A 57,671-nucleotide genomic window follows, 5' to 3' on the forward strand; every position below is an offset into this window, starting at 1 on the left:
ATAGCTAATCCGATTACCGTCTGTTTGCGCCTGCTGCTGTAGAACCGGGTACAGTTCTAAAAAACGTTCCAGCCGTTTCATCGTATCGCCCCGCCCCAGGTTCAGCTTGATACCGTTATCAAGCGTCAACTGCCACGAACGGCGCGCGGTCATCGCCGCAACCTTCAACGTGAACTTCCCTTTCGCGAGCATCGCACCCATGTCGTGATAGCCCTGTAATACTTCGCTTGCGCTGCCTTCAGGGCCATAGAGCATAGGTAAAGTTTGCTTGCTGGCACGATCGGCTGGAATGCTGAAGGCATTCCCCTCGGCATCTACCATGTGCTGATCATTCCAACGTGCAATTGGCACATATTCAACCAGATGAATCTTCAATTCGTCCGGCCACTGCTTTCTGACGCTTGCCTGTTTAATCCACGGCAGACGTTCAATCTGACTCTGGACGATATTCACATCCTGGGTCATAAAGGTTCCCGGCGATCCCAATGCCAGAATGGACTGTCGAATATCATCGTTGCGCGTGTAATGACGATCGCCAGTCACCACCAGTTTTGAGATGGGCAATCGTTGCGCATCTTCCATCCAGCCCAGAACGACCCAGCCGCTAACAAACACGGTACACAACACCGCCAGCAGGAAAACAATTCCCACCAGATGCGTTCCATTATTGCGCCGTGAAGCGGCATACTCTTCTTCTTCACGGTTCCGCGTATTCAGCGCAGCCTGCGACATATCACCCCGCCAGGTCCAGAATTCGTACTACCAGCTGCGAGAAACTCATTCCCGCCTGACGCGCCGCCATCGGCACCAGACTGTGGCTGGTCATCCCCGGAGAGGTGTTCGCCTCCAGCAGATAATACTGCCCATCGCTGTCCTGCATCACGTCAATACGACCCCATCCACGACAGCCTAAGACTTTCCAGGCTTTCAGTACTAAAGACTGCATTGCCGATTCCTGGGATGAATCTTCACAGCCAGGGCAGAAATATTTCGTCTCATCAGAGAGATACTTCGCTTCATAATCATAGAAGGTTCCGGCAGGTTGGATGCGAACTGTCGGTAAAATTTCTTCACCAAGCACCGCAACCGTAAATTCCGGCCCACTGAGCCATTTTTCTACCAGAACTTCGTCATCGTGTTGAAACGCCTGCGTTAACGCTTCAGCCAGGTCAGCACTCTCGATGACTTTCGACATCCCTACGCTTGAGCCTTCACGGCTCGGCTTAACAATAAGCGGCAGGCCAAGCGCAGCAATCTGCGTCTGAATCTCGCTGGAAAGCCCAGCATTAAAGGCTTCGCGCTCAACAGCGACCCAAGGAGCAACCGGTAATCCGGCCCCTTGCCACAGCAACTTACTGCGCAGTTTATCCATTGAAATGGCCGATGCCATCACGCCACTGCCGGTATACGGAAGTTTTAAGAGTTCCAGTAATCCTTGCAGCGTGCCATCTTCACCGCCGCGGCCATGCAGCGCAATAAACGCTTTCTGAAAACCCATACTTTTCAGTTGGGTAACATCAGTCTCTTTTGGGTCTACCGCATGCGCATCAATGCCCGCTTCGCGAAGACCGGCCAGCACCGCCGCGCCGGAGTTTAACGACACGTCGCGTTCGGCTGAGGTTCCACCCAAAAGAACCGCGATCTTATCAGCCATGGCGCGGTTCCTCCTGAGTTTGCGGCTTCAGTTTGATTTCAGCTAAGTTACGCGCGATTTTACCAATATTTCCCGCGCCTTGAATTAGAACAAGATCATTACCCGTCAGTACTGATGCCAGCATTTCCGGGACCTGAGCGCTGTCCGAGACCAGAATTGGGTCCACCTTTCCACGCCCACGAATGGTACGGCACAGTGAACGGCTATCGGCCCCCGGAATCGGCGCTTCACCCGCCGGATACACGTCCAGCATCAGCAGCGCATCAACCTGAGTCAACACGTGAGCAAAATCATCGTACAGGTCGCGCGTGCGGGTGTAGCGGTGCGGCTGGAATACCATCACCAGCTTTTTGTCCGGCCAGCCAGCGCGGGCGGCTTTGATTGTTGCATCCACTTCCGTTGGGTGGTGCCCGTAGTCATCCACCAGCAGCGCGGTGCCTTCTTTGCCGTTCACCTCTTCCAGTGGGAACTCACCCAGGAAGTCAAAACGACGACCGGTACCCTGGAAACTTTCCAGCGCGCGCAGAATCGCCTCGTCTTCAATGCCTTCTTCCGTCGCCACGGCAACCGCCGCAGCGGCATTCAGCGCGTTATGACGGCCTGGCGCATTCAGCGTCACGCGCAGGTCTTCTTTATCCTGACGCACCAGCGTGAAGTGCCCCTGCGGGCCAATCTGCTGGTAGCTTTCCACACGAACGTCAGCATCGTCGCTGAAACCGTAAGTGGTGGTCTGACGGCCAACGCGCGGCAGCAGCTCGCGGATAACCGGATCATCAACGCACATCACCGCACGGCCATAAAACGGCAGGTTGTGCAGGAAGTTGATAAACGTCTGTTTTAAATTCTCGAAGTCGCCCTGGTAGGTATCCATATGGTCGGCTTCGATGTTGGTGACAATCGCCACCATCGGCTGCAGATGTAGGAACGACGCATCGCTCTCATCGGCTTCTGCAATCAGGTAGCGGCTATGGCCCAGACGCGCATGCACGCCTGCCGCCTTCACCAGGCCACCGTTGACGAAGGTCGGGTCCAGCCCGGCTTCTGCATAAATGCTGGCGACCATAGCGGTGGTCGTGGTTTTGCCGTGTGTCCCGGCAATGGCGATGCCGTGACGAAAACGCATCAGCTCCGCCAGCATTTCCGCGCGGCGAATCACCGGGATACGCGCCTCATGTGCGGCAACGATTTCCGGGTTATCGGCAGAGATAGCCGTAGAGACCACCACCACGCTCGCATCGCGAACGTTTTCCGGGCGATGGTTGAAATAGATGGTGGCGCCCAATTTAGTCAACTGCTGCGTCACCGGGTTCGGTGCCAGGTCGGAACCGCTGATCTGATACCCTTCGTTGGCCAGTACTTCAGCAATACCGCCCATACCGGCGCCGCCAATGCCAACAAAGTGAATGTGCCGGACGCGACGCATCTCGGGCACAATAGAACGCAGTTTCGCCAGTTGTTGTGTATTCATTCTCTAAACGCCATCACTTCTGAAATTCGGGCGACGCAACTGCGCCGCGATGATTAAGCCTTTACAGCCAGGCTTACTTCTTTTGCTACCCGTTCGGTAGCGTCCGGGATGGCCGTCGCACGAGCACGCTCAGCCATCTCTAATAATGTGTTGCGATCCCAGCTAGCCAGCGTGTCAGCGACCGCTTGCGCCGTAAACTGCGGCTGCTCGAAGATCTTCGCTGCGCCGGCTTTCTCCAGCGGCAGCGCATTCCAGTACTGCTGACGGTCCTTATGCTGGAACGGCACGAAGATGGCAGGCAGCCCCGCTGCCGCAATCTCGCTGACCGTCAGCGCGCCGGAACGACAGACGACGACATCGGCCCACGCGTACGCTTCAGCCATATCATCAATGAATTCGGTCACTTTATGCTGCGGCTGACCCGCATCGGCATAGGCCTGTTCAACGGTCTGTTGACCGCCTTTACCGCTCTGATGCCAGATGGTCACCGCATCACCCAGACGCTGCGCCACCTGAGGCAGAGTCTGGTTGAGAATACGCGCCCCCTGAGAACCGCCAACGACCAGGAGGCGAATCGGGCCTTCGCGGCCGACCAGACGCTGTTCCGGCAGCGGCAGCGCTAGCACGTCAACGCGCACCGGGTTGCCAACGACTTCCGCATTCGGGAACGCGCCAGGGAAAGCCTGCATCACTTTGGTGGCAATCTTCGCCAACCATTTGTTAGTCAAACCAGCGATGCCGTTCTGCTCGTGCAGCACAACCGGAATCCCCAGTGACCACGCCGCCAGACCGCCCGGCCCGGAAACATACCCGCCCATTCCCAGTACCACGTCCGGCTTAAAGCGTTTCATGATCGCGCGCGCCTGACGCCAGGCGTTAAAAATACGCATCGGCGCCAGCAGTAGCGCCTTCAGGCCTTTTCCGCGCAGGCCGGAAATATGGATAAAATCAATTTCGATGCCATGTTTTGGCACCAGGTCAGCTTCCATACGATCCGCGGTTCCCAGCCAGCGTACCTGCCAGCCCTGATCCATTAAATGGTGCGCAACCGCCAGCCCCGGGAACACGTGTCCACCGGTACCGCCCGCCATCACCATTAACCGCTTTGTTTGACCGCTCATCGAGAACCTCGGGTAAACGCCTGGGCTTTCTCCAGACGCGTTTCATAATCAATACGTAATAAGAACATGATGGCCGTCGACATAATCAGAAGACTGGAGCCACCGTAGCTTATCAACGGTAGGGTCAGACCTTTGGTCGGTAACATCCCGGCCGCCGCCCCTACGTTGACCAACGCCTGGAAGCTGAACCATACGCCGATTGCGCAAGCCAGGAAGCCAGAAAAACGTTGGTTGATCTCCAGCGCTTTGCGACCAATGGACATGGCGCGGAAAGCGACGAAGAATACCATTAAAAGTGCCAGTACCACACCGATATAACCCAATTCCTCGCCGATGATGGCGAAGATGAAGTCGGTATGCGCCTCCGGCAGATACTCCAGTTTCTGCACCGAGTTGCCTAAACCCTGGCCCCACATCTCACCGCGCCCGAAGGCCATCAGCGACTGCGTCAGCTGGTAGCCGCTGCCGAACGGGTCTTCCCACGGGTTCCAGAAAGAGGTCACGCGGCGAATACGGTACGGTTCAGCGAGGATCAGCAGCACCACGGCGGAAATACCCATGCCGATAATGGCGATGAACTGCCACAGCTTGGCACCCGCCAGGAACAGCATCGCCAACGTGGTGACAAACAGCACCACGACGGTACCGAGGTCCGGCTGCGCCAGCAGTAAAATCGCCAGCACGAAAATCACGCCCATCGGCTTTAAGAAGCCGCGCAGGTTGTTGCGCACCTCGTCCGCTTTACGCACCAGATAGTTGGCGATATAGCAAAATAGCGACAGCTTGGTCAGCTCGGCAGGCTGAATACGCAGCGGGCCGAAAGCAATCCAGCGTGATGCCCCGTTAACCGAACTCCCGACCACTAGTACAATCAGCAACATACCAATAGAGGCAATCAACATGAACGTACTGTGCTTTTGCCAGAATGACATCGGCAGACGCAGCGTTACCAGCGCCATCACAAACGCCAGCAGAATATAGAGACCATCACGCTTGGCGAACAGGAACGGATCGTTCGCCAGACGCTGACCCACCGGCATCGACGCCGAGGTCACCATAATAAAACCAATCGCCGCCAGGCCGAGGGTCAGCCACAGCAGCGTGCGGTCATACATAATCAGGCTATCGGTATCTTTCTCCCGAGAGCCCATCACCCAGCCCTTAAGCGCGGCAAACATCCAACCAAACAGCCATGCGAAAATACGCATGCCCGGCAGACGCGGCAGCCTCAGTCGAGGCAGTCTCAGGCGCGGGAGCGATAAACGCATCAACCTAACTCCTTCGCCAGGCGAGCAAACACGTCGCCGCGCTGTTCAAAGCTTTTAAACTGATCGAGGCTGGCGCAGGCCGGAGAAAGTAGCACCATATCGCCCGCTTTGACCTGCGGCGCAATCAGGCGCATTGCCTCTTCCATGGTGTCCGTTTGGGTGGCGATTTCCGGACGCAGCGCGGCCAGTTCACCGCCATCGCGGCCAAAGCAGTAGAGGCGAATGTTATCGCCGGTCAGGTAGCGTCTCAGCGGTTCGAAATCGGCCGATTTACCGTCGCCGCCCAGCAGCAGATACAACGTTCCCGCTACGTGCAGGCCGTTTAAGGCCGCTTCGGTACTGCCGACGTTGGTCGCTTTTGAGTCATTAATCCAGCGCACGCCGCGGTGGTCGAGCACAATCTGGAAACGGTGAGCCAGCCCGGTAAAGGTGGTCAGCGCTTTCAGGCTGCTCGCGCGCGGCAGGCCAACGGCATCCGCCAGCGCCAGCGCCGCCAGGGCGTTGCTGTAGTTATGCTGCCCGGTGAGCGGCATCTCTTTGACGTTCAATACTTTTTCACCCTTCACGCGCAGCCAGGTTTCCCCCTGTTGGCGGTTCAGGTGATAGTCACCAACGTCGACGCCGAAGCTTACGCAGCGCTCATCCGCGCCGCGTACCGGCATGGTCAGGCCGTCGTCCGCGTTCACCACACAGACTTTGGCGTTTTCATAGACCCGCAGCTTCGCCGCACGGTACTGCTGCAGCCCCAGCGGGTAGCGATCCATATGATCTTCGGTGACATTCAGAATGGTTGCGGCAGCGGCATGCAGGCTGGAGGTGGTTTCCAGCTGGAAACTGGAGAGCTCAAGCACGTACAGCTCGCGAGCCGGGTCCAGCAGCATCAGCGCGGGCAGGCCGATGTTCCCGCCGACGCCGACGTTCACGCCCGCTGCTTTAGCCATCTCGCCAATCAGCGTGGTGACGGTGCTTTTACCGTTGGAGCCGGTAATCGCCACAATCGGCGCCTGCGCTTCGCGGCAGAACAGTTCAATGTCGCCGACGATTTCAATACCGGCATCCGCCGCGCGGCTCAGCGACGGGTTTGCCAGCGCCATACCGGGGCTAGCAACGATCAGATCGGCCGCCATCAGCCAATCTTCATTCAGCCCGCCAACGTAGCGCTCTACCGCTTCCGGCAGTTTATCCAGACCGGGTGGCGTCGCTCGGGTATCCATCACGCGTGGCGTAACGTTCTGCGCGAGGAAGAAATCCACGCAGGAGAGCCCGGTCAGTCCGAGACCAATAATAACGACGTTTTTACCCTGGTAATCTGCCATGATTAACGTACCTTCAGCGTTGCCAGGCCAATCAGCACCAGCATCAGCGAAATAATCCAGAAGCGCACGATAACGCGCGGCTCCGGCCAGCCTTTCAGTTCATAGTGGTGGTGAATCGGCGCCATACGGAAGATACGCTGACCGCGCAGCTTGAAGGAGCCCACCTGCAGAATCACCGACAGGGTTTCCACCACGAAGACGCCGCCCATGATCACCAGCAAGAATTCCTGACGCAGCAGCACGGCAATAATGCCCAGCGCGCCGCCCAGCGCCAGCGAACCAACGTCGCCCATAAAGACCTGCGCCGGATAGGTGTTGAACCACAGGAAGCCTAACCCTGCGCCGACAATCGCCGTACAGACGATCACCAGCTCGCCTGCGTGACGCAGGTAAGGAATGTGCAGATAGCTCGCAAAGTTCATGTTACCAGTCGCCCACGCCACCAGCGCAAAGCCCGCTGCCACAAAGACGGTCGGCATAATGGCCAGGCCATCGAGGCCATCGGTCAGGTTAACGGCGTTGCCGGTGCCGACGATAACGAAGTAGGCCAGCAGGATGTAGAGCAGGCCCAGTTGCGGCATGATGTCCTTGAAGAACGGTACCACCAGCTCGGTGGCTGGCGTATCTTTACCGGCAAGGTACAGCGCGAAGGCGACGCCCAGCGCAATCACCGACATCCAGAAATACTTCCAGCGCGCGATGAGCCCTTTGGTGTCTTTGCGAACCACTTTGCGGTAGTCATCAACGAAACCGATAATGCCGTAGCCAATCAGTACCGTCAGCACGCACCAGACGTACGGGTTTGACGGATAGGCCCACAGCAGCACGGAGACCGTAATCGCGGTCAGGATCATGATCCCGCCCATCGTTGGGGTTCCGCGTTTACTGAAGTGAGATTCAGGACCGTCGTTACGAACAACCTGACCAAACGACATTTTTTGCAGACGGGCGATCATGCGCGGGCCCATCCACAAAGAGATGAACAGCGCGGTCAGCAGGCTGACAATGGCGCGAAACGTCAGATAGGAAAAGACGTTAAAGCCGGAATAATATTTGACCAGATGTTCGGCCAGCCACACTAACATGTCCCGTTCTCCTGTAATGCGCGTACAACCTCTTCCATGGCAGCACTGCGTGAACCTTTCACCAGAATGGTGATAGATTTGTGTTCGTTAATCAGCGTGTTAAGACGAGCAATTGCCGATGCTTTATCGGTGAAGTGCTCCCCTGCCCCGCTGGCAGTGCTAATCGCCTGGCTTAATTTGCCAACGCTCAGCACGCGATCAATACCAGCCGCTTTCGCCGCTTCGCCAACCTGAATGTGGCAAGATTCGCTCTCAGCGCCAAGCTCGGCCATATCACCGACCACCAGCACGCGGTAGCCCGGCATTTCAGACAGCACCTGTACCGCCGCCGTCATCGAACCAACGTTAGCGTTGTAGGAGTCATCCAGTACCAGTTGGCTGTCCGTCAGATGAATCGGGAACAGGCGACCCGGCACCGCTTTCAGCTGCGCCAGACCGGCTTTCACCGCGCCTAGGTCAGCGCCCACAGCGGTTGCCAGCGCGGTTGCGGCCAGCGCATTGGCGATGTTGTGACGCCCCGGCAGCGGCAACAGCACGTCGGTACTACCGTTCGGTGTATGCAGCGTAAATTCCGTACCCTGCGAGGTAATGCGCACGTCCGCGGCGCTGAAATCGCTCCCTGCCGCGTTTGGTGAGAAACGCCAGACGGTACGATCGCCAATCACCTGCTGCCAGTTGGCCCAGTCATTGTTATCGGCGTTCAGAATCGCAATGCCGCTGTCCGGCAGACCGGTGAAGATCTCACCCTTCGCTTTCGCGACGCCTGCCAGCGAGCCAAAACCTTCCAGGTGCGCCGCTGCCAGGTTGTTCACCAGCGCGGCTTCCGGGCGGGTCAAACTCACGGTCCAGGCGATTTCGCCCTGGTGGTTGGCCCCCAGTTCAATGACCGCAAACTGATGCTCCGGCGTCAGACGCAGTAATGTCATCGGCACACCGATGTCATTGTTTAGATTGCCCGCGGTATAAAGCGTGCTGCCGCACTGCCCCAGAATGGCGGCGGTCATCTCTTTCACCGAGGTTTTACCGGAAGAACCGGTCAGGGCCACCACGCGAGCAGGTACCTGCTGACGCACCCAGGCGGCCAGCTCACCGAAGGCAAGACGAGTATCACTTACCACCAGTTGCGGCAGGTCGATATCCAGCTTGCGGCTGACCAGCAGCGCGCCTGCGCCGCCCTCTTTTGCCGTTTGCGCAAAATCATGCGCGTCAAAACGTTCGCCCTTCAGCGCCACAAACAGACAACCCGGCGTTAATTTCCGGGTATCAGTGGTCACATCTTCAATAAGGGCATCGCTGCCACAAAGCTCGCCGTTCAGAACGTTGGCAAGCTGGCCTAGCGTTACGCCAATCATGCCACCACTCCCAGCAGACGCGCTGCGGTAATACGGTCGGAGTAATCGAGACGACGGTTACCCACAATCTGATAATCTTCATGGCCTTTGCCGGCCACCAGCACGACGTCATCCGCTTTTGCCTGCATGATGGCGTTGGTGACCGCTTCGGCGCGGCCTTCCATCACCTTCACGTGACCGGCATCAACCATGCCCGCGAGAATGTCGTTAATGATGTCACGTGGCTCTTCGGTGCGTGGGTTATCGTCGGTCACCACCACCACATCGGAAAACTCTTCGGCAATCGCGCCCATCAGCGGACGCTTGCCTTTATCGCGGTCGCCGCCGCAGCCAAAGACGCACCACAGTTTGCCGGAGCAGTGCAGACGCGCGGCCTGCAGCGCTTTTTCCAGCGCATCCGGCGTATGGGCGTAATCAACTACCACCGTCGGTTTGCCCGGCGCGCTAAACACTTCCATGCGCCCGCAAACCGGCTGTAAACGCGCTGACGTTTTCAGCAGGTCAGCCAACGGATAGCCCAGCGCCAGCAACGTAGCCAGCGCCAGCAGCAGGTTGCTGACGTTAAATGCGCCCATCAGGCGGCTTTCAATCTCGCCTTCGCCCCAGGTGGAGTCGAAGCGGATGGTCGCGCCGCTATCGTGGTAGTTCACCGTCACGGCTTTCAGCCAGCGGCCGTGGCAGTCTGGATTAATGTGACCGTCCATGGAGACCGCAACGGCATCCGGCAGACGACCTAACCAGCGACGGCCCACTTCATCGTCTGCGTTGACGATGGCCTGGCCGCAGTGGTGAGTGGAGTACAGCAGCCATTTCGCCGCTTCGTAATGCTCCATATCACCGTGGTAGTCGAGGTGATCGCGACTCAGGTTGGTAAATACCGAGGCGGCAAACTTGAGCGCTGCCACGCGGTGCTGCACCAGGCCGTGAGAGGAAACCTCCATCGCGGCAACCGTCGCACCCTGTTCAACCAGACCGGCAAGCACGTGCTGTACGTCGACCGCCGAGCCGGTGGTGTTTTCCGTTGGGATCACTTTATCCAGCAGGCCGTTACCGACCGTACCCATCACCGCGCTGGTTTCGCCAAGCCACTGGCACCACTGTGCAATCAGCTGCGTGGTGGTGGTTTTACCGTTGGTCCCGGTCACGCCAATCAGACGCAGGCTGTCGGAAGGTTCGTGGTAAAAACGCCCGGCCAGCGCCGATAAGCGCTCGTTTAACTGGCTGAGGTAGATAACCGGCACGCCGTGCATCTCGCGGATTTCACCGTCGGTTGCCTCATCTTTTGCCTCGGCTATAACAGCAGCGACACCTTGCGCAATTGCCTGCGGGATATAACGACGCCCGTCCGCCTGATGACCTACTACCGCTACGAACAGATCGCCCGATGCAGCCACACGGCTGTCGAGCGTCATCTCTCGCAGTACTCGCTCCGGCGCATTTGGCACCCACGGAGCGAGAAGGTCGCGCAAATTACGATCTGCCACCTGTACCCTCGCCTTGATTCGTTACTAATTCACTTTTATCGCCGCCCGTTGCTAGCGCATCCGGCTCAATGTTCATCGTGCGCAGTACGCCGCCCATGATGGCACCAAAGACCGGCGCGGAAACGGCGCCACCGTAGTATTTACCCGCCTGCGGGTCGTTGATCACCACCACCAGCGCAAAGCGCGGCTGGCTGGCTGGCGCAACGCCCGCGGTGTAAGCAATGTATTTGTTGATATAGCGCCCATCCGGGCCGACTTTTTTCGCCGTACCGGTTTTAATCGCGATACGGTAGCCTTTAATCGCCGCTTTCACGCCGCCGCCGCCAGGCAGCGCGACGCTTTCCATCATATGAACGACGGTACGGACGATAGATTCCGGGAAGATACGCTCACCGGGAACCGGCGGGTCAACTTTGGTTATCGACAGCGGGCGGTAAATCCCGTAGCTGCCAATCGTTGCGTAGACACGCGCTAACTGTAACGGCGTTACCATTAGCCCGTAGCCGAAAGAGAAGGTGGCCCTCTCTATGTCAGACCACCGTTGTTTTTGAGGATATAAGCCACTGCGTTCTCCGACCAACCCCAAATTGGTCGCTTTTCCCAGCCCAAAACGTGAGTAAGTATCTACTAACGCTGAGGACGGCATCGCTAACGCCAGTTTGGAAACACCGACGTTACTCGACTTCTGTAGAACCCCGGTCAGGGTCAATTCGCTGTAGCGCGCCACGTCTTTGATTTCGTGGCCGTTAATACGGTAAGGAATGGTATTCAGCACGGTGTTTTCGCGAACTACGCCGCGCTGTAACGCGGTCATCACCACCATCGGTTTCACCGTGGAGCCCGGTTCAAACACGTCGGTGATGGCTCGGTTACGCATGGTGTCTTTCGCCGTGCCGGTAAAATTGTTCGGGTTGTAGGACGGGCTATTGGCCATCGCCAGCACTTCACCCGTGCTTACGTCAACCAGCACGGCGCTACCGGATTCCGCTTTGTTAAACGCCACGGCGTTGTTCAGTTCGCGGTAGACCAGCGCCTGAAGGCGCTCATCAATGCTCAGCGCCAGGTTGTGCGCCGCCTGGCTGTCGGTTGAGGAGATATCTTCAATCACCCGGCCATAGCGGTCTTTACGCACGATACGCTCGCCCGGTTGGCCGGTGAGCCACTTGTCGAAGCTCTTCTCAACCCCTTCAATACCCTGGCTGTCAACGTTGGTGAAGCCGATGAGGTGAGCAGTTACTTCTCCGGATGGATAGTAACGGCGCGACTCTTCGCGAAGATAAATCCCCGGCAGCTTGAGTTTTTTGATGTAATCGGCCATATCAGGGTTAACCTGACGCGCCAGATAGATAAAGCGCATGCGCGGGTTGGTGTTGATACGGTTTGCCAGCTGGTCCAGCGGAATGTTCAGCGCATCCGCCAGCGCTTTCCAGCGGTTGTTTAGCATCACGCCGCCCGCTTCATGCAGTTCTTTCGGGTCGGCCCAAATCGCTTTTACCGGCACGCTCACCGCCAGCGGACGACCGGAGCGGTCGGTTATCATACCGCGAGAGGTGGAAACCTGCTGAACGCGCAGGGAACGCATGTCACCTTCACGCACCAGCTTATCCGGGGCAATAATTTGTAGCCAGGCCGCACGTCCCAACAGGAACGCAAGCGCCAGAAAAATACAGCCGCAAAGCAACGCAAAACGCCAACCGATAAAGTTGGCCTGTTCTTCCTGACGTTTTGGCTTAAGCGTTTTTGCCGCTGGTTTCATGCGTTGCAATAATCCTTATTTCTGTACAACAATGTTTTCTTTTGATGGATCAACATGTTGCATCTGCAACTTTTCGGTAGCTATGCGTTCGACACGACTATGATCGCCAAGAGCATTCTCTTCGAGGATCAGGTTTCGCCACTCAATGTCTAACGCATCGCGCTCCAGCACCAACTGTTCTCGTTGGGCCGTTAACAGGCGGGTATGGTGGGCGGTCGTCACCACCGTTACCGCCGTGACAATGATGCAAATGAACAGACAGAGTGGCAGCTTCCCGAATTGCAAAAGGTCGTCGCGAATAACGCCAGGCAAGGCATGGCGCTCGCCGTTTCCTAACGACCCGGTTACTTTGCTTAGGGCTTCTGTCACTCTGCCGATCATGCGTTCGTCCTTTCTGCAATACGCAGTACTGAACTACGGGCACGCGGATTCTCTGCCACTTCATCTTCGCCCGGCATCAACTTGCCTAGCGCTCGTAAATGACGGCCACCCAGCTTCCTGAGTTGCTCTTCGGTCATCGGGATCCCCGCTGGAACCTGTGGACCGCGGCTTTGCTCACGCATAAAGCGTTTCACAATGCGGTCTTCCAGCGAATGGAAGCTGATAATCGACAGCCGCCCACCCGGGGCCAGCACGCCAAGCGAGCTTTTTAGCGCTTGCTCTATCTCCTCCAGCTCACTATTCACCCAAATGCGCACCGCCTGGAAGGTACGGGTTGCGGGGTGTTTGAATTTGTCTTTCACCGGCATGGCCGCTGCGATAACTTCCGCCAGCTCTTTGGTGCGGGTCATCGGCTGCTCGCGATTACGCTCGACAATGGCGCGAGCGATACGTTTCCCAAAGCGTTCTTCGCCAAAGGTTTTAATCACCCAGGCAATATCCGCTTCTTCTGCCGTTTGCAGCCATTCAGCTGCTGACTGACCGCGGGTTGGGTCCATACGCATGTCCAGCGGGCCATCGCGCATAAAGGAGAAACCACGTTCAGCATCATCAAGCTGCGGTGAAGAAACGCCAAGATCGAGAAGGATACCGTCGATCTTGCCGACAAGGTCGCGCTCGGCAACGTAGTCCGCCAGCGCAGAGAAAGGGCCATGTACGATGGAAAAGCGTGGATCATCGATGGTCTTCGCCACCGCAATCGCTTCTGGATCGCGATCGATCGCAATCAAACGCCCCTGCTCGCCAAGCTGCGACAGAATAAGGCGCGAGTGACCACCGCGACCAAAAGTACCATCAATATAGATACCGTCAGGACGAATATTCAGACCGTTAACGGCCTCATCCAGCAGTACCGTGGTGTGTTTAAAATTTTCCATCATATTTATAAGGACAAATCCTGCAATCGCTCCGACAGCGCCCCTGAAGCAGATTGCTCAGCGTCGATATCTTCCTTGACCTGTTGATACCAGGCCGTTTCATCCCACAGTTCAAATTTGTTGAACTGCCCGACCAGCATCACTTCTTTGGTCAATCCGGCGTGTTGCCGTAGAACCGGCGCAATCAACAATCGCCCGGCATTATCCATCTGGCATTCGCTGGCATGTCCTAACAGCAATCGCTGTACGCGACGCTCAACGGGATTCATGCTCGACAAACGCGAGAGTTTTTGCTCGATAATTTCCCATTCAGGCAGAGGATAAAGCAGCAGGCAGGGGTGATGAATGTCAATGGTACAAACCATTTGACCGGTAGCGCTCTCAACTAGCTGGTCCCGATATCGGACAGGGACGGCTAAGCGCCCTTTGCTGTCGAGATTGACTAACGTTGCCCCCCGGAACATGCCAGCTTCACCCCCGATTACCACTTTACCCCACAAATTCCCACTTTAAGGAGTTTACGGAGCAGAGGAAAAGCTTGTCAAGCCAGCATGAATGCCAACAGAGTCCAAAAAACCACTATTTGCGGCCGACAATAGCCCTGATTAATAATTATCCAACAGACGAGGCAAATTAACGCCATGAATACCCGTAAGAAAAATAGAGGCTGATTCACATGCCGTTAACGCGACTTAATATCATCAAAAGAATATATAAAGTGTCAGTTTGCGACGCGAGCGGCATTTTAGGACATTCTGTTCCTCGTTAACAGTCCCTCTGGCGCGCCCTTGCAACGAATTCGGAGCAGAGAGATTGCTCATTCTGGTAGGTAAGCTATGAAGTGTTTGTTATTTCGGCAATCCGCTGCGAGAATGTAACAAAATAATACACAAATAATTTAATTTTACTTTGTGTTCACATTATTAAGCACTATTCCGCGATCTTAGCGGGGTAATTAAATAGAGGGCTAACCAAAATGGAGAATTATCTTAATTAAGATTTGAAAGGCTTTTTTTGTTCAATGAAGGCCACTATTCGCAGCCTTCACTGAAAGAGCCTATCGACGGCTCAGGCTACCGCGACGATAAAGATTACGACGGATACGGCTCAAGCCAGGCTTCGGCTTACGCGGTTCGTCGAGGCTTGCCAGCACAATCTCCAGCACGCGTTCGGCAACATCACGGTGGCGCTGGGCAACCGCAAGCACCGGACACTGCAGGAAATCGAGCAGTTCATTATCGCCAAAGGTCGCAATCGCTAGATCGGTCGGCAGCTTGCCTTCACGACGCAACGTCACGTCCATCACCCCTTGCAACAGCGCAAACGACGTAGTGAACAACGCCTGCGGCATCGGATGCGTTTCCAGCCATTTTTCAAACAGCTGCGCCGCCGCTTCACGTTCGTAGCTATTCGCATACAGGAAGTGCACATCGCGCGGGTCATCTTTCCATGCGGTACGGAAGCCCTGCTCACGCAGGAAGCTCACCGACAGCTCCGGCAACGCGCCAAGGTAAAGTACGGTTTCTGCCGGGAAGGTACGCAGTTCTGCAGCAAGCATTTCCGCATCGTCCTGGTCGGCGCCCACGACGCTGGTGAAGTGTTCGCGATCGAGCGCGCGATCAAGCGCGACAATCGGGAACGAATCATTCGCCCAACGCTGGTAGAAAGGATGCTCCGGCGGCAGCGACGTTGACACGATGATCGCATCAACCTGACGTTGCAGCAGGTGCTCAATACAGCGCATTTCGTTATCAGGCTGATCTTCCGAGCAGGCAATCAGCAGTTGATAGCCGCGCTGGCGGGCCTGGCGTTCAAGATAGTTTGCAATGCGCGTGTAGCTGGTGTTTTCCAGATCGGGAATAACCAGCCCAATAGAACGAGTGCGTCCTGCACGCAGACCGGCGGCTACCGCGTTAGGATGGTAGTTATGCTCACGCACAACGGCCATCACTTTTTCGACAGTCTTGTCGCTGACGCGGTACTGCTTCGCTTTGCCGTTAATCACATAGCTGGCGGTGGTTCGGGAAACACCGGCAAGCCGGGCGATTTCATCCAGTTTCACAATTGCCCCTTGCTTTATAAGTATAATCCGTAACATCTAAACGCAGATTGATCTCATCGGCAATAGCTTTTCTTCGCACTTATTGCTGATTTCGCAAAAAAAAGCCCGACTTCAGGCCGGGCTACGATAAAGCGATGAGAGGTGATTAACGCATAATCTTGTCGCCACGCGACAAACCGACCACGCCGGAGCGCGCCACCTCAACAATTCTGGCGACGTCGCGCAGTGAAGCAAGGAAGGCGTCCAGCTTGTCGCTCGTCCCCGCCAGCTGCACGGTATAGAGCGATGGCGTAACGTCGATGATCTGCCCACGGAAGATTTCCGTGTTGCGCTTGACTTCGTCGCGACCATAGCCGCTGGCCTGGACCTTCACCAGCATGATTTCACGTTCAACGTGAGCGCCCTGCCCCAGCTCGTTCACCCGTAGTACGTCTACCAGCTTGTGCAGCTGCTTTTCGATCTGCTCGATGGTTTTTTCATCGCCGACCGTCTGGATAGTCATACGGGATAGCGTCGGATCGTCGGTCGGTGCGACGGTCAGACTTTCAATGTTGTAACCGCGTTGCGAAAAGAGGCCAATCACGCGCGACAGCGCGCCGGACTCGTTTTCCAGTAATACAGATAATATCCGGCGCATAATCAGGTTCTCTCCGTTTTGCTCAGCCACATCTCGTCCATTGCCCCGCCGCGAATCTGCATCGGGTAGACGTGCTCGCTGCCGTCGACGCAGACGTCGACAAAGACCAGACGGTTATTGCGCACCTGCTCAAGCGCCTGTGCAAGCTTACTCTCAAGCTCAGCGGGCTCGGTGATACGAATGCCAACATGACCGTAGGCCTCCGCCAGACGAACAAAATCCGGCAGCGACTGCATATAGGACTGTGAGTGACGGCCAGAATAGATCATATCCTGCCACTGCTTCACCATGCCCAGATAACCGTTGTTCAGGTTTAGTACCAGCACCGGCAGTTCGTACTGCAGCGCAGTTGAGAGCTCCTGAATGTTCATCTGAATACTGCCGTCGCCCGTCACGCAGACCACGGTCTCTTCCGGCAGCGCCATCTTCACGCCAAGCGCCGCCGGCAGGCCGAAGCCCATGGTACCGAGGCCACCGGAATTGATCCAACGACGCGGTTTATCAAACGGGTAGTACAGCGCGGCAAACATCTGATGCTGGCCTACATCTGAGGTGACGTACGCATCACCGTTAGTCAGCTTCCAGATGGTTTCCACTACCGCCTGCGGCTTAATCTGCCCGCTTTGAGTGTCATATTTCAGGCACTGACGCGCTCGCCATTGCTCGATTTGCTGCCACCAGTCACGGATCTCATCCAGCGGCTGCGCGGCGCTTTCCTGATCCAACAGCTCCAGCATTTGATCCAGCACTTGCCCCGCATCGCCGACGATCGGAATATCCGCCGGTACCGTTTTAGAGATCGACGTTGGATCGATATCGATGTGCAGCACCGTGGCATCCGGGCAGTACTTCGCCAGATTGTTGGTGGTGCGATCGTCAAAACGCACCCCGACGGCGAAAATCACGTCGGAGTGGTGCATCACCATATTAGCTTCATAGGTGCCGTGCATACCCAGCATACCCAGCGCCTGACGATGCGTCGCCGGGAAACCGCCCAGCCCCATCAGCGAAGAGGTCACCGGCAGGTTCAGTTTTTCAATCAGCGTACGCAACTGCGTGTGACATTCGGCGTTCACCACGCCACCGCCCACGTATACCACCGGTTTTTTCGCCGCGATAAGCGTCTGCAGCGCACGTTTTATCTGGCCTTTATGGCCGGTGGTGGTTGGGTTGTAAGAACGCATGCTGACCGCATCAGGCCAGACGTACGGCAGTTTCTTAGCCGGGTTCATAATATCTTTTGGCAGGTCAACTACCACTGGGCCAGGGCGGCCGCTGGCTGCCAGCCAGAAAGCCTTCTTGAGCACGCCTGGAATATCTTCAGTCTGCTTCACCAGGAAACTGTGCTTCACCACCGGGCGCGAGATCCCGACCATGTCACATTCCTGGAAGGCATCATAGCCAATCAGCGACGTCGCTACCTGACCGGACAGCACGACCAGTGGAATCGAGTCCATATAGGCTGTGGCAATACCGGTGATAGCGTTTGTCGCCCCAGGGCCGGAGGTGACCAGCACCACGCCCACTTCCCCGGTCGCACGCGCCAGGCCATCGGCCATATGCACCGCCGCCTGTTCATGGCGCACCAGCACATGGTCAATACCTCCTACCGTATGCAGCGCGTCATAAATATCGAGGACAGCGCCTCCAGGGTAGCCAAATACCTGCTTTACGCCCTGATCGATTAACGATCGGACGACCATCTCGGCTCCAGACAACATCTCCATGGTTTGCCTCCCGGCTTCTGTGCTTAATGGCCCGAGAATTCATTTCTCTACGACCATGCGCCAGCGGTACACGGTGCGCCCACTGCCGCTAAATTATCGGTAACGACCTAACATAACCGCTCGCTACAAGGCAGGCAATTCACACGTCTGGAGTAGAAGCCATACTAAAAAGAGGAAAAATAAAGGGAAAAGAGAGAATGGTGGTTGATTACTTCAATGCCAGGAAAAGAAGGGCGTAGATACTCGGACGAATTGAACCATTACAGCAAAACCTGCATTTTTCACTTTATTGCACCAACGACTCGCGAGCAATAACAGCACAATATTTTTATTTATATTAAAAAAACAAAACAAACAGAATGCCAACGCACTCTGTTTGCCTTCGAGGTCGATTATTGCTGATGGCATGCGTTAATCAGCAACTCTTCCATCCATTGATGGCCTTTATCGCGACCGGCCGCTTCATGCCATGAAAGGTAGCAGGTACGGCTATTTAACTTCATTGGTAGCGGTAAAATCTGCAGGCCGAGTTGTTGGGAAAACTCTTCAGCCAGACGGCGTGGCGCCACGGCGACCAACTGGGTCTGAGAAACAACATTCAGTACGCTAATCAGCGCCATACCCTGGTAGGCTACGCGGCTTAGCTTATCATTGGTGTCATACCACGGCTGGCTAAACGACGCATAGCGATCGAGAGAAACAACGGCATGCTCTTCATTATAAATCTCGGCTTCCGTCACCGGACCATGCACTCGTGGGTGCTTGTTGCTCGCCACCAGAACCATTTCATCATTAAAGAGTGGAATGCAGGCGAACTCAGGGCGGCGGAACTCTTCATAGCCCAGCACAAACTCAATTTCCTGATAGCGCAACTGATGTTCGGTGTTTTGATTTAATGATGATTTGAAAACCATATGAATATGCGGCGCAACCTCATTCACTTTATTGAGAATGATGGAAGTCAGATAATTATCGAGAGGGCTGCATACACAAAGATTAAATACGCGTTCGCTGCTCAATGGTTCAAAACCTGAGCCGGGTAATTCATTTTGCACCAGTTGCAATGCTTGACGCACGGAACCAAACAACTGGAATGCACGCGCCGTTGGCTGAATACCGCGCCCATAGCGCACAAATAATTCATCATTGAACATGACTTTCAGGCGAGCGACAGCATTACTGACCGCAGGCTGCGACATGCCTAGCATATGGGCTGCACGCGTAATGTTTTGTTCCTGCATCACCGCATCAAATACGGTCAGCAAATTTAAATCAACCATCCGGAGCTGGGGTTTATTTCCTTCATTAGTTGATGTGCGTTGCTGCTCCGGCGCATTAATTACGCTATCAGACTCCAATGTCATACAAAACTCCCTTTGCAAAATAGCAGAAATATATTGAGGCTATATGATTTACCATGCATATAAGATCCAAAGAAGAGAATTCAATAAAAAATAGGAATATATAAAGAGGCAAAGTAATATTATTGATGAGTAAAAACCGACCTCATCTATATCACCAAGCGAATGACACATAGTTTACTCATAGATCAGGCGAATACACAACAATCCAAAATCGGAATAATAAATTAAGTTTTACTAAAGTGTTTTATTTTCTCGATTTTAAAATTAACATTTTATATCAAAAACGGCTTTTATCGATTTACAAAACAAGACCATATTTTAGATAATCATTTATTTATCATACAGATAGAATCAACCTTAAGAAATGTCAAACTCATGAGCATTTACGATGAATCATGTTCAGATACGACAAAGTATGTAATTCGTGAATTAATAGAAGAAACTATCCTCTAGAGATAACGGTATTCTTCAGCACAATTAGCTAATTCAGCCGTTTCGTTTCCATAACGAAATCCCTTTCATTTCGTACGTCAGGCTTGACATCAGAAACCATATCCAGTACCACTAAAAGCATATCGAATTCATCTGGAGAATGATGACATGTTCCGTACCACTCGCTTCAACGGCCTACTACTACTAAACGCCTCTTCTGTGCGCGGTAGGCTGGTGTGCGACGTTCAACGTTAAGTCATCATCAGTTAAACGAAAAACCCGCGCCGCTGCGCGGGTTTTTTTATGCTCGTAGCAAGGCGCCCCAAGTTAACCAAGGACCTAAACCATGAGCCAGCAAGTCATTATTTTTGATACGACCTTACGTGATGGTGAACAGGCATTACAGGCAAGCCTGAGTGTGAAAGAGAAACTGCAGATTGCCTTTGCTCTCGAGCGTATGGGCGTTGACGTGATGGAAGTCGGGTTTCCGGTCTCTTCTCCGGGCGATTTTGAATCGGTACAGACCATCGCACGCAACATTAAAAACAGCCGCGTCTGTGCGCTGGCTCGCTGCGTAGAGGCGGATATTGACGTTGCCGCCGAGTCCTTAAAAGTGGCTGAGGCATTCCGGATTCATACTTTTATTGCCACCTCGCCAATGCATATCGCCACCAAGCTGCGCAGCACGCTGGACGAAGTCATCGAGCGCGCAATCTATATGATCAAGCGAGCACGTAATTACACTGATGACGTCGAATTCTCCTGTGAAGATGCCGGTCGTACTCCAATTGACCAGTTGGCGCGCGTCGTAGAGGCCGCGATTAACGCTGGTGCGACCACCATCAACATTCCAGATACCGTCGGCTACACCCTGCCGTTTGAATTCTCCAACATTATTACCGGCCTGTACGAACGCGTGCCAAACATCGATAAAGCGATTATCTCCGTTCACACCCATGACGACCTGGGCATGGCGGTCGGTAACTCTCTGGCAGCGGTCCATGCGGGCGCTCGTCAGGTTGAAGGCGCGATGAACGGCATCGGTGAGCGCGCGGGTAACTGCTCGCTGGAAGAAGTCATCATGGCGATTAAAGTGCGCAAAGACATTATGAACGTGCACACCGCCATCAACCACAACGAAATCTGGCGTACCAGCCAGACCGTCAGCCAGATCTGCAACATGCCGATCCCGGCCAACAAAGCTATCGTCGGTACCGGCGCGTTTGCTCACTCCTCCGGTATCCACCAGGACGGCGTGCTGAAGAACCGCGAAAACTACGAAATCATGACCCCTGAGTCCATCGGTCTGAACCAGGTACAGCTGAACCTGACCTCCCGCTCTGGTCGTGCCGCAGTGAAACACCGCATGGAAGAGATGGGCTACAAAGATACCGACTACAACATGGACCATCTGTACGACGCGTTCCTGAAGCTGGCAGACAAAAAAGGCCAGGTCTTCGATTACGATCTGGAAGCGCTGGCGTTCATCAACAAACAGCAGGAAGAGCCAGAGCATTTCCGCCTGGACTACTTCAGCGTGCAGTCAGGCTCCAGCGATATCGCCACTGCATCTGTGAAGCTGGCCTGCGGTGAAGAAACCAAAGCCGAAGCCGCTAACGGTAACGGCCCTGTAGACGCCATTTATCAAGCAATTAACCGTATTACCGGCTACGACATTGAGCTGGTGAAATACGACCTGAACGCCAAAGGCCAGGGCAAAGACGCGCTGGGCCAGGTCGATATCGTCGTTAACTATAACGGTCGTCGCTTCCACGGCGTCGGTCTGGCAACGGATATCGTTGAATCCTCCGCCAAAGCAATGGTTCACGTGCTGAACAACATCTGGCGCGCCGCAGAAGTTGAAAAAGAGTTGCAACGCAAAATTAAGAATAACGAGAACAACAAGGAAACCGTGTAATGTCGAAGAACTACCATATTGCTGTGTTACCAGGTGACGGTATTGGCCCGGAAGTCATGACACAGGCATTGAAAGTACTGGAAGCCGTGCGTCAACGTTTTGATATGCGCATTACCACCAGCCATTACGACGTGGGCGGCATCGCCATCGACCGTCATGGCGAACCGCTGCCGAAGGCGACCGTTGACGGTTGCGACCAGGCAGACGCCATTCTGTTTGGCTCCGTGGGCGGCCCGAAATGGGAAAACCTGCCGCCGAACCAGCAGCCAGAGCGCGGCGCGCTGCTGCCGCTGCGTAAGCACTTCAAGCTGTTCAGCAACCTGCGTCCAGCGAAGCTGTACCAGGGTCTGGAAGAGTTTTGCCCGCTGCGCGCCGATATCGCCGCTAACGGCTTCGACATCCTGTGCGTCCGTGAACTGACCGGCGGCATCTACTTCGGCCAGCCGAAGGGTCGTGAAGGCAGCGGCCAGCACGAGAAAGCATTTGATACCGAGGTGTATCACCGTTTTGAGATCGAACGTATCGCCCGTATCGCGTTTGAATCCGCGCGTAAACGTCGTCACAAAGTGACCTCAATCGATAAATCCAACGTGCTGCAGTCCTCTATTCTGTGGCGCGAAATCGTCAGCGAAATCAGCAAAGAGTATGCCGACGTTGAACTGGCGCACATGTATATCGACAACGCCACCATGCAGTTGATTAAAGATCCGTCGCAGTTCGACGTGGTGCTGTGCTCCAACCTGTTCGGCGACATTCTCTCCGACGAGTGTGCGATGATCACCGGCTCGATGGGCATGCTGCCGTCTGCCAGCCTGAACGAAGAAGGTTTTGGCCTGTACGAGCCAGCCGGTGGCTCCGCCCCGGATATCGCGGGCAAAAACATCGCCAACCCGATTGCGCAAATCCTCTCTCTGGCGCTGCTGCTGCGCTACAGCCTGGACGCCAACGACGCGGCCACCGCCATTGAAAATGCCATTAACCGCGCGCTGGAAGAAGGCGTACGGACCAGTGATTTAGCTCGCGGCGCCGCGGCAGTCAGTACCGATGAAATGGGCGACATCATCGCCCGCTATGTTGCCGAAGGGGTGTAATCATGGCGAAGACCTTATACGAAAAGTTGTTTGATGCTCACGTGGTTTATGAAGCGCCAAACGAAACGCCGCTGCTGTATATCGACCGCCACCTGGTGCACGAAGTCACGTCACCGCAGGCGTTTGATGGTCTGCGTGCGCACAACCGTCCGGTGCGTCAGCCGGGTAAAACCTTCGCCACCATGGATCACAACGTCTCTACCCAGACCAAAGACATCAACGCTTCCGGCGAGATGGCGCGCATACAGATGCAGGAGCTGATTAAGAACTGCAACGAGTTCGGCGTTGAGCTGTATGACCTGAACCACCCATATCAGGGCATCGTGCACGTGATGGGGCCAGAACAGGGCGTTACCCTGCCGGGCATGACCATCGTCTGCGGTGACTCCCATACTGCAACGCACGGCGCATTCGGCGCACTGGCGTTTGGTATCGGCACCTCCGAAGTGGAACACGTGCTGGCAACCCAGACCCTGAAGCAGGGTCGCGCCAAAACCATGAAGATTGAAGTGAACGGCAAAGCCGCGCCGGGCATCACCGCGAAAGATATCGTGCTGGCAATTATCGGCAAAACCGGCAGCGCTGGCGGCACCGGGCACGTGGTCGAATTCTGCGGTCAGGCCATCCGTGACCTGAGCATGGAAGGCCGTATGACGCTGTGCAACATGGCTATCGAACTGGGTGCGAAAGCGGGCCTGGTAGCACCGGACCAGACCACCTTCAACTACGTGGAAGGCCGTTTGCATGCGCCGAAAGGCAAAGATTTTGACGAGGCGGTCGCCTACTGGCAGACCCTGAAAACCGACGATGGCGCCACTTTCGACAGCGTGGTCACCCTGCAAGCGGAAGAAATTGCGCCGCAGGTGACCTGGGGCACCAACCCAGGCCAAGTTATCTCCGTGAATGACAATATTCCGGACCCTGCCTCCTTTAACGATCCGGTAGAACGCGCCAGCGCCGAGAAAGCACTGGCCTATATGGGCCTGAAGCCAGGCATTCCGCTGACCGACGTTGCTATTGATAAAGTGTTTATCGGCTCCTGCACCAACTCGCGTATTGAAGATTTACGCGCGGCAGCGGAAATAGCTAAAGGCCGTAAAGTCGCCCCAGGCGTACAGGCTCTGGTTGTGCCTGGCTCCGGCCCGGTGAAAGCGCAGGCGGAAGCGGAAGGTCTGGATAAGATCTTTATCGAAGCGGGCTTTGAATGGCGTCTGCCGGGCTGCTCCATGTGTCTGGCAATGAACAACGACCGCCTGAACCCGGGTGAGCGCTGCGCCTCTACCAGCAACCGTAACTTTGAAGGCCGTCAGGGCCGCGGTGGCCGTACCCATCTGGTCAGCCCGGCAATGGCCGCAGCGGCCGCGGTAACCGGCCATTTCGCCGACATTCGTAGCTTGAAATAAGGAAACACCATCATGGCTGAGAAATTTACCCAACATACGGGACTGGTGGTGCCGCTGGATGCCGCGAACGTCGATACCGATGCCATCATTCCAAAGCAGTTTTTGCAGAAAGTGACCCGCACCGGCTTTGGCGCGCACCTGTTTAACGACTGGCGCTTCCTCGACGACAAAGGCGAGCAGCCGAACCCAGAGTTCGTACTGAACTTCCCTGAGTTCAAAGGCGCTTCCATTTTGCTGGCGCGCGAAAACTTCGGCTGCGGTTCGTCACGCGAACACGCACCGTGGGCGTTGACCGACTACGGTTTTAAAGTGGTGATTGCCCCAAGCTTCGCCGATATCTTTTACGGCAACAGCTTTAACAACCAGCTGCTGCCGGTCACCCTGAGCGATGCGCAGGTCGACGAAATGTTTGAATTGGTGAAAGCCAACCCGGGCATTACGTTTGAAGTGGATCTGGAAGCACAGGTGGTGAAGGCGGGGGAGAAATCCTACAGCTTTAAAATTGACGACTTCCGTCGCCACTGCATGCTGAACGGGCTGGATAGTATTGGCCTGACGCTGCAGCATGAAGACGCTATTTCTGCTTACGAAAACAAGCAGCCGGCGTTTATGCAGTAACCCGTCACATCGCTGCCTCCCCGGAGGCGGCGCGTTCGCGCCCTGTCCGGGCTACAAACGCGTGCCAATTGTAGGCCGGATAAGGCGTTTACGCCGCCATCCGGCGTAGCCCGGCCGAGCGCATCGACGCCGGGACTGCACCACACTAAACGTCCTTCACCCGCCCGGTCATCACCAGCGTCACCACTGAAATCCCAGCAATCACCCAGTACACCGAGAAGTGGCCAAAGCTCTGCGCCAGCGCACCCTGAATAATCCCCGCCAGAATCACCCCGGTTGAAATGCTGTTGGTAAACAGCGTGGTTGCGGCCCCCGCACGACCCGGCATCAGGTCCTGGAACCACAGCATACCAATCCCGGCGACAATACCGATAAACACCGCGTTGAACAGCTGGAGCACCAGCAGCGATGTGTGGCTGTGGAAGAAAATCAATCCGACGTAGAACAGCACTCCGGCGGCCACCGCCGTTACCATCATCCGCCGCTTACCAAAGCGCTTCACATAGTAACCCGCGAGGATCATCGCCGGAATTTCCAGCCCCGCCGCCGTGCCCATCAGGATCCCCGCCAGGCTATCCGGCAGGCCGAGATCGCTGCTGATCCACAACGGCATGTCGATGATATACATGGTGTTGCAGGTCCACATCAGCGTGGAAGCGATAAACAGCATCCGCACGTTGCTATCTTTCCAGCCGCTAATCTGGTTCTGTACCACGTCGGTGGGCTGTTCGACCCTCGCCACCGACGGTAGCGTCAGGGCGATCAGCGCCAGGCTGATGACGAAAATGGCGGCAGCAATGGAAAACATGGCGGTAAAGCCATAGTTGAGCGCCAGCATAAAGGCCAGCGGCGGGCCAATCACCCACGCCAGCGACAGTTGCGCACGCATTACCGAACTGAACATCACCACTTCGCGCGCCGAGCTATCGGCATATTCGCGCGCCAGCGCGAACAGCTGCGGCATAGCGGCGTTGGCGATCGAGGCCAGCAGCACACCGCAGGTAATCAGCGTCAGGTAGTGGCGGTTGAAGGCGAAGAGCAGCGCGTTACCCACCGCCATCAGGCAGCAGAACATGATCAGCTTACGGCGATCGCCCCGGTTATCGGATCGTTTTGCCAGCCCGAGGCTGACGACTATCCCGGCGATGGCGTTGACGGTGTAGAACAGCCCTACCCAAAACGGCTGTGCCCCGACCTCACGACTAAGAAACAGGCTCAGCGTCGGTGCCTGCAAAGCGCCCGCTATCCCCATCATAAATGCCACCAGCATAAAGGCGGCATACACACCGTTGAGACGTCGTCCCATCGTCATTAACCAGAGCATCAGAAATCCTTTCGCAAAAGAATAAAAAAAAGCCAGCAGATGATACCTGCTGGCAAATACTCAGTCACACATGATTAGGCGAATTAATACTCAGAGGTCGGGTTCGTAACTTCCCACTGCATCAGATAGTTCAGCACTTCAAGCCGCTGTGCAGTCGCCTGACGGGCCAGCCAGGAAACATTTTTGGTGGCAGAGAAATAACGCCGGTAGAACTGATACATGGTGACCTCCTCATTTCCCCTTCGCTTCATCGAAATCAATTATTGGCTTAATATAGGGATTAATAAATTGCTGAGTTTTTATCAGGAGTTCCCCTTTTATGCCTTCAGGTCGATTACAGCAGCAGTTCATCCGTTTGTGGCAGTGCTGTGAGGGAAAATCACAGGAAACCACGCTCAACGCACTGGCCGAGCTGCTGAGCTGCTCCCGCCGCCATATGCGCACGCTGTTAAACACCATGGAGGCGCGCGGATGGTTGACCTGGGAGGCGGAAGCCGGGCGCGGTAAGCGCTCTAAGCTGACTTTCCTCTATACCGGGCTGGCGCTTCAGCAGCAGCGCGCGGAAGACCTGCTTGAGCAGGATAGGATCGATCAACTGGTGCAACTGGTCGGTGACAAGGCTGCGGTGCGTCAGATGCTGGTGTCACATCTGGGCCGCAGCTTCCGTCAGGGGCGACATATTCTGCGGGTGCTTTACTACCGTCCTATGCGTAATTTGCTGCCGGGAACAGCGCTCCGGCGCTCGGAAACCCATATTGCGCGGCAAATCTTCAGCGCGCTGACCCGGGTAAATGAGGTAAATGGGGAACTAGAAGCGGATATTGCGCATCATTGGCAGGCCATATCCCCATTACACTGGCGTTTTTACTTGCGTCCCGGCATTCATTTTCATCACGGCCGCGAACTGGAGATGGACGACGTTATCAGTTCACTGCATCGCAGCATGACGCTGTCGCTCTTTTCCAACATCACGCGCATTCATTCCCCTACCGCCTGGACGCTCGATGTCCATCTGAGCGAGCCCGACCGCTGGCTGCCATGGCTGCTGGGCCAGGTATCAGCGATGATTCTGCCGCGTGAGTGGCAATCGCTCAGCGATTTCTCGCGCATGCCGGTGGGTACCGGGCCGTATGCCGTCGCCCGCAACAATCAAAACCAGCTGAAGATTCATGCGTTTGATGACTATTTCGGTTTCCGGGCGCTGATTGACGAGGTGAACGTTTGGGTGCTGCCGGAAATCAGCGACGAGCCGAACGGCGGCCTGACGCTTCAGGGTACCACCCAGAGCGAAAAAGCGGTGGAAAGCCGCCTCGAAGAGGGCTGCTACTATCTGCTGTTTGACGCGCGCAGTTCACGCGGCAACAACCCGGCGGTACGTCAGTGGCTGAGCCACATTTTCCACCCGAACAACCTGCTGTATCACGCGGGCGAGCAGCACCAGAGCCACTGGTTCCCGGCCTACGGCCTGCTGCCCCGATGGCACCATGCCCGCAGCCACGCCTGCGAGAAACCGGCAGGTCTTGAGTCGGTCACCCTCACCTACTACCGCGATCACGTTGAACACCGGACGATCGGTCAGATCATGGAAGCGCTGCTGGCGGCCCATCAGGTCAAACTGGTTATTCAGGAAGTGGATTACGACGAGTGGCATCGCGGGGAAGTGGTCAGCGATATTTGGCTGAACAGCGCCAACTTTACGCTACCGCTCGACTTCTCGATCTTTGCCTACCTTTATGAAGTGCCGCTGATCCGCCACTGTATTCCCATCGACTGGGAGCAGGACGCGCAGCGCTGGCGCATAGGAGAACTTTCACTGCCCGACTGGTGCCAAAGTCTGCTGGCAAATCAGTCCATTGTACCGCTGATCCACCACTGGCTGATGCTACAAGGCCAGCGCAGTATGCGCGGCGTTCGCATGAACACCCTGGGCTGGTTCGACTTTAAATCGGCCTGGTTTGCACCGCCGGATCCTTAAGGCTTTTGATTTATTCACGTAATCATTACAATGTGCCGTTCTCAACGGGGTGCTGCGCCGAGTGCGCGAGCTGAGAAAATACCCGTCGAACCTGATCCGGATAATCCCGGCGAAGGGATTTGAGGCTAACTCAAAATCCTTTGCCACCATTTTATAAAGGTGCAAAGTGCTCAAAAAATTACTCCCCCTGCTGGTGCTGGTTGCCGCTCCGGCCCTCGCCAAACCTGTACTGACTGTCTACACCTATGATTCCTTTGCCGCCGACTGGGGCCCTGGCCCGGCGGTGAAAAAAGCGTTTGAAGCCGACTGCAATTGCGAGCTGAAGTACGTGGCGCTGGAAGACGGCGTTTCGCTGCTCAACCGTCTGCGCATGGAAGGCAAAAACAGCAAAGCCGACGTGGTGCTGGGGCTGGATAACAACCTGCTGCAGGCAGCAACCGACACCAAGCTGTTTGCTAAAAGCAACGTTCCCGCCACCGCCGTTACCGTACCGGGCGGCTGGAACAACGACACCTTCGTGCCGTTCGACTACGGTTACTTCGCCTTCGTCTACGATAAAAACAAGCTGAAGAACCCGCCGAAAAGCCTGAAGGAACTGGTTGAGAGCGACCAGAAATGGCGCGTAATTTATGAAGACCCACGCACCAGCACGCCGGGCCTTGGCCTGCTGCTGTGGATGCAAAAACTCTACGGTGACAAAGCCCCGGAAGCCTGGCAGAAACTGGCGGCGAAAACGGTCACCGTCACCAAAGGCTGGAGTGAAGCCTACGGTCTGTTCCTGAAAGGGGAAAGCGACCTGGTGCTGAGCTACACCACCTCTCCGGCGTACCACATTATCGACGAAAAGAAGGACAACTACGCGGCGGCGAACTTTAGCGAAGGCCACTATCTGCAGGTGGAAGTGGCAGCGAAAACCGCAGCCAGCAAACAGCAGAAACTGGCTGACGAGTTCCTGAAGTTTATGGTCTCTCCGGCCTTCCAGAACACCATTCCAACCGGCAACTGGATGTATCCGGTGACCAACGTCACGCTGCCAGAAGGCTTTAATGGCCTGGTGAAACCGCAAACTGCGCTGGAATTCACCCCGCAGCAGGTGGCCTCCGAACGTCAAAACTGGATTAACGCATGGCTTCGCGCAGCCAGCCGCTAATCCCTCGCTGGCTGTATCCAGGGCTGACGGCAACCACGCTGATGGTTGCCGTCGCGCTGGCGGCGTTTCTGGCGCTGTGGCTAAACGCGCCGGAAACGTCGTGGTCAACGCTGCTCGGCGATAGCTATCTGTGGCACGTGGTGCGTTTCTCCTTCTGGCAGGCGTTCCTGTCGGCGCTGCTGTCGGTCGTCCCCGCGATTTTCCTTGCCCGGGCGCTTTACCGACGGCGTTTCCCAGGCCGCACGCTGCTGCTGCGGTTGTGCGCGATGACGCTGATTCTCCCGGTGCTGGTCGCCGTCTTCGGCATTCTGAGCGTATACGGTCGCCAGGGCTGGCTGGCCCAGCTTTTTGCCTGGCTTGGCTGGCAGTGGAGCTTCTCGCCCTACGGCCTGCAGGGCATTTTGCTGGCGCACGTCTTCTTTAATATGCCAATGGCGACCCGTCTGCTATTACAGGCGCTGGAGCAGATCCCCGGCGAGCAGCGCCAGCTTGCTGCTCAACTGGGAATGCGCGGCTCCCCGTTCTTCCGTCTGGTGGAGTGGCCGTGGATGCGTCGGCAGATCCTGCCCATCGCCACCCTGATTTTCATGCTCTGCTTCGCCAGCTTTGCCACCGTGCTTTCACTCGGCGGCGGGCCTTCCGCGACGACCATCGAGCTGGCTATCTACCAGTCGCTGAATTTTGATTATGATCCGGCACGCGCAGCGATGCTGGCGCTGATTCAGATGGGGTGTTGTCTGATGCTGGTGCTATTAAGCCAACGATTAAGCCGGGCGATTGCCGTCGGCAACAGCCACGTTCACGGCTGGCGCGACCCGGATGACCGCTGGCACAGCCGGGTAACCGACACACTGTTGATTCTCCTCACCCTGCTGCTGCTGCTGCCCCCGCTGCTGGCGGTGGTGGTTGACGGCATCAACCCATCCATGTTCCAGGTCTTTACCCAGCCGGTACTTTGGCAAGCGCTGGGCACCTCGTTACGCATCGCCATTGCCGCCGGAGTTATCTGCGTGGCGCTAACCATGATGCTGCTGTGGAGCAGCCGCGAGCTGCGCGCCCGCAACCAGCCGCTGGCCGGGCAGGCAATCGAGCTGAGCGGTATGCTGATCCTCGCCATGCCGGGTATCGTACTGGCGACCGGCTTCTTTCTGCTACTCAACAATACCGTCGGTCTACCCGACTCCGCCGACGGCATTGTGATTTTCACCAACGCCCTGATGGCGGTACCTTATGCCCTCAAGGTGCTGGAAACGCCGATGCGCGATATTACCGCCCGTTACAGCATTCTGTGCGAATCGCTGGGGCTTTCTGGTTTTAATCGCCTGAAGGTGGTTGAACTGCGCGCCCTGAAACGCCCACTGGCGCAGGCGCTGGCCTTTGCCTGCGTGCTGTCGATTGGTGATTTCGGCGTGGTGGCGCTGTTCGGCAATGAGAATTTCCGTACGCTGCCGTTTTATCTCTACCAGCAAATCGGCGCCTACCGCAGCCAGGATGGCGCGGTCACCGCGTTGATTTTGCTGCTGCTCTGCTTCCTGCTGTTCACCGTTATTGAAAAGTTACCCGGACGCCATGCTAAAACTGAATGATGTCACCTGGCTTTACCAGCACCTGCCGATGCGCTTTAGCACCTCGATTGCTCAGGGCGAAAAAGTGGCTATTCTCGGCCCCAGCGGCGCGGGGAAATCGACGCTGCTGAACCTGATTGCCGGCTTTCTGACGCCCGCCAGCGGCACATTGATGCTTGAAGGCCGGGTGCATACCCATACGCCACCGTCGCAGCGCCCGGTGTCGATGTTATTTCAGGAAAACAATCTCTTCAGCCATCTGACCGTACGCCAGAACATAGGGCTGGGCATGAGTCCACGCCTGGCGCTCACCGCTGAGCAACAGCGAAAATTACAGGTGATTGCCGGGCAGATGGGCATTGAGTCGATGCTGGACAGGCTGCCAGGAGAACTCTCCGGCGGGCAACGCCAACGCGCCGCGTTGGCGCGTTGTCTGGTACGCGAGCAGCCGATTTTACTGCTGGATGAACCCTTTTCAGCGCTCGACCCGGCGCTGCGTCAGGAGATGCTACAGCTGGTTGATGAAGTGTGTCAGCGGCAAAACTTAACGTTGCTGATGGTTTCACACAGCGTCGAGGATGCGGCAAGGATTGCGCCGCGCGCGATGGTGGTCGCGGAAGGGCGTATCGCCTGGGATGGCGACACGCAGGCGTTATTGAGCGGGAAAGCCAGCGCGTCTGCGCTGCTGGGGATTCGGGCGTGATGTTCTGCCGGATGGCGGCTGCGCCTTATCCGGCACACTACAGCCCCACAACCTTCCGCAAAATCTCGATATATACCGGCATCAGCGGGTGGCGAATCACGCTCACCAGCGCCACCACACCTACACCCAGCATCAGCGGCGCCAGCAGCAGCAGGCGCTGGCGCGTTAACAGCGCGCTCAGGCGATCGTGATTCTCTTTTGCGCTGCGCCATAAGCGCCAGCAGAGCCACGCCGCCAGCCACAGCAGCAGCGCCGCCGCCAGCAGCAGCCATTTAAAGCTCGCGCTGTGCTCATCCGCAGGAATGTCGATAGCTGCCCCGGCGAGAATACCGGGCAGGAAGTAGAGCGGCGGCCACAGCAGGCAGCCAATAATATTAGGGGTAATAAACTTAGAAACCGGTAGGTCAAGCATACCGGCGACCATCGGCACTAGCGGGCGCGTTGGGCCGACGAAACGCCCTACCAAAATGGTGAACATGCTGTGCTGATGGAGCGCATGCTCGGTTTTATCCAGCAGCGCCTTGTTTTTCTTCATAAATGACCAGCGGTGCAGCGGCTTTTTAAAGCGCCAGCCCAGCCAGAAAGAGACCCAATCGCCCAGCAGGCAGCCAATAATGCCCACCAGCCACGCCTGCCAGAAGTTCACCTCACCGCTGCCGATAAGCGCGCCCAGCCCCGCCATCATCACGGTCCCCGGCAGAATCAACCCGACCAGCGCCAGAGATTCCAGAAACGCCACCAGTGCCACCGCAATCAGCGAATAGGTCGTGGACTGAGTAATAAAGTGTTCCAGCAGTGCTTGCATAGTGTGTCCGGTTTGAAAACGAAGCAGGGATTCTCCAGAGCGTCTCCCCCATCGTCAAGCCTTCAATTGTCTTTAGAGTTTACTGGCAAAGACAAAAACCAACACACCGCATTTCCTTTTCTTTACTTTTTATTCACATCCCGCGCGGAATTCGCTGGGGCTCGCGCCGGTGCATTTTTTAAATACGCGGGAGAAATAGAGCTGATCCTCAAAGCCAACGTTGCGCCCCACCGTGGCGATAGGCATGCGCGTGGTACTGAGCAGCAGTTTAGCCTGGCTGATGCGCTGATCCTCGCGCCAGCTCAGCACGCTCACCCCAAGCTGCTGGCGGAATAGATGCGACAGACGCGACGGCGACAGGCACACGTGCTGCGCGACGCTGGCGATATCGAAATGGCTATCTGCAAGGTGGTCGCTGATGTACTGGCAGGCATCGCGTACGCGGTTGTCCATCGGCGGATGCAGCGATTCATTGATGGCTTCCATACGGCGCAGCAGCAACTGCTCCAGCAGGTTAATCGCCAGATGCTCAGAGTAGCGCCCGATGCCCTGCCCGGCGTCGATAATCTTGCCAAAAAGCTCGGAGATCTCCGCCTGATGCGCTTCATCCGGGCGATAAAAACCGGTCTGCGCGACGATGGCTGGCCAGTTGAGCCACTCGTGCCAATAGGCGCGCGGGCGGAAGTAGACCCATTGGTGATACCACTCGCTGGCGTCCGGATGGCGACCATAGTGATGAATCTCACCCGGAGGGAACAGCAGCATATCGCCCTGTCGGCAGACGAACTGCTTGCCCTGATTCTCTATTACCCCTTCACCGCGCACCGTCAGGTTGAGGATAAACCCCTTCATACCCAGCGGACGATCGATAAAGAAATCCAGATAGCCACCGGCTTCAATCGGCGTTAAGCCCGCCACCAGATGGGCGTTAAATGAATAGCCCGGTAGCAGGGGATCGTTTTGCATTTCAGCCATGGCTGCTCGCTCTCGCTTATCTCAGAAGAAACCAATTATCCATATTCGGCTTTTTAGCGTTATCCCCAGCATAGTTTAGGCGCAATGTCGGCCTTGCTTCAGACATCCCTTGATGAACAAGGCATTCAGAGAGCAAATCCGCAAATCAGCCCTCTTCAGGGTAACAACTAAAGTGTCTATAAAGACGGCAGAAAAGTCCACATTGAATATTTGCACGGCGTCACACTTTGAATGGTCACAGCAAGATTATCCATAAGATTAGCGGTTCCAGCCTGACGGTTTTTGGCGGGGATATCTACTGTTTCACTATCACGTATTCTTTGAGATGGAGTAACACGATGGCAATCGCAATTGGCCTCGATTTTGGCAGTGACTCAGTCCGCGCCCTGGCGGTAGATTGTGCGACGGGTGAAGAGATCGCGACCAGCGTCGAATGGTATCCACGCTGGCAGGAAGGGCGTTTCTGCGACGCGCCAAATAACCGTTTTCGCCACCATCCACGCGACTATATCGAATCAATGGAAGCCGCGCTGAAAGGCGTACTGGCTGAACTCTCCAGCGCACAACGTGCTGATGTCGTCGGCATTGGCGTCGACAGCACCGGCTCTACGCCTGCGCCTATTGATGCCGACGGTAACGTCCTGGCACTCAAAGAGGAGTTTGCCGACAACCCGAACGCCATGTTCGTGCTGTGGAAAGACCACACCGCGGTAGAAGAGGCGGAAGCCATCACCCGCCTGTGCCACCAGCCGGGCAAAGAAGACTACTCCCGCTATATTGGCGGCATTTATTCCAGCGAATGGTTTTGGGCCAAAATCCTGCACGTTACCCGCGAAGATAGCGCGGTGGCGCAGGCTGCCGCCTCGTGGATTGAGCTGTGCGACTGGGTGCCTGCTCTGCTCTCCGGTACGACTCGCCCGCAGGATATTCGCCGTGGCCGCTGCAGCGCCGGGCATAAATCCCTGTGGCACGACAGCTGGGGCGGTCTGCCGCCTGCGGCGTTCTTCGATGAGCTTGACCCTATTCTGAATCAGCACCTGCCGTGCCCGCTGTTTAGCGAAACCTGGACGGCAGATATTCCGGTCGGCCACCTGACCGCCGACTGGGCCGAACGCCTGGGGCTTTCCACCAAAGTGGCGATCTCCGGTGGCGCATTCGACTGCCATATGGGTGCCGTGGGCGCAGGTGCTCAGCCCAATGCGCTGGTGAAAGTTATCGGCACCTCAACCTGCGACATCTTAATTGCCGACAAAAACAGCGTCGGCAACCGCACGGTAAAAGGCATCTGCGGTCAAGTTGACGGCAGCGTGGTGCCGAACTTTATCGGCATGGAAGCGGGTCAGTCTGCCTTCGGCGATATCTACGCCTGGTTTGGCCGCGTGCTGGGCTGGCCGCTGGAACAGCTTGCAGCTCAACACCCAGAGCTGAAAGCGCAGATCAAAGACAGCCAAAAACAGCTGCTGCCAGCCCTGACAGAAGCCTGGGCTAACAACCCGTCGCTTGACCATCTCCCCGTAGTTCTAGACTGGTTTAACGGCCGCCGTACCCCGAACGCCAACCAGCGTTTGAAAGGGGTGATCACCGACTTAAACCTCGCCACTGACGCCCCGGCGCTGTTCGGCGGGCTGATTGCCGCTACCGCTTTTGGCGCCCGCGCCATTATGGAGTGTTTCACCGAGCAAGGTATTCCGGTTAACAACGTCATGGCGCTGGGCGGCATCGCCCGTAAAAACCGCGTCATCATGCAGGCCTGCTGCGACGTTCTGAACCGTCCGCTGCAAATTGTCGCCTCTGACCAATGCTGTGCGCTGGGCGCGGCCATTTTCGCCGCCGTCGCCGCTGGCGTACATAGCGATATTCCGGCGGCCCAGCAACAAATGGCAAGCCGCGTCGAACACACCTTACAGCCGCGTCCACAGCAGGCTCAGCGCTTTGAAGAGCTTTATCAGCGCTACCTGCAGTGGGCCGTGAGCGCCGAACAACACTATCTCCCTGCTGCATCCGCAGAAAAATCCGCGGCCTCTCAGGCAGCCCTGACTCATTAAGGATACGACTATGACCGTTTTTGATAATTATGAAGTGTGGTTTGTCATTGGTAGCCAGCACCTGTACGGGCCTGAAACGCTGCGCCAGGTGACGCAAAACGCGGAGCAGGTGGTCAATGCCTTAAATGCCGAAGCGAAACTGCCGTGCAAACTGGTGCTGAAACCACTGGGCACGCGCCCGGATGAAATTACCGCTATCTGCCGCGACGCTAACTACGATGACAAGTGTGCGGGTATGGTCGTCTGGCTGCACACCTTCTCTCCAGCGAAAATGTGGATCAACGGCCTGACCATCCTCAACAAACCGCTGCTGCAGTTCCACACTCAGTTCAATGCCTCCCTGCCGTGGGACAGCATTGATATGGACTTTATGAACCTGAACCAGACCGCGCACGGCGGCCGCGAGTTCGGCTTCATCGGCGCACGTATGCGCCAGCAGCACAGTGTGGTCACCGGCCACTGGCAGGATAAACACGCCCACGAGCGTATTGGCTCCTGGATGCGTCAGGCTGTCTCCAAACAGGATACCCGCCAGCTGAAAGTGTGCCGCTTCGGCGACAACATGCGTGAAGTGGCAGTCACCGACGGCGATAAAGTCGCCGCACAGATTAAATTCGGTTTCTCCGTCAATACCTGGGCGGTGGGCGACCTGGTGCAGGTGGTTAACGCCGTGACCGAAGGCGAAATCAACGCGCTGATTGACGAATACGAAAGCAGCTACCGCTTCACGCCAGCCACCCAAGTCCACGGCGATAAGCGCCAGAACGTACTGGACGCGGCGCGCATCGAACTGGGGATGAAACGCTTCCTGGAAGAAGGCGGTTTCCACGCGTTCACCACCACCTTTGAAGATTTGCACGGTCTGAAGCAGTTGCCAGGCCTCGCCGTGCAGCGCCTGATGCAGCAGGGCTACGGCTTTGCGGGCGAAGGCGACTGGAAAACTGCCGCCCTGCTTCGCATTATGAAAGTGATGTCGACCGGTCTACAGGGCGGCACCTCATTTATGGAAGACTACACCTACCACTTTAACGGCGGCAACGACCTGGTCCTGGGCTCGCACATGCTGGAAGTCTGCCCATCCATTGCCGTAGAAGAGAAACCGCTGCTCGACGTTCAGCACCTGGGGATTGGCGGCAAAGCCGACCCGGCGCGCCTTATCTTCAACACCCAAACCGGCCCGGCCGTCGTGGCGAGCATGATTGACCTCGGCGACCGTTATCGTCTGCTGGTCAACACCATCGAAACGGTGAAAACCCCGCACGACCTGCCGAAACTGCCGGTGGCCAACGCCCTGTGGAAAGCCCATCCGAACCTGGAAACCGCCTCAGAAGCGTGGATCCTGGCCGGTGGCGCACACCACACCGTGTTCAGCCACGCGCTGACGCTGGAGGATATGCGCCAGTTCGCCGAACTGCACGATATCGAGATTGCCGTTATCGACAACGACACCCGTCTGCCGGCGTTTAAAGACGCGCTGCGCTGGAACGAAGTGTATTACGGGTTCAAACGTTAAGCCGATTTTCCCCTCACCCTAACCCTCTCCCCCATGGGGAGAGGGAAACGATCGTGTGCATATTCGCCTTTCCCCCTCTCCCTTTGGGAGAGGGCCGGGGTGAGGGAAATTCAGCATCGTAGGCCGGATAAGCAAAGCGCCATCCGGCATTCAGGAGTGAACATGCTAGAAGATCTCAAACGCCAGGTCCTGGAAGCCAACCTGGCACTGCCCAAGCACAATCTGGTGACCCTGACCTGGGGCAACGTCAGCGCCGTCGACCGCGAGCGCGGCGTGCTGGTTATCAAGCCCTCCGGCGTTGATTACAGCGTGATGACCGCCGAGGATATGGTGGTAGTGAGCCTGGCAACCGGTGAAGTGGTTGAAGGCAATAAAAAGCCGTCCTCGGATACCCCAACCCATCGCCTGCTGTACCAGGCGTTTCCAACCCTGGGCGGCATCGTGCACACCCATTCCCGTCACGCGACCATCTGGGCGCAGGCCGGGCAGCCCATCCCGGCAACCGGCACTACCCACGCGGACTATTTCTACGGCTCGGTGCCCTGCACCCGCCTGATGACCGACGCGGAGATCAACGGCGACTACGAATGGGAAACCGGCGCGGTGATCGTCGAAACCTTCCGCGAGAATGACATCGACCCGGCGCAGATGCCCGGCGTGCTGGTGCACTCCCACGGTCCGTTTGCCTGGGGGAAAAACGCCGAAGACGCGGTACATAACGCCATCGTGCTGGAAGAGATTGCCTATATGGGCATTTTTTGCCGCCAACTCGCGCCGCAGTTGCCGGATATGCAGCAAACGCTGCTGGATAAACATTATCTGCGCAAGCATGGGGCGAAAGCGTATTACGGCCAATAACCCCGGAGTCGTCTGCGACTCAGGGATCTTACCGGCAACCCCTGTATAAACCACCAGCACTCTCCCCTAAACCAGGCTATAATCAAGCCTGGTTTTTTTATGGATGAGCTCACGCGTGACCCAGCCCCAAGCAGGTTTTCTCCTTACCCGTCACTGGCGGGATACCCCGCAGGGTACCGAACTGGCTTTCTGGCTGGCGACCGATAACGGCCCGCTGCAGGTCACGCTGCCGCCACAGGAGTCAGTGGCCTTTATCCCTGAAGCTCAGCGAGCACAGGTGGAACGCCTGCTGCAGGGCGAAAACGGCCTGCGTCTGGCTCCTCTCACCCTTAAAGACTTTCACCGTCAGCCGGTTTTCGGCTTCTACTGCCGCGCCCATCGCCAACTGATGCGGCTGGAAAAACTGCTGCGGGAAAACGGCATTACCGTCTACGAAGCCGATATTCGTCCACCAGAGCGCTATCTGATGGAGCGTTTTATTACCGCGCCGGTATGGGTGGAAGGCACGCCGCGCGGCGCAACGCTGACGCAGGCGCGCATGAAACCCAATCCGGAATACCGGCCGCCGTTGAAGTGGGTGTCGCTGGATATCGAAACCAGCCGCCACGGCGAACTCTACTGCATTGGTCTTGAAGGCTGCGGGCAGCGTACCGTCTATATGCTTGGATCAGAGCCTGAGCAGCCGCCGCAGGTGGATTTTCATCTTGAATATGTCGCCAGCCGTCCGCTACTGCTGGAAAAGCTCAACGCCTGGTTTGCTGAGCACGACCCGGACGTGCTGATTGGCTGGAACGTGGTGCAGTTCGACCTGCGCGTGCTGCAAAAGAGCGCCGAACGCTACCGGGTGCCGCTGCTATTAGGGCGTGGCAACAGCGAGCTGGAGTGGCGCGAGCACGGTTTTAAGAACGGCGTGTTCTTCGCACAGGCCGCCGGGCGCTTGATTATCGACGGCATCGACGCGCTGAAATCCGCCTTCTGGAGCTTTACCTCGTTTTCACTGGAAAACGTCGCCCGGGAGCTACTGGGAGAAGGCAAAGCCATTGATAACCCGTGGGACCGAATGGACGAAATTGACCGCCGTTTCGCCGAAGATAAGCCTGCGTTAGCCACCTATAACCTCAAAGACTGCGAGCTGGTCACGCGCATCTTCCACAAAACCGAGATCATGCCGTTTTTGCTGGAACGCGCAACGGTCAACGGGCTGGCGGTTGACCGGCACGGCGGTTCGGTGGCGGCCTTCAGCCACCTCTATTTTCCCCGCATGCACCGCCTCGGCTACGTGGCGCCCAACCTCGGCGAAGTGCCGCCGCAGGCAAGCCCCGGCGGCTATGTGATGGACTCGCGCCCCGGCCTGTATGATTCCGTACTGGTGCTGGACTACAAAAGCCTGTACCCGTCGATCATCCGCTCGTTCCTGATAGACCCGGTGGGGCTGATTGAAGGCATGGCGCACCCGGATACGCAGCATAGCACCGAAGGTTTCCTCGACGCCTGGTTCTCTCGCGACAAGCACTGCCTGCCGGGGATCGTCAGCCAGATCTGGCACGCCCGCGATGAAGCCAAGCTGCATAAAAACAAGCCACTATCGCAGGCGCTGAAGATCATCATGAACGCCTTTTATGGCGTGCTGGGCACCAGCGCCTGCCGCTTTTTCGATCCGCGCCTGGCCTCGTCAATCACCATGCGCGGCCATGCGATCATGCGCCAGACCAAAGCGCTGATTGAATCTCAGGGCTACGACGTGATTTACGGCGACACCGATTCCACCTTCGTCTGGCTCAAACGGGCTCACGGTGAAGAAGAAGCCGGGGACATTGGCCGATCGCTGGTTGATTTTGTTAACCAGTGGTGGGCCGACGAGCTGCAGAAAAAAGGGCTGACCAGCGCGCTGGAACTGGAGTTTGAAACCCACTTCTGCCGTTTCCTGATGCCGACCATCCGCGGTGCCGATACCGGCAGCAAAAAGCGCTATGCGGGGATGATTCAGGAAGGCAGCGAACAGCGGATGCTGTACAAAGGGCTGGAAACGGTACGCACCGACTGGACGCCGCTGGCGCAGCAGTTTCAGCAGGCGCTTTACCTGCGCATCTTCCGCAATGAGCCGTACCGGGACTTTATCCTTGAAACCATTGATAAACTGATGGCTGGCGAACTCGACGAACAACTGGTCTACCGCAAGCAACTGCGCCGCCCACTGGCGGAATATCAGAAAAATATCCCGCCGCACGTACGCGCCGCCCGTCTTGCCGATGAACACAACGTGCGCTTAGGACGCCCGCAGCAGTACCAACAGCGCGGCAGCATTCGCTACGTCTGGACCACCAACGGCCCGGAACCCGTGGCCTACCAGCAATCACCGCTCGATTACGACCACTACCTGACCAAACAATTAGCCCCGGTTGCTGAAGGAATTCTCCCCTTTGTCGACGATGATTTTGCTACAATAGTGACTGGGCAACTGGGTCTATTTTGACAGGTGACTAACGTCTCGCCATCCAGTACCATAGCGCCCTTTCCATTCCTGGACCAAATTCACTCGCCGCCTGTTTATAAAGGTGGTGGATGAATATTGCCTGCAATTTATTAAAGATAGAGCCGAACGCATATGCCTTTTACACTTGGTCAACGCTGGATCAGCGATACAGAAAGCGAACTGGGACTTGGTACCGTTGTTGCAATGGATGCACGCACCGTCACCCTACTCTTTCCGGCAACCGGAGAGAATCGTCTGTATGCCCGTAGCGACTCCCCCGTGACCCGCGTAATGTTTAATCCCGGCGACACGGTAACAAGCCATGAAGGCTGGCAGTTGCTCGTTGACGAAGTTATAGAAGAAAATGGCCTGCTGGCCTACATTGGCACCCGCCAGGACACCGAAGAGACCGGTGTCATGATGCGCGAAGTGCTGCTCGACAGCAAACTGGTGTTCAGCAAACCGCAGGACCGTCTCTTTGCCGGGCAGATCGACCGAATGGACCGCTTTGCGCTGCGCTACCGCGCGCGTAAATACCAGAGTGAACAATACCGTATGCCGTGGAGCGGCCTGCGCGGCCAGCGCACCAGCCTTATCCCGCACCAGCTCAATATCGCCCATGACGTGGGCCGTCGCCATGCGCCGCGCGTCCTGCTGGCGGACGAAGTGGGTTTAGGTAAAACTATCGAAGCCGGGATGATCCTGCACCAACAGCTGCTGTCCGGTGCCGCTCAGCGCGTACTGATCATCGTCCCGGAAACCCTGCAGCATCAGTGGCTGGTTGAAATGCTGCGCCGCTTCAACCTGCGCTTTGCGCTGTTCGATGACGAACGCTATGCCGAAGCCCAACACGATGCCTACAACCCGTTTGAAACCGAACAGCTGGTTATCTGCTCGCTGGACTTCGTACGCCGCAACAAGCAGCGTCTGGAAAACCTGTGCGAAGCCGAGTGGGATATCATGGTGGTCGACGAAGCGCACCACCTGGTGTGGAGCGAAGAAGCGCCAAGCCGCGAATATCAAGCCATTGAACAGCTCGCCGAGCGCGTGCCTGGCGTACTGCTGCTGACGGCAACCCCGGAACAGCTGGGGATGGAAAGCCACTTTGCGCGTCTGCGTCTGCTGGACCCAAACCGCTTCCACGATTTTGAGCAGTTTGTTGAAGAACAGAAGAACTACCGCCCGGTAGCCGATGCCGTCGCCCTGCTGCTGGCAGGTAACAAGCTCAGCAACGACGAACTGAACATGCTGGGTGAGCTGATTGGCGAACAGGATATCGAAGCCCTGCTGCAGACCGCTAACAGCGATCGCGACGGCGCAGAAGCCGCTCGTCAGGAGCTTATCAGCATGCTGATGGACCGCCACGGCACCAGCCGCGTGCTATTCCGTAATACCCGTAACGGCGTGAAGGGCTTCCCGAAACGCGAACTGCACACCATCAAGCTGCCGCTGCCGATGCAGTATCAGACGGCGATTAAAGTCTCCGGCATTATGGGTGCCCGTAAGAGCGCAGAAGAACGCGCCCGCGACATGCTCTACCCGGAGCAGATTTATCAGGAATTCGAAGGTGATACCGGCACCTGGTGGAACTTCGACCCGCGCGTGGAATGGCTGATGGGTTACCTGACCAGCCACCGCTCGCAGAAGGTGCTGGTAATCTGTGCTAAAGCAGCCACCGCGCTACAGCTGGAGCAGGTGCTGCGCGAGCGCGAAGGCATCCGTGCCGCCGTGTTCCACGAAGGCATGTCGATTATCGAACGTGACCGCGCCGCCGCCTGGTTCGGCGAAGAAGATAGCGGCGCGCAGGTGCTGCTGTGCTCGGAAATCGGTTCTGAAGGCCGTAACTTCCAGTTCGCCAGCAACCTGGTGATGTTCGACCTGCCGTTCAACCCGGACCTGCTGGAGCAGCGTATCGGCCGTCTGGACCGTATCGGTCAGGCGCACGATATTCAGATCCACGTCCCGTTCCTGGAAAAAACCGCCCAGTCGGTACTGGTTCGCTGGTTCCACGAAGGTCTGGACGCCTTTGAGCATACCTGCCCAACCGGCCGTACCATTTACGACAGCGTGCATGACCAACTGATCAACTACCTGGCCGCGCCGGAAAACAGCGACGGCTTTGACGATCTCATTAAGAGCTGCCGTGAACAGCACGAAGCGCTGAAAACCCAGCTGGAACAGGGCCGTGACCGCCTGCTGGAGATCCACTCCAACGGCGGTGAAAGAGCGCAGGCGCTGGCGGAAAGCATCGAAGAGCAGGATGACGACACCAATCTGATCGCCTTCGCCATGAACCTGTTCGATATCGTCGGTATCAACCAGGACGATCGCGGCGAGCACCTGATCGTACTGACCCCTTCCGACCACATGCTGGTTCCGGACTTCCCGGGCCTGCCGGAAGATGGCTGCACCGTGACCTTCGAGCGTGACGTAGCGCTGTCCCGCGAAGACGCGCAGTTCCTGACCTGGGAACACCCGCTGATTCACAACGGTCTGGATCTGATCCTCTCCGGTGATACCGGCAGCAGCACCATCTCACTGCTGAAAAACAAAGCGCTGCCGGTGGGTACGCTGCTGGTTGAGCTGATTTACGTGGTTGAAGCGCAGGCGCCAAAACAGCTGCAGCTCAATCGTTTCCTGCCGCCAACGCCGGTGCGCATGCTGCTGGATAAGAACGGCACCAACCTCGCCACCCAGGTTGAGTTTGAGACCTTCAACCGTCAGCTCAGCGCGGTAAACCGTCATACCGGCAGCAAGCTGGTGAACGCAGTGCAGCAGGACGTGCATACTATTCTGCAAAAAGGCGAAGCGCAGATTGAGCAAGCCGCTCAGGCGCTGATTACCGCCGCGCGCGAAGAGGCGGACGAGAAGCTCAGCGCTGAACTGTCGCGTCTGGAAGCGTTGAAAGCGGTGAACCCAAACATCCGCGACGACGAACTGTCCGCGATTGAAAGCAACCGCCAGCAGGTGATGGAAAGCCTGTCGCAGGCGGGATGGCGTCTGGACGCGCTGCGTCTTATCGTCGTCACTCACCAGTAATCGGAGCCGCTATGGGCATGGAAAACTACCATCCGCCACGGGACCCGTGGCTGGTGATCCTCTACCAGGACGAGCACATTATGGTGGTCAACAAGCCCAGCGGCTTGTTGTCCGTTCCGGGCCGTCAGGAAGAGCATAAAGACAGCGTCATGACCCGCGTACAGCGCGACTATCCGCAGGCGGAGTCCGTGCACCGCCTCGATATGGCGACCAGCGGCGTTATCGTCGTCGCCCTGACCAAAGCGGCAGAAAGAGAACTGAAGCGTCAATTCCGCGAGCGCGAGCCGAAAAAGCAGTACGTGGCCCGCGTGTGGGGCCACCCGCAACCGCAGGAAGGCCTGGTGGATTTACCGCTGATTTGCGACTGGCCAAACCGACCAAAGCAGAAGGTGTGTTATGAAACCGGGAAGGCCGCGCAGACGGAGTATGAAGTGCTGGAGTATGCGCCGGATAACACCGCGCGGGTGAAGCTCAAACCAATTACCGGACGTTCGCACCAGCTGCGCGTGCATATGCTGGCGCTGGGTCACCCGATTCTGGGCGACCGCTTTTATGCGCACGACGAGGCGTTAGCAATGGCGCCGCGTTTGCAACTACATGCAGAGACGTTAACTATTACCCATCCGCAGTTTGGTAATAGCATGACGTTTAAGGCGCCGGTCGATTTTTAACTCGCGTGCATTGCCGGGGGCGCTGCGCTTATCCGGCCTACAGCAAAAAATGTAGGCCGGATAAGGCGACCGCCGCCATCCGGCAACTCACCGCTCCCTACTTAAATCCCTTCTGTTCTTTTATCAGCTCGTACGCTTTCTGAATTTCCTGCGCCTTCTGCTTGGCCATCTCCATCATCTCCGGCGGCAGCCCTTTGGCCACCAGCTTGTCCGGGTGATGTTCGCTCATCAGCTTACGATAGGCGCGCTTGATGGTCGTGGCATCGTCGCTCGGCTTCACGCCCAGCACGTTGCACGCATCTTCAAGCGTCGGCCCGCGCTGTGCCTGCTGCCAACCGCCACCCTGGCCGCCCTGAGACTGCTGATGGTAGCCGCCGCCAAACTGTGCGCCGCCCTGCATCATGCGCAGGAACTGGTCGAACTGAGCGTGGGAGATTCCCAGCTCTTCGGCAATGACGTACAGCACGTCGCGTTCGTTCGGGTGCAGAGAACCGTCGGCAAAGGCCGCCTGGATCTGAATCTCCAGGAACATACGAATAAGATCAAAACGACCAAAGCAGACGCTACGGAACTGACGCATTTTTTCGCGCAGTGGGTAGTTGTCGGCTTTACCTACGCGAAATGCCTGCTGCGCTGCGGTACGAGATTCGCCGTGCAGATTCATCCGGTCCATAAACAGGCTGGCGACATGAATATCCGCTTCGGTAACGCGCCCTTTCGATTTGGTCAGGTGGCCCATCACTTCAAAGGTGGTGGCAAAAAACAGCGACTGACGCTGCTGCTGATTGGCAAACCAGTTCATGCGACGGCTGCGCGCCTTATCAAACATGTGGCCCACGAGCAGCCCGAGGACAACGCCCCAGAACCCTCCGCCCATCATCAGAGCGACGGCCACACCAATCACTTTTCCCCAATACTGCATATACTCCCCAAATCGTCATGCCAGCGGCTAAAATATGCATTATCATACCTGTCATTCAATGCCGTGCATAACACCTCTGGCACGAACGGGCAGGATAGACTCGATCAATTTCACGTTGCGACCTACGGTAATGCAACTTAGATGCCGACGAGCATTAACACTAGCGTCATCACGATGAGTACGTTAGTCTCTGACCGTTTGCAAGCCGCAATGCTATAGATGACGGAACAACAAATACAACGTATGAAAAAACGTATTCCCACTCTCCTCGCGACTATGATCGCCAGCGCCTTGTACAGCCAGCAGGGAATGGCTGCAGATCTCGCATCTCAATGTATGCTTGGCGTACCCAGTTACGATCGCCCGTTAGTGAGTGGTAAACCTAACGACCAGCCGGTGACCATCACCGCCGATCACGCGAACGGTAACTACCCGGACAACGCCGTGTTTACCGGCAACGTCGATATTAATCAGGGAAATAGCCGTTTGCAGGCCGATGAAGTTCAGCTTCATCAAAAGCAGCCTGAAGGGCAGCCTACACCGGTTCGTACCGTCGATGCACTCGGCAACGTTCACTACGATGATAATCAGGTTATTCTTAAAGGGCCGAAAGCCTGGTCAAACCTGAATACCAAAGATACTAACGTCTGGAAAGGTGACTACCAGATGGTCGGCCGTCAGGGCCGCGGTACCGCAGATGTCATGAAACAGCGTGGCGAAAACCGCTATACCATTCTGGAAAACGGTACCTTTACCTCCTGTCTTCCCGGCTCAAACACCTGGAGCGTGGTGGGTAGCGAAGTCATCCACGACCGCGAAGAGCAGGTAGCGGAGATCTGGAACGCCCGCTTCAAAATTGGCCCGGTTCCGGTCTTCTATAGCCCGTATCTGCAGCTTCCGGTAGGTGACAAACGTCGCTCCGGCTTCCTGATTCCGAACGCTAAATATGGCAGTACGAACCACTTTGAGTTCTCGTTACCGTATTACTGGAACATCGCGCCGAACATGGACGCGACCATCACGCCGCACTATATGGACAAGCGTAGCGGCGTCATGTGGGAAAACGAATTCCGCTATCTGACCGATGCCGGTCAGGGCCTGTTTGAGCTCGATTACCTCCCTTCAGACAGCGTCTACTCCAGTGAACACCCTAACGATGAGAATAGCCGCCGCTGGCTATTCTACTGGCAGCACGCCGGGGTGATGGATCAGGTATGGCGCTTCAATGCCGACTACACCAAAGTCAGCGATCCGGACTACTTCAACGACTTTGACTCGAAATATGGCTCGAGTACCGACGGCTACGCCACGCAAAAGCTGAGCGTCGGTTATGCGGTGCAAAACTTCGATGCCACCGTGTCAACGAAACAGTTCCAGGTCTTCGACCGCAGCAACAGCAACTCCTATTCGGCTGAGCCACAGCTGGATATCAACGCCTACCAGAACGACGTCGGTCCGTTTGATACCCATCTCTATGCGCAGGCGGTGAAGTTCACCAACAGCAACAGCACCATGCCTGAAGCGACGCGTCTCCACCTTGAGCCGACCATCAGTCTGCCGCTGGGCAACCGCTGGGGTAGCCTCAATACCGAAGCGAAGCTGCTGGCAACGCACTATAACCAGAGCAATATCGACGACTACAACAACGACTCAACCAACGCGAACAAGCTAGCCAGCTCGGTCAACCGCACCCTGCCGCAGCTGAAAGTTGACGGTAAGCTGGTGTTTGAGCGCGATGTGGCGTTGAGTCCGGGCTATACCCAGACGCTGGAACCACGTATGCAGTATCTGTACGTGCCGTACCGCGATCAGAGCAAAATCAACAACTACGACTCCACGTTCCTGCAGTCCGACTACTCTAGCCTGTTCCGAGACCGTACCTACAGCGGCCTTGACCGCATCGCCTCCGCAAATCAGTTAACGACCGGCGTCACATCGCGTATTTATGATGACGCTGCCGTTGAACGTTTTAACGTTTCTGTTGGTCAAATCTACTATTTCACCGAGTCTCGTACCGGTGATGACAACATTAACTGGGAGAAAAACGACAAAACGGGCTCGCTGGTTTGGGCGGGTGATACCTATTGGCGCATCAGCGACCAGTGGGGCTTACGCGGCGGTGTTCAGTACGATACGCGTCTGAACAACATCTCCACCAGCAGTACCGCCATTGAATGGCGTCGGGACGAAGAGCGTTTAGTGCAGTTGACTTACCGTTATGCCAGCCCGGAATATATTCAGGCAACGCTGCCTACAAGCTACTCCACCAACGATCAGTATCGTGAAGGGATTTCGCAGGTAGGCGCCACGGCAAGCTGGCCAATCGTCGATCGCTGGTCCGTTGTGGGTGCTTACTACTATGACACCAACACCGGTAGCGCCGCCGACCAGATGCTGGGCGTGCAGTACAACTCCTGCTGCTACGCTATCCGCGTAGGCTACGAGCGTAAACTCAACGGCTGGGACTACGACAGCAACAGCAAGACTGGCGGGCAGGCCAAATATGACAACTCCATCGGCTTCAACATTGAGCTGCGTGGTCTGAGTTCCAACTACGGTCTGGGTACCCAGCAGATGCTGCGTTCCAACATCATGCCGTACCAGAGCTCTCTGTAATATCACTGGTTAGACACATCATCCGCATTGCGGTTAATTGAAATGGAAAAAGTATGAAGAACTGGAAAACGCTGCTTCTCGGTATCGCCTTAGTTGCGAATACCAGCTTCGCTGCCCCGCAGGTTGTCGATAAAGTAGCAGCCGTCGTGAACAACGGCGTTGTCCTTGAAAGTGATGTTGATGGTCTGATGCAGTCCGTCAAAATGAACTCCGGCCAGGCGGGTCAACAGCTGCCGGACGATGCGACCCTTCGCCACCAGATCCTGGAACGTCTGATCATGGATCAGATTATCCTGCAGATGGGGCAGAAAATGGGCGTGAAGATCTCTGACGAGCAGCTCGATCAGGCGATCGCCAACATCGCGAAGCAGAACAACATGACGATGGATCAGATGCGCAGCCGTCTGGCCTACGATGGGATGAACTACAACACCTACCGTAACCAGATCCGCAAAGAGATGCTGATCTCCGAAGTGCGTAACAACGAAGTACGTCGTCGCATCACCGTGCTGCCGCAGGAAGTGGACGCGCTGGCAAGCCAGATTGGCAACCAGAACGATGCCAGCACCGAGCTGAACCTTAGCCACATTCTGGTTGCGTTGCCGGAAAACCCAACCTCCGATCAGGTCAATGAAGCGCAGAGCCAGGCGGAATCTATCGTTGAGCAGGCTCGCAACGGCGCCGATTTCGGTAAGCTTGCGATCACCTACTCTGCAGACCAGCAGGCGCTGAAAGGCGGCCAGATGGGCTGGGGTCGTATTCAGGAGCTGCCGGCTATCTTCGCGCAGGCGCTGAGCACGGCGAAAAAAGGCGACGTCGTCGGCCCAATTCGTTCCGGTGTGGGCTTCCACATTCTGAAAATCAACGATATGCGCGGCCAGACGCAGAATATTAACGTGACCGAAACCCACGCTCGCCACATCCTGCTGAAGCCGTCGCCAATTATGACCGACGACCAGGCTCGTGCGAAGCTGGAGCAAGTTGCAGCGGATATTCGCAGCGGCAAAACCACCTTTGAGAAAGCGGCTAAAGAGCTGTCTCAGGACCCAGGCTCTGCTAACCAGGGCGGTGATTTAGGTTGGGCAACGCCGGATATCTACGATCCATCATTCCGCGATGCGCTGATGAAGCTGAACAAAGGCCAGATGAGCGGACCGGTTCACTCTTCCTTCGGCTGGCACCTGATTCAGTTGCTCGACACGCGTAACGTTGACCGTACCGATGCGGCGCAGAAAGATCGTGCTTACCGCATGCTGATGAACCGTAAGTTCTCTGAAGAAGCCGCGACCTGGATGCAGGAACAGCGCGCAAGCGCCTACGTTAAAATTCTGAGCAACTAATGACGCAACACGCTCGTGTCGTTATCACTCCCGGCGAACCCGCCGGGATTGGTCCGGATCTCGCTATCCAACTGGCCCAGCGCGACTGGCCGCTTGAACTGGTCGTATGCGCTGATGGCCGCCTGCTCACCGAGCGGGCAACGCTGCTCGGCCTTCCCCTCACGCTACTGCCCTATTCTCCCGAACAACCCGCTGCACCACAGCGCGCTGGCACGCTCACGCTGTTGCCCGTCGCACTGCATGCCGAGGTGGTTCCGGGAACGCTGAACGTCGAGAACGGCGCTTATGTCGTCGAGACGCTCGCCCGCGCCTGCGACGGTTGCCTGAGCGGTGAGTTTGCCGCGCTGGTCACCGGGCCGGTGCATAAAGGCATTATTAACGATGCCGGCGTCGCCTTTACCGGGCACACCGAGTTCTTCGAAGAGCGTGCTGGCGCACCGAAAGTGGTGATGATGCTGGCAACAGAAGAACTGCGCGTGGCGCTGGCGACCACCCATTTGCCGTTAAAAGCGGTGAGCGATGCCATTACGCCGGACCTGCTGCGGGAGGTTATCACCATCCTGCACGACGACCTGCAGAACAAGTTTGGTCTTGCCGAACCGCACGTGCTGGTCTGCGGCCTGAACCCGCACGCGGGCGAAGGCGGGCATATGGGTACGGAAGAGATAGACACCATTATTCCGGTGCTGGAAGAGATGAGAGCAAAGGGGATGAATCTAAGCGGGCCGCTGCCTGCCGATACCCTTTTCCAACCAAAGTATCTGGACCATGCCGATGCCGTGCTCGCAATGTACCACGATCAGGGCCTACCCGTGCTAAAATACCAGGGATTTGGTCGCGGCGTGAACATTACGCTCGGTCTACCCTTTATTCGCACCTCCGTTGACCATGGTACCGCCCTTGAACTGGCAGGCCAGGGGAAAGCGGATGTCGGCAGTTTTATTACGGCGCTTAATCTCGCCATCAAAATGATTGTTAACTCTAATGAATAATCGAGTCCATCAGGGCCACTTAGCCCGTAAACGCTTCGGGCAAAACTTTCTCAACGATCAATTCGTGATCGACAGTATTGTTGCGGCCATTAACCCGCAAAAGGGCCAGGCCATGGTTGAAATCGGCCCGGGCCTTGCCGCGCTGACCGAGCCGGTTGGCGAACGTCTTGACGAAATGACCGTTATCGAACTGGACCGCGACTTAGCCGCGCGTCTGCAAACGCACCCGTTCCTGGGGCCGAAGCTGACCATTTATCAGCAGGATGCCATGACCATGAACTTTGGCGAACTGTCCGAGAAGCTCGGCCAACCGCTGCGCGTGTTCGGTAACCTGCCGTACAACATCTCCACGCCGCTGATGTTCCACCTGTTTAGCTATACTAACGCTATTGCAGACATGCACTTCATGCTGCAAAAAGAGGTGGTTAACCGTCTTGTTGCCGGTCCAAATAGTAAAGCCTATGGTCGTCTGACCGTCATGGCGCAATACTACTGCAACGTGATCCCGGTACTTGAAGTACCGCCAACCGCGTTCACGCCACCGCCAAAAGTGGATTCCGCCGTCGTACGTCTGGTGCCGCATAGCACTAAACCGTACCCGGTAAAAGATGTCCGCGTTCTGAGCCGTATTACGACCGAAGCCTTTAATCAGCGTCGTAAAACTATCCGCAACAGCCTGGGCAATCTGTTCAGCGTTGAGCTGTTGACGGAGCTGGGTGTAGACCCGGCCATGCGCGCGGAAAATATCTCTGTTGCGCAGTACTGCCGGATGGCCAACTATCTGTCAGAGAATGCGCCCTCGAAGGAGAGCTAAACCATGATCGATTCGCCGCGAGTTTGCGTCCAGGTACAGAGCGTCTACATTGAGACGCACTCCCAGCCGGAAGAAGAGCGTTATGTTTTTGCTTATACGGTGACCATTCGCAATCTCGGGCGAAGCGCGGTTCAGCTTCTCGGCCGTTACTGGCTGATTACCAACGGCCACGGCCGTGAAACCGAAGTACAGGGCGAAGGTGTGATTGGCGTGCAGCCGCACATCGAGCCCGGTGAAGAATATCAATATACCAGCGGTGCCGTGCTGGAAACTCCGCTCGGCACCATGCAGGGCCACTACGATATGATCGATGTAGACGGCGTACCGTTCTCCATCGACATACCCGTTTTCCGTCTCTTTGTTCCCACGCTGATTCATTAAAACATGGCTACATACCTTATTGGCGACGTTCACGGTTGCTTTGATGAGTTAATCGCTCTGCTCGAGCAGGTAGCGTTCACTCCGGACGTAGATACCCTGTGGCTGACGGGCGACCTGGTTGCCCGTGGCCCCGGTTCGCTGGAAGTGCTGCGCTACGTCAAATCCCTCGGCGACTGCGTGAAAGTGGTGCTCGGTAACCACGATCTGCACCTGCTGGCGGTGTTTGCCGGCATCAGCCGCAATAAACCGAAGGATCGCCTGAACCTGCTGCTGGAAGCGCCGGATGCTGACGATCTGCTCAACTGGCTGCGTCGTCAGCCGTTGATGCAGGTCGATGAAGAGAAAAAGCTGGTGATGGCGCATGCGGGTATTACGCCGCAGTGGGATATGGAAACCGCTAAACAGTGCGCACGCGACGTTGAAGCGGTGCTCTCAAGCGACTCCTATCCGTTCTTCCTCGATGCCATGTACGGCGACATGCCCAACAACTGGTCGCTGGATCTCTCCGGTCTGGCGCGCCTGCGCTTTATCACCAATGCCTTTACCCGCATGCGCTACTGCTTCCCGAACGGCCAGCTGGATATGTACAGCAAAGAGTCGCCGGAGAACGTACCTGCGCCGCTGAAGCCGTGGTTTATGCTGCCGGGGCCGATTACCGATGAGTACAGCGTGGCCTTTGGTCACTGGGCGTCGCTGGAAGGTAAAGGTACACCGGAAGGGATTTATGCGCTGGATACTGGTTGCTGCTGGGGCGGGGATTTAACCTGCCTGCGCTGGGAAGATAAACAGTATTTTGTGCAGCCGTCGAACCGTAAGCTGGCGCCGGGCGAGAGCGAGGCGGTGGCTTCGTAGTACGGAACATCCCCGGCGGCGCTTCGCTTGGCCGGGCTACATGTCGAGTACAAAAAAACGCCGGGTTTTCACCCGGCGTTTTTTTGTTTTGGTGGCCCGGCCAAGCGAAGCGCCGCCGGGAAAGGCTCGGTCTTAACGACGCTCAAGCACCTCAAAACAGTAGCTATGAGAGTTCTGCTCATCCGCATCATGGAACTCGCTAAACACCGACTCCCACTGATCAGGGTCGTAATCCGGGAAATGAGTGTCGCCTTCAACTTCGGCATCAATATGCGTCAGATAAAGCTTCTGCGCTTTCGGCAGAAACTGCTCGTACACGCGACCACCGCCAATCACCATAATCTCTTCCACGTCGCCGCAGGCAGCGATCGCTTCATCGACCGATTTCACCCACTGTACGCGGTCATCAGTACCCGGCTGGCTGCTGATGACGATGTTCTTACGGCCCGGCAACGGGCGGCCAATGGACTCCCAGGTCAGGCGGCCCATCACCACTGGTTTGTTCAAGGTGTTACGTTTAAACCAGGCCAGATCGGCTGGCAGGTCCCAGGGCATGGCGTTTTCCATACCGATAACGCGATCTACCGCTAGTGCAGCAATCAGACTGATCATTGAGTGTGTCCCAGATACGAAAAAAAATTGTCGCCACTATACGGAAAGCTTAATCTTTCGTCGACTGGCAGCCAGGTAAAGAAGAAGAAAATTTTTCGTTTTGCTGGCAAGTCCACGGTAGGTTAAGTGGACAGCCAGCATTACACCTAATATGCCATCAGAGCGTCGGCTTTACTTCCGGCTCATCTGCAGGATTGCCGCTGTGCTTTCCCTCTTCCGTTCCCTGCCAGCCATGGCGCTGAATCACCGACAGATGGTTGCGATCTTCGTTGATAATCTCGGTCAGCATCGCGCTGGTGCGTTTAAACGCCGCAGCCCGTGAAGTGTCATCGTTTTCCGCCATCTCCACCATCTCTTCCATCAGTTGAGTGTTAAAGCGGCGGAACAGGTCGGCACGCTCGCGCGCCTCATAGGCGCCAAGCCCCAACGACTCCAGCGCCTGACGGCCCGACTTCAGCGCTCCTTCGAAGGTTTCACGCTCCGGTGCGTCTACGCCTGCCTGACGCAGTTTGATGTAGTGCTCAACGTCGCGGGCGCGAGCAATAATCGTCAGATTCGGGAAATGCTCTTTCGCCACCTCGGTCAGCTCAAGGCTCGCCTGCGGATCGTCGATGGCGTTAATCAGCACCTCGGCCTTCGCCGCGCCGGCTGACTCCAGCAGATCGGCCCGCGTTGCATCGCCGTAGAAAACTTTCATATCGAATTTACGCAGCGTATCGACGTGGTCCGGGTCGTGATCGAGCACCACCATCTTCACACCGCTCGACAGCAATAAACGACCGGTAATCTGCCCGAAACGCCCGAAGCCCGCAATAATCACCCGCGGCTGCTCTTCGTCGATTTCATCCGCTTCGCGGGCATCGCCCGCGCTGTTGCGTTTCTCCAGACGGGTCAGAAGCACCAGCAGAATCGGCGTCGCCGCCATCGACAGCGCTACCGCCAGCGTCAATGCCTTCGCCCATTCAGGGTCCAGCACGTTGGCCATCTGCGCGGCGCCAAAGACCACGAAGGCAAACTCACTCCCCTGCCCCAGTAGCGCCGCGAACCATAGGCGCTGCGAGCGCGGCACCTGAAGCGGTTTGGCAATTAGCCACAGCAGCACAGATTTGATCACCAGGAAGCCGACCAGCAGCGTAATAATGCGCAGCGGGTTGTGAATCAGCGTACCAAAGTCGATGGACATCCCGACGCCGATAAAGAACAGGCCCAGCAGCAGCCCTTTAAACGGCTCGATATCGCTCTCCAGCGCGTGACGGTACTCAGAGCTTGCCAGCAGCACCCCGGCAAGAAACGCGCCCATCGCCATCGACAGCCCGACCTCTTCCAGCAGTAAACCGAAGCCGAAGACCAGGAACAGGGCCACGGCGCTGAACACTTCGCGCAGGCCGGAGCGCGCCACGAAGCGTAACAGCGGTCGCGTAACATAACGCCCCAGCATCACCACCAGCGCCAGCGCACCAGCGACCTTCAGCGCTGAGAACGCAAATGCGCCGAGCGTCGTGGAGCCGCCGCTGCTTGCCAGCAGCGGGATCATCGCGACCAGCGGAATCGCCGCGATATCCTGGAACAGCAGCACCGCGAAGGCGCTACGCCCCACCTGCGTCACCGTCAGGTTGCGTTCGTTCATCGCCTGCATGGCAATCGCGGTGGACGACAGCGCCAGCGTCATGCCGATAAGCTCCGCTACCTGCCAGCGCAGGCCGAGGAAGATGCAGAAGACGCCGATTAACGCGCCGCACAGCACCATCTGCAACAGCCCGCCGCCAAACACCGAGGCGCGGAGTTTCCACAGGCGCTGCGGGTCCAGCTCAAGGCCAATCACGAACAGCATCAGCACCACGCCAATTTCGGCAAAGTGCAGAATAGACTCGGCATCGGTCACCAGGCGCAGCCCCCAGGGGCCGATAATGCAGCCAGCAATCAGGTAGCCGAGCACCGAGCCCAGTCCCAGACGGACGGCGATGGGCACAATCAGCGCCGCGGAGCCGAGATAAATCAGCGCCTGAATTAGCGTATGGCTATCCATTGTTGTGCTCCTCCTGCCAGGCCAGTAATCGTTGTTTGTAGTGTCGCGCCTGCGCCTGCAGCGTCTCTTCGTCGCAGATAAACGTGCAGTGGACGGCAAACGGCGGCAACCATTTCATGCCGCAGTAGACCGCGGTGGCCTCCAGCGGCTGCCCCAGCACGTCGAAGCCAGGGTGTGAGCCAATATCGAAGTGGCTTTCTCCGCCACCGGTGGTCACTGCCCACATCACGCTTTTGCCGTGCAGCGCCGTGCCGCCGTGCCCGTAGGCCCAGCCGTGCGCCAGCACTTTGTCCAGCCACAGCTTGAGCAGCGGCGGCGTGCTGTACCACTGCATCGGGTGCTGCAGAATGACCAGATCGGCGCGGGAGAGTGCCTCCTGCTCGGCGGCAACGTCGATATTAAAATCGGGATAGAGGTGATAGAGAGAACGGACTTCAACGCCGTCGAGCGTCCTTACCTGCTCAAGCATCCGCTTATTCGCATGCGAGTGATGCGGATAAGGATGCGCATAAATAATAAGAATCATGTTTCGCCTGTGTTACTGCATTATTTTATTCCTGAGTTTAGACAGTTAATGATGACACTTACAGGATCAGTTCACACAACAGCAGGAATTGGGGGCGTGAGAGCCACGCCCCGGCAGGGTCAGGAAGGTTGGTTGGCCGGTTTATCCGCCACCGGCGGTTCGTCAGACGATGCGGCCAGGTCGCACTGTTTCGGCAGGAAGAAGGTGATGGTCCCGGCGATAATCAGCGAACCCGCCAGCGCACACACCGCCACGTTCTGACCGTAGAAGTAGATCATCACCCCGACCAGATACGGCCCGCAGAAGCCGCCCAGGTTACCCAGGCCGTTGATTACGCCACGTGCGCTGCCCGCCACTTCCGGCATGGCAATACGCCCGGGAATCGACCAGAACGGGCTGGTCGCCGCTTTCAGGAAGAAGCCACACACAACCAGCGCGATATAGGCCCCCACCACATGATCGCGCAGGACCACCGAAGCCAGCAGTGCGGCGGCAAAGCCGTAGAGCGAAAAGCGAACCCACAAGCGCCGTTTCCCGCTGCGGTCGCTGAACAGGGAGATAATGTAGATCCCGGCAAGCGTGGCGATAAACGGCAGGATAGCCAGCACGCCCACGCTCGCCATATTGGCGCCGGTCAGGTTTTTGAGGATGGTCGGCAGCCACAGCGTGTAGCCGTAATCCCCGGTCTGGTAGAAAAAGTTGAGCAGCACCAGCTTCATCAATCCGGAGTTGCGGAACACTTCCCGCACCGGCGCGTTGCTGACCGGCGCTTCTGAACGTCGCGCCTCCCGCTCTGCGGTTAACGCGGTAATCAGATATTCACGCTCACGCGCCGGCAGCCAGCGCGCCTCTTCCGGGCGGTCGCTTATCATCAGCCACCATACCGTCAGTACCACGAACGACAGTAGTCCTTCGATGATAAACAGCCAACGCCAGTCAAGCGCCGAGATAATCGCCCCGGAGACCGGCGCGGTAAGCATACCGCCCAGTGGGGCGAACATCATCACAAAGGCGTTTGCACGGCCAATCTCTTTTTCCGGGAACCAGTTGCTGACCATGGTCAGCACCACCGGCAGCATACCGCCCTCGGATACACCAAGGATAAAGCGCAGCGCCAGCAGCTGGTATTCGTGGGTCACAAAGCCGGTAGCAATCGAGACAATCGCCCACGCCAGCAGCGACCAGGCGATAAAACGCTTACCGCTGCCGTGTACCGCAATGCGCCCGCCCGGTATTTGCAAAAAGAGATAGCCAATAAAGAATATCCCGCTCGCTACCCCCGCCATCTGGCTGGTAATTCCCAGGTCGGATTCCATACCGCCGGGCAGCGCGAAGCTGATATTAACCCGGTCCATAAACGAAATAATGCACGCGATGAGAACAGGCGCAATGATGCGCAGCCAGCGAGTGCCAGGTATTTTCTCATTCATCATTCATACTCTCTCTCGAGGGGAAGCCATGCTCAGCATGGCGAAAAGAACCGAGGATTAATCAATAGCATTCGGTAATGGCGTCGCGTTGAAAAAGGCGTCGACGTTCTTGAACACCACCTCGCTCATCCGCTGACGGGTTTCGTGGGTGGCGCTCGCCACGTGCGGTAGCAGCACCACGTTATCCATGGCGATAAGCGCCTCAGGCACGTGCGGCTCTTCTTCATACACATCCAGTCCCGCACCGGCAATGACGCCATTTTGCAGGGCGTGAATCAGGGCTTTCTCATCCACCAGGGTGCCGCGCGCGATGTTAATCAGCCACGCGTGTTTTGGCATCACGTTAAACACGCTGGCGTCGATCAGCCCGCGGTTTGCCGCGCCGCCTGAAGCAGCAATCACCAGAAAATCGCTTTCATGAGCCAGGGTGTGCAGGTCGGCGCACCACTGATAGTCAACGTGGTTGAGCTTTTTACGGTCGGTGTAGAGGATCTCCATATCAAATCCGCTGGCGCGACGGGCAATGGCCTGCCCGATGTTCCCCATGCCGAAGATACCGAGGCGTTTACCGCTAACCTGAGTCGCCAGCCCCGGCCCCTGCTTCAACCATTTACCTTCGCGAACAAATTTGTCGCCCTGGCAGAGTTGGCGCGCGCCTGCCAGCAGCAGCCCCATCGCCAGGTCGGCAACGTCGTTGGTCAGCACGCCTGAAGTAATGGTCACGGCAATGTCATGAGCGCGGGTATAGTCGAGATCCACCGCATCGGTTCCGACACCAAACACCGCCACCAGCCCGGCATTCGGTAGCTGCTCCAGTACGGCGCGGGTGACGCCGATATCACCACGGGTGACCACCGCCTGCACCTGATGGCCGACGTCGCGTAAGAAAGCCTGCGGGTCAGCCTGTTCATAAAGACGATAGACCTGGAAAGCGGTGGAGAGTTTATCCATCAGGCCGTCTACGACCGGGGCAATCAACAGTACCGTGTTTG

Annotated in this window: 48 protein-coding genes and 1 riboswitch (2 of these 49 cut by a window edge); of the genes, 21 read left to right on the forward strand and 27 right to left on the reverse strand. The window is 56.8% G+C overall.

The genetic code is table 11. The annotated features are described in order from the left end of the window. The 17 genes from ftsQ to leuO form a co-directional block, all read right to left on the reverse strand. Window positions 1-732: the 5' portion of a cell division protein FtsQ gene (gene ftsQ, locus ACLGE8_RS11925; RefSeq protein WP_410998698.1), read on the reverse strand. 102 nt of this gene lie to the left of the window's left edge; the window shows 732 of its 834 coding nt (coding positions 1-732); its start codon is at window positions 730-732; its stop codon lies off the left edge, out of view. A 1-nt stretch (window position 733) separates the two neighbouring features. Continuing rightward, window positions 734-1,654 carry a D-alanine--D-alanine ligase gene (locus ACLGE8_RS11930; protein WP_410998700.1) on the reverse strand — a complete coding sequence of 307 codons (921 nt, stop codon included), beginning with the start codon at window positions 1,652-1,654 and terminating at the stop codon, window positions 734-736. Continuing rightward, window positions 1,647-3,122, reverse strand: a complete 1,476-nt coding sequence (gene murC, locus ACLGE8_RS11935; protein WP_333495986.1) for a UDP-N-acetylmuramate--L-alanine ligase — start codon at window positions 3,120-3,122, stop codon at window positions 1,647-1,649. The genes ACLGE8_RS11930 and murC overlap by 8 nt, the downstream gene beginning before the upstream one ends. 53 nt (window positions 3,123-3,175) lie before the next feature. Next, window positions 3,176-4,243 (reverse strand): undecaprenyldiphospho-muramoylpentapeptide beta-N-acetylglucosaminyltransferase, encoded by a 1,068-nt coding sequence (murG, locus tag ACLGE8_RS11940; RefSeq protein ID WP_410998702.1) that lies wholly within the window; start codon window positions 4,241-4,243, stop codon window positions 3,176-3,178. Next, complete coding sequence (gene ftsW, locus ACLGE8_RS11945) at window positions 4,240-5,511, reverse strand: cell division protein FtsW (RefSeq protein WP_410998704.1); 1,272 nt, start codon at window positions 5,509-5,511, stop codon at window positions 4,240-4,242. Before ftsW ends, murG begins: the two co-directional genes overlap by 4 nt. Next, window positions 5,511-6,827 carry a UDP-N-acetylmuramoyl-L-alanine--D-glutamate ligase gene (gene murD, locus ACLGE8_RS11950; RefSeq protein ID WP_410998706.1) on the reverse strand — a complete coding sequence of 439 codons (1,317 nt, stop codon included), beginning with the start codon at window positions 6,825-6,827 and terminating at the stop codon, window positions 5,511-5,513. Before murD ends, ftsW begins: the two co-directional genes overlap by 1 nt. Window positions 6,828-6,829: 2 nt before the next feature. Continuing rightward, window positions 6,830-7,912, reverse strand: coding sequence for a phospho-N-acetylmuramoyl-pentapeptide-transferase (gene mraY / locus ACLGE8_RS11955; RefSeq protein WP_035893027.1), 1,083 nt, complete (start codon window positions 7,910-7,912; stop codon window positions 6,830-6,832). Beyond that, window positions 7,906-9,264 (reverse strand): UDP-N-acetylmuramoyl-tripeptide--D-alanyl-D-alanine ligase, encoded by a 1,359-nt coding sequence (gene murF / locus ACLGE8_RS11960; RefSeq protein ID WP_410998708.1) that lies wholly within the window; start codon window positions 9,262-9,264, stop codon window positions 7,906-7,908. The genes mraY and murF overlap by 7 nt, the downstream gene beginning before the upstream one ends. Then, a complete protein-coding gene (murE, locus tag ACLGE8_RS11965) occupies window positions 9,261-10,748 on the reverse strand; it encodes a UDP-N-acetylmuramoyl-L-alanyl-D-glutamate--2,6-diaminopimelate ligase (RefSeq protein WP_410998710.1) in 1,488 nt (495 codons plus the stop codon). The genes murF and murE overlap by 4 nt, the downstream gene beginning before the upstream one ends. Then, window positions 10,735-12,504, reverse strand: a complete 1,770-nt coding sequence (locus ACLGE8_RS11970) for a peptidoglycan glycosyltransferase FtsI (protein ID WP_185668557.1) — start codon at window positions 12,502-12,504, stop codon at window positions 10,735-10,737. Before ACLGE8_RS11970 ends, murE begins: the two co-directional genes overlap by 14 nt. 15 nt (window positions 12,505-12,519) lie before the next feature. After that, window positions 12,520-12,885 carry a cell division protein FtsL gene (gene ftsL, locus ACLGE8_RS11975; RefSeq protein ID WP_035893020.1) on the reverse strand — a complete coding sequence of 122 codons (366 nt, stop codon included), beginning with the start codon at window positions 12,883-12,885 and terminating at the stop codon, window positions 12,520-12,522. Continuing rightward, complete coding sequence (gene rsmH, locus ACLGE8_RS11980; protein ID WP_185668559.1) at window positions 12,882-13,823, reverse strand: 16S rRNA (cytosine(1402)-N(4))-methyltransferase RsmH; 942 nt, start codon at window positions 13,821-13,823, stop codon at window positions 12,882-12,884. Before rsmH ends, ftsL begins: the two co-directional genes overlap by 4 nt. 2 nt (window positions 13,824-13,825) lie before the next feature. Then, window positions 13,826-14,284, reverse strand: a complete 459-nt coding sequence (gene mraZ / locus ACLGE8_RS11985; RefSeq protein WP_185668561.1) for a division/cell wall cluster transcriptional repressor MraZ — start codon at window positions 14,282-14,284, stop codon at window positions 13,826-13,828. Window positions 14,285-14,877: 593 nt separating this feature from the next. Beyond that, complete coding sequence (gene cra / locus ACLGE8_RS11990) at window positions 14,878-15,882, reverse strand: catabolite repressor/activator (protein ID WP_185668563.1); 1,005 nt, start codon at window positions 15,880-15,882, stop codon at window positions 14,878-14,880. 145 nt (window positions 15,883-16,027) lie between these two features. After that, complete coding sequence (gene ilvN / locus ACLGE8_RS11995; RefSeq protein ID WP_035893016.1) at window positions 16,028-16,519, reverse strand: acetolactate synthase small subunit; 492 nt, start codon at window positions 16,517-16,519, stop codon at window positions 16,028-16,030. Between the two features lie 2 nt (window positions 16,520-16,521). Beyond that, window positions 16,522-18,246 carry an acetolactate synthase 3 large subunit gene (gene ilvI / locus ACLGE8_RS12000; RefSeq protein WP_410998712.1) on the reverse strand — a complete coding sequence of 575 codons (1,725 nt, stop codon included), beginning with the start codon at window positions 18,244-18,246 and terminating at the stop codon, window positions 16,522-16,524. 392 nt (window positions 18,247-18,638) lie between these two features. Further along, a complete protein-coding gene (leuO, locus tag ACLGE8_RS12005; protein ID WP_410998714.1) occupies window positions 18,639-19,610 on the reverse strand; it encodes a transcriptional regulator LeuO in 972 nt (323 codons plus the stop codon). Window positions 19,611-20,210: 600 nt separating this feature from the next. On the opposite strand from leuO, the gene leuL reads away from it, so the two are divergent. The 5 genes from leuL (at window position 20,211) to leuD (ending at window position 25,072) form a co-directional block, all read left to right on the forward strand. After that, on the forward strand, window positions 20,211-20,297 hold the full coding sequence (gene leuL, locus ACLGE8_RS12010; protein WP_100249930.1) for a leu operon leader peptide: 87 nt from the start codon (window positions 20,211-20,213) through the stop codon (window positions 20,295-20,297). Window positions 20,298-20,388: 91 nt separating this feature from the next. Further along, on the forward strand, window positions 20,389-21,960 hold the full coding sequence (gene leuA / locus ACLGE8_RS12015) for a 2-isopropylmalate synthase (RefSeq protein WP_185668569.1): 1,572 nt from the start codon (window positions 20,389-20,391) through the stop codon (window positions 21,958-21,960). Continuing rightward, the gene (gene leuB / locus ACLGE8_RS12020; RefSeq protein ID WP_185668571.1) at window positions 21,960-23,051 is read left to right on the forward strand and encodes a 3-isopropylmalate dehydrogenase; all 1,092 of its coding nucleotides are present in this window, start codon (window positions 21,960-21,962) and stop codon (window positions 23,049-23,051) included. The genes leuA and leuB overlap by 1 nt, the downstream gene beginning before the upstream one ends. 2 nt (window positions 23,052-23,053) lie before the next feature. Next, window positions 23,054-24,454: a 3-isopropylmalate dehydratase large subunit gene (gene leuC / locus ACLGE8_RS12025; RefSeq protein ID WP_410998717.1), complete on the forward strand. Its 1,401-nt coding sequence runs from the start codon at window positions 23,054-23,056 to the stop codon at window positions 24,452-24,454. A 12-nt stretch (window positions 24,455-24,466) separates the two neighbouring features. Next, complete coding sequence (leuD, locus tag ACLGE8_RS12030) at window positions 24,467-25,072, forward strand: 3-isopropylmalate dehydratase small subunit (RefSeq protein WP_185668575.1); 606 nt, start codon at window positions 24,467-24,469, stop codon at window positions 25,070-25,072. Between the two features lie 145 nt (window positions 25,073-25,217). Here leuD and ACLGE8_RS12035 read toward each other — a convergent pair whose 3' ends face one another. Both ACLGE8_RS12035 and sgrT read right to left on the reverse strand, forming a co-directional pair. Further along, complete coding sequence (locus tag ACLGE8_RS12035; RefSeq protein WP_410998719.1) at window positions 25,218-26,396, reverse strand: sugar efflux transporter; 1,179 nt, start codon at window positions 26,394-26,396, stop codon at window positions 25,218-25,220. 83 nt (window positions 26,397-26,479) lie between these two features. Continuing rightward, window positions 26,480-26,617, reverse strand: coding sequence for a glucose uptake inhibitor SgrT (sgrT, locus tag ACLGE8_RS12040; protein WP_115074862.1), 138 nt, complete (start codon window positions 26,615-26,617; stop codon window positions 26,480-26,482). 98 nt (window positions 26,618-26,715) lie between these two features. Between sgrT and sgrR the strand changes: the two genes are divergently transcribed. The 4 genes from sgrR (at window position 26,716) to thiQ (ending at window position 31,789) form a co-directional block, all read left to right on the forward strand. Next, on the forward strand, window positions 26,716-28,371 hold the full coding sequence (gene sgrR, locus ACLGE8_RS12045) for an HTH-type transcriptional regulator SgrR (protein WP_410998721.1): 1,656 nt from the start codon (window positions 26,716-26,718) through the stop codon (window positions 28,369-28,371). 35 nt (window positions 28,372-28,406) lie between these two features. Beyond that, window positions 28,407-28,507: riboswitch (TPP riboswitch) on the forward strand. 30 nt (window positions 28,508-28,537) lie between these two features. Continuing rightward, on the forward strand, window positions 28,538-29,521 hold the full coding sequence (gene thiB / locus ACLGE8_RS12050) for a thiamine ABC transporter substrate binding subunit (protein ID WP_410998723.1): 984 nt from the start codon (window positions 28,538-28,540) through the stop codon (window positions 29,519-29,521). Continuing rightward, window positions 29,497-31,107 carry a thiamine/thiamine pyrophosphate ABC transporter permease ThiP gene (thiP, locus tag ACLGE8_RS12055; RefSeq protein ID WP_410998725.1) on the forward strand — a complete coding sequence of 537 codons (1,611 nt, stop codon included), beginning with the start codon at window positions 29,497-29,499 and terminating at the stop codon, window positions 31,105-31,107. Before thiB ends, thiP begins: the two co-directional genes overlap by 25 nt. Then, window positions 31,091-31,789, forward strand: coding sequence for a thiamine ABC transporter ATP-binding protein ThiQ (thiQ, locus tag ACLGE8_RS12060; RefSeq protein ID WP_410998727.1), 699 nt, complete (start codon window positions 31,091-31,093; stop codon window positions 31,787-31,789). The genes thiP and thiQ overlap by 17 nt, the downstream gene beginning before the upstream one ends. A 37-nt stretch (window positions 31,790-31,826) precedes the next feature. Here thiQ and ACLGE8_RS12065 read toward each other — a convergent pair whose 3' ends face one another. Both ACLGE8_RS12065 and araC read right to left on the reverse strand, forming a co-directional pair. Further along, window positions 31,827-32,594 carry a DedA family protein gene (locus ACLGE8_RS12065; RefSeq protein ID WP_410998729.1) on the reverse strand — a complete coding sequence of 256 codons (768 nt, stop codon included), beginning with the start codon at window positions 32,592-32,594 and terminating at the stop codon, window positions 31,827-31,829. A gap of 129 nt (window positions 32,595-32,723) precedes the next feature. Continuing rightward, window positions 32,724-33,569 carry an arabinose operon transcriptional regulator AraC gene (gene araC / locus ACLGE8_RS12070; RefSeq protein WP_185668583.1) on the reverse strand — a complete coding sequence of 282 codons (846 nt, stop codon included), beginning with the start codon at window positions 33,567-33,569 and terminating at the stop codon, window positions 32,724-32,726. Window positions 33,570-33,907: 338 nt separating this feature from the next. Between araC and araB the strand changes: the two genes are divergently transcribed. The 6 genes from araB to rluA all read left to right on the forward strand — a co-directional run bounded on the left by araB (window position 33,908) and on the right by rluA (window position 44,168). Then, window positions 33,908-35,614 carry a ribulokinase gene (araB, locus tag ACLGE8_RS12075; RefSeq protein WP_410998731.1) on the forward strand — a complete coding sequence of 569 codons (1,707 nt, stop codon included), beginning with the start codon at window positions 33,908-33,910 and terminating at the stop codon, window positions 35,612-35,614. A gap of 10 nt (window positions 35,615-35,624) precedes the next feature. Next, on the forward strand, window positions 35,625-37,127 hold the full coding sequence (gene araA / locus ACLGE8_RS12080; RefSeq protein ID WP_410998733.1) for an L-arabinose isomerase: 1,503 nt from the start codon (window positions 35,625-35,627) through the stop codon (window positions 37,125-37,127). A 162-nt stretch (window positions 37,128-37,289) separates the two neighbouring features. Next, window positions 37,290-37,985: an L-ribulose-5-phosphate 4-epimerase gene (araD, locus tag ACLGE8_RS12085; RefSeq protein WP_185668586.1), complete on the forward strand. Its 696-nt coding sequence runs from the start codon at window positions 37,290-37,292 to the stop codon at window positions 37,983-37,985. 103 nt (window positions 37,986-38,088) lie between these two features. Further along, a complete protein-coding gene (gene polB, locus ACLGE8_RS12090) occupies window positions 38,089-40,458 on the forward strand; it encodes a DNA polymerase II (RefSeq protein WP_410998735.1) in 2,370 nt (789 codons plus the stop codon). 132 nt (window positions 40,459-40,590) lie between these two features. Beyond that, window positions 40,591-43,497: an RNA polymerase-associated protein RapA gene (rapA, locus tag ACLGE8_RS12095; protein WP_410998737.1), complete on the forward strand. Its 2,907-nt coding sequence runs from the start codon at window positions 40,591-40,593 to the stop codon at window positions 43,495-43,497. A gap of 11 nt (window positions 43,498-43,508) precedes the next feature. Then, a complete protein-coding gene (rluA, locus tag ACLGE8_RS12100) occupies window positions 43,509-44,168 on the forward strand; it encodes a bifunctional tRNA pseudouridine(32) synthase/23S rRNA pseudouridine(746) synthase RluA (protein WP_185668589.1) in 660 nt (219 codons plus the stop codon). 97 nt (window positions 44,169-44,265) lie between these two features. Here rluA and djlA read toward each other — a convergent pair whose 3' ends face one another. Next, a complete protein-coding gene (gene djlA, locus ACLGE8_RS12105) occupies window positions 44,266-45,090 on the reverse strand; it encodes a co-chaperone DjlA (RefSeq protein WP_185668590.1) in 825 nt (274 codons plus the stop codon). A 243-nt stretch (window positions 45,091-45,333) separates the two neighbouring features. Between djlA and lptD the strand changes: the two genes are divergently transcribed. From lptD to apaH, 6 genes are read left to right on the forward strand one after another with little or no spacing between them, the layout of a single operon-like run. After that, the gene (lptD, locus tag ACLGE8_RS12110; RefSeq protein ID WP_410998740.1) at window positions 45,334-47,706 is read left to right on the forward strand and encodes an LPS assembly protein LptD; all 2,373 of its coding nucleotides are present in this window, start codon (window positions 45,334-45,336) and stop codon (window positions 47,704-47,706) included. 53 nt (window positions 47,707-47,759) lie between these two features. Continuing rightward, complete coding sequence (gene surA / locus ACLGE8_RS12115; protein WP_410998742.1) at window positions 47,760-49,046, forward strand: peptidylprolyl isomerase SurA; 1,287 nt, start codon at window positions 47,760-47,762, stop codon at window positions 49,044-49,046. After that, complete coding sequence (gene pdxA / locus ACLGE8_RS12120; RefSeq protein WP_410998744.1) at window positions 49,046-50,038, forward strand: 4-hydroxythreonine-4-phosphate dehydrogenase PdxA; 993 nt, start codon at window positions 49,046-49,048, stop codon at window positions 50,036-50,038. Before surA ends, pdxA begins: the two co-directional genes overlap by 1 nt. Continuing rightward, window positions 50,031-50,852 carry a 16S rRNA (adenine(1518)-N(6)/adenine(1519)-N(6))-dimethyltransferase RsmA gene (gene rsmA / locus ACLGE8_RS12125; protein ID WP_035895418.1) on the forward strand — a complete coding sequence of 274 codons (822 nt, stop codon included), beginning with the start codon at window positions 50,031-50,033 and terminating at the stop codon, window positions 50,850-50,852. Before pdxA ends, rsmA begins: the two co-directional genes overlap by 8 nt. Before the next feature lie 3 nt (window positions 50,853-50,855). After that, on the forward strand, window positions 50,856-51,233 hold the full coding sequence (gene apaG / locus ACLGE8_RS12130; RefSeq protein ID WP_410998746.1) for a Co2+/Mg2+ efflux protein ApaG: 378 nt from the start codon (window positions 50,856-50,858) through the stop codon (window positions 51,231-51,233). Between the two features lie 3 nt (window positions 51,234-51,236). After that, window positions 51,237-52,085, forward strand: coding sequence for a bis(5'-nucleosyl)-tetraphosphatase (symmetrical) ApaH (apaH, locus tag ACLGE8_RS12135; protein WP_410998748.1), 849 nt, complete (start codon window positions 51,237-51,239; stop codon window positions 52,083-52,085). A gap of 132 nt (window positions 52,086-52,217) precedes the next feature. Here the strand turns inward: apaH and folA are convergent, their stop codons facing one another. The 5 genes from folA to ACLGE8_RS12160 all read right to left on the reverse strand — a co-directional run. After that, on the reverse strand, window positions 52,218-52,697 hold the full coding sequence (gene folA, locus ACLGE8_RS12140) for a type 3 dihydrofolate reductase (RefSeq protein ID WP_035896030.1): 480 nt from the start codon (window positions 52,695-52,697) through the stop codon (window positions 52,218-52,220). Between the two features lie 157 nt (window positions 52,698-52,854). Then, window positions 52,855-54,723, reverse strand: a complete 1,869-nt coding sequence (gene kefC / locus ACLGE8_RS12145; protein ID WP_410998750.1) for a glutathione-regulated potassium-efflux system protein KefC — start codon at window positions 54,721-54,723, stop codon at window positions 52,855-52,857. Beyond that, window positions 54,716-55,249, reverse strand: a complete 534-nt coding sequence (kefF, locus tag ACLGE8_RS12150) for a glutathione-regulated potassium-efflux system oxidoreductase KefF (RefSeq protein ID WP_220440357.1) — start codon at window positions 55,247-55,249, stop codon at window positions 54,716-54,718. The genes kefC and kefF overlap by 8 nt, the downstream gene beginning before the upstream one ends. Before the next feature lie 119 nt (window positions 55,250-55,368). Continuing rightward, window positions 55,369-56,679: an MFS transporter gene (locus ACLGE8_RS12155; protein WP_410998803.1), complete on the reverse strand. Its 1,311-nt coding sequence runs from the start codon at window positions 56,677-56,679 to the stop codon at window positions 55,369-55,371. 57 nt (window positions 56,680-56,736) lie between these two features. Continuing rightward, on the reverse strand, window positions 56,737-57,671 hold the 3' portion of the coding sequence (locus tag ACLGE8_RS12160) for a 2-hydroxyacid dehydrogenase (RefSeq protein ID WP_368300166.1). 16 nt of this gene lie beyond the right edge of the window; the window shows 935 of its 951 coding nt (coding positions 17-951); the start codon falls outside the window, past its right edge — the gene reads right to left on this strand; its stop codon occupies window positions 56,737-56,739.

The sequence above is a fragment of the Kluyvera sp. 142486 genome (assembly GCF_046569695.1).
Classification (GTDB): Bacteria; Pseudomonadota; Gammaproteobacteria; order Enterobacterales; family Enterobacteriaceae; genus Kluyvera.

Excerpts from the sequence above, each read along its gene's own strand:
- ACLGE8_RS11930 (WP_410998700.1), bottom strand. The coding sequence starts at position 1,654 with ATGGCTGATAAGATCGCGGTTCTTTTGGGTGGAACCTCAGCCGAACGC.
- murC (WP_333495986.1), bottom strand. The coding sequence starts at position 3,122 with ATGAATACACAACAACTGGCGAAACTGCGTTCTATTGTGCCCGAGATG.
- murG (WP_410998702.1), bottom strand. The coding sequence starts at position 4,243 with ATGAGCGGTCAAACAAAGCGGTTAATGGTGATGGCGGGCGGTACCGGT.
- ftsW (WP_410998704.1), bottom strand. The coding sequence starts at position 5,511 with ATGCGTTTATCGCTCCCGCGCCTGAGACTGCCTCGACTGAGGCTGCCG.
- murD (WP_410998706.1), bottom strand. The coding sequence starts at position 6,827 with ATGGCAGATTACCAGGGTAAAAACGTCGTTATTATTGGTCTCGGACTG.
- mraY (WP_035893027.1), bottom strand. The coding sequence starts at position 7,912 with ATGTTAGTGTGGCTGGCCGAACATCTGGTCAAATATTATTCCGGCTTT.
- murF (WP_410998708.1), bottom strand. The coding sequence starts at position 9,264 with ATGATTGGCGTAACGCTAGGCCAGCTTGCCAACGTTCTGAACGGCGAG.
- ACLGE8_RS11970 (WP_185668557.1), bottom strand. The coding sequence starts at position 12,504 with ATGAAACCAGCGGCAAAAACGCTTAAGCCAAAACGTCAGGAAGAACAG.
- ftsL (WP_035893020.1), bottom strand. The coding sequence starts at position 12,885 with ATGATCGGCAGAGTGACAGAAGCCCTAAGCAAAGTAACCGGGTCGTTA.
- rsmH (WP_185668559.1), bottom strand. The coding sequence starts at position 13,823 with ATGATGGAAAATTTTAAACACACCACGGTACTGCTGGATGAGGCCGTT.
- mraZ (WP_185668561.1), bottom strand. The coding sequence starts at position 14,284 with ATGTTCCGGGGGGCAACGTTAGTCAATCTCGACAGCAAAGGGCGCTTA.
- ilvN (WP_035893016.1), bottom strand. The coding sequence starts at position 16,519 with ATGCGCCGGATATTATCTGTATTACTGGAAAACGAGTCCGGCGCGCTG.
- ilvI (WP_410998712.1), bottom strand. The coding sequence starts at position 18,246 with ATGGAGATGTTGTCTGGAGCCGAGATGGTCGTCCGATCGTTAATCGAT.
- leuO (WP_410998714.1), bottom strand. The coding sequence starts at position 19,610 with ATGACATTGGAGTCTGATAGCGTAATTAATGCGCCGGAGCAGCAACGC.
- leuL (WP_100249930.1), top strand. The coding sequence starts at position 20,211 with ATGTTCCGTACCACTCGCTTCAACGGCCTACTACTACTAAACGCCTCT.
- leuA (WP_185668569.1), top strand. The coding sequence starts at position 20,389 with ATGAGCCAGCAAGTCATTATTTTTGATACGACCTTACGTGATGGTGAA.
- leuB (WP_185668571.1), top strand. The coding sequence starts at position 21,960 with ATGTCGAAGAACTACCATATTGCTGTGTTACCAGGTGACGGTATTGGC.
- leuC (WP_410998717.1), top strand. The coding sequence starts at position 23,054 with ATGGCGAAGACCTTATACGAAAAGTTGTTTGATGCTCACGTGGTTTAT.
- leuD (WP_185668575.1), top strand. The coding sequence starts at position 24,467 with ATGGCTGAGAAATTTACCCAACATACGGGACTGGTGGTGCCGCTGGAT.
- ACLGE8_RS12035 (WP_410998719.1), bottom strand. The coding sequence starts at position 26,396 with ATGCTCTGGTTAATGACGATGGGACGACGTCTCAACGGTGTGTATGCC.
- sgrT (WP_115074862.1), bottom strand. The coding sequence starts at position 26,617 with ATGTATCAGTTCTACCGGCGTTATTTCTCTGCCACCAAAAATGTTTCC.
- sgrR (WP_410998721.1), top strand. The coding sequence starts at position 26,716 with ATGCCTTCAGGTCGATTACAGCAGCAGTTCATCCGTTTGTGGCAGTGC.
- thiP (WP_410998725.1), top strand. The coding sequence starts at position 29,497 with ATGGCTTCGCGCAGCCAGCCGCTAATCCCTCGCTGGCTGTATCCAGGG.
- thiQ (WP_410998727.1), top strand. The coding sequence starts at position 31,091 with ATGCTAAAACTGAATGATGTCACCTGGCTTTACCAGCACCTGCCGATG.
- ACLGE8_RS12065 (WP_410998729.1), bottom strand. The coding sequence starts at position 32,594 with ATGCAAGCACTGCTGGAACACTTTATTACTCAGTCCACGACCTATTCG.
- araC (WP_185668583.1), bottom strand. The coding sequence starts at position 33,569 with ATGGCTGAAATGCAAAACGATCCCCTGCTACCGGGCTATTCATTTAAC.
- araB (WP_410998731.1), top strand. The coding sequence starts at position 33,908 with ATGGCAATCGCAATTGGCCTCGATTTTGGCAGTGACTCAGTCCGCGCC.
- araA (WP_410998733.1), top strand. The coding sequence starts at position 35,625 with ATGACCGTTTTTGATAATTATGAAGTGTGGTTTGTCATTGGTAGCCAG.
- araD (WP_185668586.1), top strand. The coding sequence starts at position 37,290 with ATGCTAGAAGATCTCAAACGCCAGGTCCTGGAAGCCAACCTGGCACTG.
- polB (WP_410998735.1), top strand. The coding sequence starts at position 38,089 with ATGAGCTCACGCGTGACCCAGCCCCAAGCAGGTTTTCTCCTTACCCGT.
- rapA (WP_410998737.1), top strand. The coding sequence starts at position 40,591 with ATGCCTTTTACACTTGGTCAACGCTGGATCAGCGATACAGAAAGCGAA.
- rluA (WP_185668589.1), top strand. The coding sequence starts at position 43,509 with ATGGGCATGGAAAACTACCATCCGCCACGGGACCCGTGGCTGGTGATC.
- djlA (WP_185668590.1), bottom strand. The coding sequence starts at position 45,090 with ATGCAGTATTGGGGAAAAGTGATTGGTGTGGCCGTCGCTCTGATGATG.
- lptD (WP_410998740.1), top strand. The coding sequence starts at position 45,334 with ATGAAAAAACGTATTCCCACTCTCCTCGCGACTATGATCGCCAGCGCC.
- surA (WP_410998742.1), top strand. The coding sequence starts at position 47,760 with ATGAAGAACTGGAAAACGCTGCTTCTCGGTATCGCCTTAGTTGCGAAT.
- pdxA (WP_410998744.1), top strand. The coding sequence starts at position 49,046 with ATGACGCAACACGCTCGTGTCGTTATCACTCCCGGCGAACCCGCCGGG.
- rsmA (WP_035895418.1), top strand. The coding sequence starts at position 50,031 with ATGAATAATCGAGTCCATCAGGGCCACTTAGCCCGTAAACGCTTCGGG.
- apaG (WP_410998746.1), top strand. The coding sequence starts at position 50,856 with ATGATCGATTCGCCGCGAGTTTGCGTCCAGGTACAGAGCGTCTACATT.
- apaH (WP_410998748.1), top strand. The coding sequence starts at position 51,237 with ATGGCTACATACCTTATTGGCGACGTTCACGGTTGCTTTGATGAGTTA.
- folA (WP_035896030.1), bottom strand. The coding sequence starts at position 52,697 with ATGATCAGTCTGATTGCTGCACTAGCGGTAGATCGCGTTATCGGTATG.
- kefC (WP_410998750.1), bottom strand. The coding sequence starts at position 54,723 with ATGGATAGCCATACGCTAATTCAGGCGCTGATTTATCTCGGCTCCGCG.
- kefF (WP_220440357.1), bottom strand. The coding sequence starts at position 55,249 with ATGATTCTTATTATTTATGCGCATCCTTATCCGCATCACTCGCATGCG.
- ACLGE8_RS12155 (WP_410998803.1), bottom strand. The coding sequence starts at position 56,679 with ATGAATGAGAAAATACCTGGCACTCGCTGGCTGCGCATCATTGCGCCT.